General features: G+C 70.4%; 49 protein-coding genes and 5 riboswitches (2 of these 54 cut by a window edge). Of the genes, 21 read left to right on the top strand and 28 right to left on the bottom strand.

Annotated features, from left to right (window positions below):
- Both ACH4XV_RS03630 and ACH4XV_RS03625 read left to right on the top strand, forming a co-directional pair.
- Positions 1-651, top strand: partial view of an alpha/beta fold hydrolase gene (locus ACH4XV_RS03630; RefSeq protein ID WP_395786624.1) — the 3' portion only. 42 nt of this gene lie to the left of the window's left edge; only the last 651 of its 693 coding nucleotides appear in the window; its start codon lies beyond the left edge, outside the window; the stop codon is at positions 649-651.
- A 324-nt stretch (positions 652-975) separates the two neighbouring features.
- A complete protein-coding gene (locus ACH4XV_RS03625; protein WP_395786623.1) occupies positions 976-2301 on the top strand; it encodes a flavin-dependent oxidoreductase in 1326 nt (441 codons plus the stop codon).
- 690 nt (positions 2302-2991) lie between these two features.
- Here the strand turns inward: ACH4XV_RS03625 and ACH4XV_RS03620 are convergent.
- The 3 genes from ACH4XV_RS03620 to ACH4XV_RS03610 all read right to left on the bottom strand — a co-directional run bounded on the left by ACH4XV_RS03620 (position 2992) and on the right by ACH4XV_RS03610 (position 4550).
- Complete coding sequence (locus ACH4XV_RS03620; RefSeq protein ID WP_395786622.1) at positions 2992-3267, bottom strand: hypothetical protein; 276 nt, start codon at positions 3265-3267, stop codon at positions 2992-2994.
- Between the two features lie 95 nt (positions 3268-3362).
- Positions 3363-3620, bottom strand: coding sequence for a hypothetical protein (locus tag ACH4XV_RS03615; RefSeq protein WP_395786621.1), 258 nt, complete (start codon positions 3618-3620; stop codon positions 3363-3365).
- Positions 3621-4046: 426 nt separating this feature from the next.
- On the bottom strand, positions 4047-4550 hold the full coding sequence (locus tag ACH4XV_RS03610; protein ID WP_395786620.1) for an NUDIX hydrolase: 504 nt from the start codon (positions 4548-4550) through the stop codon (positions 4047-4049).
- A 254-nt stretch (positions 4551-4804) separates the two neighbouring features.
- Positions 4805-4959: riboswitch (cobalamin riboswitch) on the top strand.
- A gap of 161 nt (positions 4960-5120) precedes the next feature.
- Here ACH4XV_RS03610 and ACH4XV_RS03605 point away from each other — a divergent pair.
- Complete coding sequence (locus ACH4XV_RS03605; RefSeq protein ID WP_395786619.1) at positions 5121-5654, top strand: flagellar hook-length control protein FliK; 534 nt, start codon at positions 5121-5123, stop codon at positions 5652-5654.
- 257 nt (positions 5655-5911) lie between these two features.
- Here ACH4XV_RS03605 and ACH4XV_RS03600 read toward each other — a convergent pair whose 3' ends face one another.
- Positions 5912-6442 carry an IS630 family transposase gene (locus ACH4XV_RS03600; RefSeq protein ID WP_395786618.1) on the bottom strand — a complete coding sequence of 177 codons (531 nt, stop codon included), beginning with the start codon at positions 6440-6442 and terminating at the stop codon, positions 5912-5914.
- Positions 6439-6927, bottom strand: coding sequence for a winged helix-turn-helix domain-containing protein (locus ACH4XV_RS03595; RefSeq protein ID WP_395786617.1), 489 nt, complete (start codon positions 6925-6927; stop codon positions 6439-6441). The genes ACH4XV_RS03600 and ACH4XV_RS03595 overlap by 4 nt, the downstream gene beginning before the upstream one ends.
- A gap of 69 nt (positions 6928-6996) precedes the next feature.
- Positions 6997-7214: riboswitch (cobalamin riboswitch) on the top strand.
- A 163-nt stretch (positions 7215-7377) separates the two neighbouring features.
- Between ACH4XV_RS03595 and metE the strand changes: the two genes are divergently transcribed.
- From metE to ACH4XV_RS03565, 6 genes are all read left to right on the top strand, one after another.
- Positions 7378-9702, top strand: a complete 2325-nt coding sequence (metE, locus tag ACH4XV_RS03590; RefSeq protein WP_395786616.1) for a 5-methyltetrahydropteroyltriglutamate--homocysteine S-methyltransferase — start codon at positions 7378-7380, stop codon at positions 9700-9702.
- Positions 9703-9880: 178 nt separating this feature from the next.
- Positions 9881-10012: riboswitch (cobalamin riboswitch) on the top strand.
- A 101-nt stretch (positions 10013-10113) separates the two neighbouring features.
- Positions 10114-11619, top strand: coding sequence for a prenyltransferase/squalene oxidase repeat-containing protein (locus tag ACH4XV_RS03585; protein ID WP_395786615.1), 1506 nt, complete (start codon positions 10114-10116; stop codon positions 11617-11619).
- Positions 11616-12656, top strand: coding sequence for a hypothetical protein (locus ACH4XV_RS03580; RefSeq protein WP_395786614.1), 1041 nt, complete (start codon positions 11616-11618; stop codon positions 12654-12656). Before ACH4XV_RS03585 ends, ACH4XV_RS03580 begins: the two co-directional genes overlap by 4 nt.
- Entirely contained in the window at positions 12653-13888 is a 1236-nt protein-coding gene (locus tag ACH4XV_RS03575; protein ID WP_395786613.1) for a CbiQ family ECF transporter T component, read from the top strand. Before ACH4XV_RS03580 ends, ACH4XV_RS03575 begins: the two co-directional genes overlap by 4 nt.
- Entirely contained in the window at positions 13885-15585 is a 1701-nt protein-coding gene (locus ACH4XV_RS03570) for an ABC transporter ATP-binding protein (RefSeq protein WP_395786612.1), read from the top strand. Before ACH4XV_RS03575 ends, ACH4XV_RS03570 begins: the two co-directional genes overlap by 4 nt.
- Complete coding sequence (locus ACH4XV_RS03565; RefSeq protein WP_395786611.1) at positions 15582-16481, top strand: ECF transporter S component; 900 nt, start codon at positions 15582-15584, stop codon at positions 16479-16481. The genes ACH4XV_RS03570 and ACH4XV_RS03565 overlap by 4 nt, the downstream gene beginning before the upstream one ends.
- A 447-nt stretch (positions 16482-16928) precedes the next feature.
- On the opposite strand, the gene ACH4XV_RS03560 is transcribed toward ACH4XV_RS03565, so the two are convergent.
- Positions 16929-17516 (bottom strand): cob(I)yrinic acid a,c-diamide adenosyltransferase, encoded by a 588-nt coding sequence (locus ACH4XV_RS03560; RefSeq protein WP_395787050.1) that lies wholly within the window; start codon positions 17514-17516, stop codon positions 16929-16931.
- 46 nt (positions 17517-17562) lie between these two features.
- A riboswitch (cobalamin riboswitch) is annotated at positions 17563-17744 on the bottom strand.
- Between the two features lie 324 nt (positions 17745-18068).
- A riboswitch (cobalamin riboswitch) is annotated at positions 18069-18204 on the top strand.
- A gap of 129 nt (positions 18205-18333) precedes the next feature.
- Between ACH4XV_RS03560 and ACH4XV_RS03555 the strand changes: the two genes are divergently transcribed.
- Positions 18334-19431 carry a peptidase gene (locus ACH4XV_RS03555; protein ID WP_395786610.1) on the top strand — a complete coding sequence of 366 codons (1098 nt, stop codon included), beginning with the start codon at positions 18334-18336 and terminating at the stop codon, positions 19429-19431.
- 386 nt (positions 19432-19817) lie between these two features.
- Here ACH4XV_RS03555 and ACH4XV_RS03550 read toward each other — a convergent pair whose 3' ends face one another.
- The 5 genes from ACH4XV_RS03550 to ACH4XV_RS03530 all read right to left on the bottom strand — a co-directional run bounded on the left by ACH4XV_RS03550 (position 19818) and on the right by ACH4XV_RS03530 (position 22764).
- Positions 19818-20273, bottom strand: a complete 456-nt coding sequence (locus ACH4XV_RS03550; RefSeq protein WP_395786609.1) for a tyrosine-type recombinase/integrase — start codon at positions 20271-20273, stop codon at positions 19818-19820.
- 112 nt (positions 20274-20385) lie between these two features.
- Complete coding sequence (locus ACH4XV_RS03545; protein ID WP_395786608.1) at positions 20386-20622, bottom strand: helix-turn-helix transcriptional regulator; 237 nt, start codon at positions 20620-20622, stop codon at positions 20386-20388.
- Between the two features lie 286 nt (positions 20623-20908).
- Positions 20909-21067 carry a hypothetical protein gene (locus tag ACH4XV_RS03540; RefSeq protein ID WP_395786607.1) on the bottom strand — a complete coding sequence of 53 codons (159 nt, stop codon included), beginning with the start codon at positions 21065-21067 and terminating at the stop codon, positions 20909-20911.
- 128 nt (positions 21068-21195) lie between these two features.
- A complete protein-coding gene (locus tag ACH4XV_RS03535) occupies positions 21196-21726 on the bottom strand; it encodes an RICIN domain-containing protein (protein WP_395786606.1) in 531 nt (176 codons plus the stop codon).
- A 24-nt stretch (positions 21727-21750) separates the two neighbouring features.
- Positions 21751-22764, bottom strand: coding sequence for a hypothetical protein (locus ACH4XV_RS03530; protein WP_395786605.1), 1014 nt, complete (start codon positions 22762-22764; stop codon positions 21751-21753).
- Positions 22765-23261: 497 nt separating this feature from the next.
- On the opposite strand from ACH4XV_RS03530, the gene ACH4XV_RS03525 reads away from it, so the two are divergent.
- A complete protein-coding gene (locus ACH4XV_RS03525) occupies positions 23262-24197 on the top strand; it encodes a TY-Chap domain-containing protein (RefSeq protein WP_395786604.1) in 936 nt (311 codons plus the stop codon).
- 127 nt (positions 24198-24324) lie between these two features.
- On the opposite strand, the gene ACH4XV_RS03520 is transcribed toward ACH4XV_RS03525, so the two are convergent.
- Together ACH4XV_RS03520 and ACH4XV_RS03515 are read right to left on the bottom strand one after the other, a co-directional pair.
- The gene (locus ACH4XV_RS03520) at positions 24325-24933 is read right to left on the bottom strand and encodes an AAA family ATPase (protein ID WP_395786603.1); all 609 of its coding nucleotides are present in this window, start codon (positions 24931-24933) and stop codon (positions 24325-24327) included.
- Positions 24934-25117: 184 nt separating this feature from the next.
- A complete protein-coding gene (locus tag ACH4XV_RS03515) occupies positions 25118-25936 on the bottom strand; it encodes a methyltransferase domain-containing protein (protein ID WP_395786602.1) in 819 nt (272 codons plus the stop codon).
- A gap of 518 nt (positions 25937-26454) precedes the next feature.
- Here ACH4XV_RS03515 and ACH4XV_RS03510 point away from each other — a divergent pair.
- The 4 genes from ACH4XV_RS03510 (at position 26455) to ACH4XV_RS03495 (ending at position 33054) form a co-directional block, all read left to right on the top strand.
- Positions 26455-27156, top strand: coding sequence for a DUF6875 domain-containing protein (locus ACH4XV_RS03510; protein WP_395786601.1), 702 nt, complete (start codon positions 26455-26457; stop codon positions 27154-27156).
- Positions 27156-28259 (top strand): methyltransferase, encoded by a 1104-nt coding sequence (locus ACH4XV_RS03505; RefSeq protein WP_395786600.1) that lies wholly within the window; start codon positions 27156-27158, stop codon positions 28257-28259. Before ACH4XV_RS03510 ends, ACH4XV_RS03505 begins: the two co-directional genes overlap by 1 nt.
- Positions 28247-29725 carry a flavin monoamine oxidase family protein gene (locus tag ACH4XV_RS03500; RefSeq protein WP_395786599.1) on the top strand — a complete coding sequence of 493 codons (1479 nt, stop codon included), beginning with the start codon at positions 28247-28249 and terminating at the stop codon, positions 29723-29725. Before ACH4XV_RS03505 ends, ACH4XV_RS03500 begins: the two co-directional genes overlap by 13 nt.
- 116 nt (positions 29726-29841) lie before the next feature.
- On the top strand, positions 29842-33054 hold the full coding sequence (locus ACH4XV_RS03495) for a ferritin-like domain-containing protein (RefSeq protein ID WP_395786598.1): 3213 nt from the start codon (positions 29842-29844) through the stop codon (positions 33052-33054).
- Between the two features lie 43 nt (positions 33055-33097).
- Here the strand turns inward: ACH4XV_RS03495 and ACH4XV_RS03490 are convergent, their stop codons facing one another.
- From ACH4XV_RS03490 to ACH4XV_RS03480, 3 genes are all read right to left on the bottom strand, one after another.
- Entirely contained in the window at positions 33098-33754 is a 657-nt protein-coding gene (locus ACH4XV_RS03490; protein WP_395786597.1) for a class I SAM-dependent methyltransferase, read from the bottom strand.
- A 171-nt stretch (positions 33755-33925) separates the two neighbouring features.
- A complete protein-coding gene (locus ACH4XV_RS03485) occupies positions 33926-34756 on the bottom strand; it encodes a class I SAM-dependent methyltransferase (RefSeq protein ID WP_395786596.1) in 831 nt (276 codons plus the stop codon).
- A 368-nt stretch (positions 34757-35124) separates the two neighbouring features.
- Positions 35125-35592: a hypothetical protein gene (locus ACH4XV_RS03480; protein ID WP_395786595.1), complete on the bottom strand. Its 468-nt coding sequence runs from the start codon at positions 35590-35592 to the stop codon at positions 35125-35127.
- 2218 nt (positions 35593-37810) lie between these two features.
- On the opposite strand from ACH4XV_RS03480, the gene ACH4XV_RS03475 reads away from it, so the two are divergent.
- Entirely contained in the window at positions 37811-38161 is a 351-nt protein-coding gene (locus ACH4XV_RS03475; protein ID WP_395786594.1) for a MerR family transcriptional regulator, read from the top strand.
- A 177-nt stretch (positions 38162-38338) separates the two neighbouring features.
- Complete coding sequence (locus ACH4XV_RS03470; protein ID WP_395786593.1) at positions 38339-38569, top strand: hypothetical protein; 231 nt, start codon at positions 38339-38341, stop codon at positions 38567-38569.
- 134 nt (positions 38570-38703) lie between these two features.
- Here the strand turns inward: ACH4XV_RS03470 and ACH4XV_RS03465 are convergent, their stop codons facing one another.
- From ACH4XV_RS03465 to ACH4XV_RS03440, 6 genes are all read right to left on the bottom strand, one after another.
- Positions 38704-39033: a hypothetical protein gene (locus ACH4XV_RS03465; protein WP_395786592.1), complete on the bottom strand. Its 330-nt coding sequence runs from the start codon at positions 39031-39033 to the stop codon at positions 38704-38706.
- 162 nt (positions 39034-39195) lie between these two features.
- Entirely contained in the window at positions 39196-39663 is a 468-nt protein-coding gene (locus tag ACH4XV_RS03460) for a cupin domain-containing protein (RefSeq protein WP_395786591.1), read from the bottom strand.
- A 72-nt stretch (positions 39664-39735) separates the two neighbouring features.
- A complete protein-coding gene (locus ACH4XV_RS03455) occupies positions 39736-40611 on the bottom strand; it encodes a helix-turn-helix domain-containing protein (protein WP_395786590.1) in 876 nt (291 codons plus the stop codon).
- 114 nt (positions 40612-40725) lie between these two features.
- Positions 40726-42441, bottom strand: a complete 1716-nt coding sequence (locus ACH4XV_RS03450) for an alkaline phosphatase D family protein (protein ID WP_395786589.1) — start codon at positions 42439-42441, stop codon at positions 40726-40728.
- Between the two features lie 150 nt (positions 42442-42591).
- Entirely contained in the window at positions 42592-44433 is a 1842-nt protein-coding gene (locus ACH4XV_RS03445; protein WP_395786588.1) for an FG-GAP-like repeat-containing protein, read from the bottom strand.
- A gap of 79 nt (positions 44434-44512) precedes the next feature.
- Positions 44513-45229 carry a hypothetical protein gene (locus ACH4XV_RS03440; protein ID WP_395786587.1) on the bottom strand — a complete coding sequence of 239 codons (717 nt, stop codon included), beginning with the start codon at positions 45227-45229 and terminating at the stop codon, positions 44513-44515.
- A 317-nt stretch (positions 45230-45546) separates the two neighbouring features.
- Here ACH4XV_RS03440 and ACH4XV_RS03435 point away from each other — a divergent pair, with 317 nt between their 5' ends.
- Both ACH4XV_RS03435 and ACH4XV_RS03430 read left to right on the top strand, forming a co-directional pair.
- Entirely contained in the window at positions 45547-46644 is a 1098-nt protein-coding gene (locus tag ACH4XV_RS03435) for a hypothetical protein (RefSeq protein WP_395786586.1), read from the top strand.
- A 58-nt stretch (positions 46645-46702) separates the two neighbouring features.
- Complete coding sequence (locus ACH4XV_RS03430) at positions 46703-47191, top strand: hypothetical protein (RefSeq protein ID WP_395786585.1); 489 nt, start codon at positions 46703-46705, stop codon at positions 47189-47191.
- 69 nt (positions 47192-47260) lie between these two features.
- Here the strand turns inward: ACH4XV_RS03430 and ACH4XV_RS03425 are convergent, their stop codons facing one another.
- Positions 47261-48787, bottom strand: coding sequence for an RICIN domain-containing protein (locus ACH4XV_RS03425; protein ID WP_395786584.1), 1527 nt, complete (start codon positions 48785-48787; stop codon positions 47261-47263).
- 157 nt (positions 48788-48944) lie between these two features.
- Entirely contained in the window at positions 48945-49568 is a 624-nt protein-coding gene (locus ACH4XV_RS03420; protein ID WP_395786583.1) for a tyrosinase family protein, read from the bottom strand.
- A gap of 372 nt (positions 49569-49940) precedes the next feature.
- Here ACH4XV_RS03420 and ACH4XV_RS03415 point away from each other — a divergent pair, with 372 nt between their 5' ends.
- Positions 49941-51146, top strand: coding sequence for a serine hydrolase domain-containing protein (locus tag ACH4XV_RS03415; protein ID WP_395786582.1), 1206 nt, complete (start codon positions 49941-49943; stop codon positions 51144-51146).
- A gap of 238 nt (positions 51147-51384) precedes the next feature.
- Positions 51385-51897 (top strand): hypothetical protein, encoded by a 513-nt coding sequence (locus ACH4XV_RS03410; RefSeq protein WP_395786581.1) that lies wholly within the window; start codon positions 51385-51387, stop codon positions 51895-51897.
- Between the two features lie 127 nt (positions 51898-52024).
- Here ACH4XV_RS03410 and ACH4XV_RS03405 read toward each other — a convergent pair whose 3' ends face one another.
- From ACH4XV_RS03405 to ACH4XV_RS03390, 4 genes are all read right to left on the bottom strand, one after another.
- Complete coding sequence (locus tag ACH4XV_RS03405) at positions 52025-52873, bottom strand: DUF4097 family beta strand repeat-containing protein (RefSeq protein WP_395786580.1); 849 nt, start codon at positions 52871-52873, stop codon at positions 52025-52027.
- An 80-nt stretch (positions 52874-52953) separates the two neighbouring features.
- Positions 52954-53418 (bottom strand): hypothetical protein, encoded by a 465-nt coding sequence (locus tag ACH4XV_RS03400; protein ID WP_395786579.1) that lies wholly within the window; start codon positions 53416-53418, stop codon positions 52954-52956.
- Between the two features lie 217 nt (positions 53419-53635).
- The gene (locus ACH4XV_RS03395) at positions 53636-54406 is read right to left on the bottom strand and encodes a thioesterase II family protein (RefSeq protein WP_395786578.1); all 771 of its coding nucleotides are present in this window, start codon (positions 54404-54406) and stop codon (positions 53636-53638) included.
- Positions 54407-54420: 14 nt separating this feature from the next.
- Positions 54421-56835: the 3' portion of an amino acid adenylation domain-containing protein gene (locus ACH4XV_RS03390; protein ID WP_395786577.1), read on the bottom strand. It continues 933 nt past the right edge of the window; the window shows 2415 of its 3348 coding nt (coding positions 934-3348); its start codon lies off the right edge, out of view — the gene reads right to left on this strand; its stop codon occupies positions 54421-54423.

The raw sequence follows: 56835 nt of genomic DNA, 5'->3' as shown, positions 1-56835 counted from the left end.
GGCGGCTTCGTGGACGGCGCCGGCTGGCAGGGGGTCTACGAGGCCCTGACCGAGGACGGGTACAACGTGGCCGTCGTGCAGAACCCCACGTTGTCGCTGGACGACGATGTGCTCGTCACCCGGCGGGTGATCGACGCGCAGCCGGGACCGGTCACGCTCGTCGGTCATTCGTACGGCGGCGCGGTGATCACCGAGGCGGGCAACCACGACAAGGTGACGGCGCTGGTGTACATCGCCGCCTTCGCCCCGGACAAGAGCGAGTCGGTGAACACCCTGATCGCCGACCCGCCGCCCGGCGCGCCGGTACCGCCGATCCTGCCGCCGGTCGACGGCTTCCTGCTCCTGGATCGGGAGAAGTTCCCCGAGTCCTTCGCCGGCGACCTGTCGCTCGCCCAGGCGCGGTTCCTGGCCGACTCGCAGGTCCCCTGGGGCGTGGAGGCGCTCGCCGGCGCGGTGGCCACCCCGGCGTGGCGGACGAAGCCGTCCTGGTACCTGGTCGCCTCCGAGGACCGGATGATTCCGCCGCCGGCGCAACGCGCCATGGCCGAGCGGATCGGGGCAACGACGGTCGAGGTTGCCGGCAGCCACGCGATCTACGTCTCGCGGCCCACCGCCGTCGCCGATCTGATCAAGCAGGCCGCAGGCTCCTGATTCGACGCCTGCGCATCCCCCCGGCCGCCCGCCGTACCGGGCCTGCCCCGGCCGATGCGGCGGGTGGCACATGGCCCGTTCACCAACCCCGACGGCACCGCCGGAACCGACCTGTACGTCCGGCCGGACACGGTGGGCACGGTCTTCTCCGGCGATCTGTCGAGGACAGCCGATCCGGCTGATCGCGGCAGAGCAATGGCTGTTCAGTGCCTCCGTGTTCGCCGACATGAGCGGTCCTGCCGTGAACGAGCGCAGTCGGCGTCCAGCCGGGTTCCTGCGGATGAACTTCCATGACAGCGGCGGCGAGAGGCGAGGAGCGGGCGGATGAGGGTCTCCATCGTGGGAGGCGGGATCGCCGGGTTGACCTGCGCGCTGAGTCTGCACGCGGCCGGGTTTCGGCCGCGGGTGAGCGAGGCGGCGCGAACCATCAAGGCGGTGGGGGTGGGGATCAACCTGCTGCCGCACGCCGTTCGGGAACTCGCCGAGCTCGGCCTGGCCAACGAGTTGGCTGCCATCTCGGTGCCCCCGGATCGGTTGGCCTACCACGATCGGGCGGGTGAGCCGGTGTGGACGGAGCCGCTCGGACTGACGGCGGGCTACCGGTGGCCGCAGTACTCGGTGCACCGCGGTCGCCTGCACCTGATGTTGCTGACGGCGGTACGCGAGCGGCTCGGTGCGGACTGCGTCCGCACCGGCCTGGCGTTCCGAGGCTTCGAACAGACGAGGGATGGCGTTCGGGCCCACTTCCTGGACCGGATGAGTGGCGCGCCCACGGTGGAGGACGCCGACGTGCTGATCGGCTCCGACGGCATCGACTCGGTGGTCCGCGCCCGGCTCCACCCGGACGAGGGCACGTCGCGCTGGAACGGCGTACACATGTGGCGCGGTGTCGCCCGACATCCGCACATCCTCGACGGTCGCTCCATCGTGGTGGCCGGCGGCACTCCGGGGGCGAAGTTCGTCGCCTATCCGATCGAGGACCCGGCGGCCCCGGACGGCGACGCGCTGCTGAACTGGGTACTGGAGGTACGGCACGGGCGGGCCGCCGAGCCCCTGGACCGCTCGCACCGTCGGGTCACCACGGCGGAGGCGCGCGCCGGTCTGGCCGACTGGAGCCTGCCATGGATCGACCCGGCAACACTGGTCGAACGCTCCTCGACGATCCTCGAATATCCGATGCTCGACCGCGACCCGCTGCCGCGCTGGAGTTTCGGACGCGTCACCCTACTCGGCGACGCCGCACACCCGATGTTCCCGATGGGCATGAACGGCGGATCGCAGTCCATCGTCGACGCACGCGTCCTCGCCTGGTGCCTGGCCCGCGACCATGACCCCGTAGCCGCGCTCGACCGCTACGACCACATGCGTCGACCGGTGGTCAACGCGATCGTCCTGGCCAATCGGAACCTGGGACCGGAAGAGATCATCGCGCGCGCCGCCGAACACGGCGGGCCGCTGCCCGTCGCCCGAGCGGAGCGGATCGCGAACACCTACAAGGAGCTGGCCGGCGCCACCGTGACACAGGTCAACACCCACCCATCATGGACGATCCCGCACCACGCCCAGAATCCAACCCACCCGGAAACAAGCGAACCGTCCACCACAGACGCCAACGAACTCCCCACAGCACCACCGAGAACGAGGACGTAGCCAATCGATACCGACCTCGTCGATCGCAAACCGCGCCCGCCAAGTCACCCACACCCCCGAGGTCCGAATCCTCCCGATCCGAGCGCGTCCCAACCCGGAATACCGCATCCCAACCTCGAGCGCCGGGATCAGGACATCGACGCATCACTCGCCCGACTCGCGGTGCTCCGGCTGCCCACCACCGGCGCGCTCGACCTGCAGGCAGGGTAGGACGGTCCTCGCCGCGCGGGTCCGTTCCAGATGACCCACACCCTCGACGGGCTCGCCGCAAGTCGCTCGCGCGTACCCCGCGCACATGCGCGTCCACAGTCAACAGGCGGGGCATCCACGCTAGTCGGGTGGTGCCGACACCAGTCTCGGAGGGCCCCGGCCACGTCGTCTTCGAACTGGCTCCCTCTGAGCAAACAAGACCTCCACCTGGCGAGCACGGTCAGCTTCAAAGCTCCTCAACCCCCACACCCTGGGGACCATTCGGGGACCACACGCTATATGAAATACAGCACAATATAGCGAAAAACGAACACTGAGGGTCAAGGGGTCGCAGGTTCAAAACCTGTCGTCCCGACCAGCGTTTACGCAGGTCGGGGGCCGTCTTCTCAGAAATGGGAGGGCGGCCTTTTCCGGGTTCCGGGGCGTGGTGGTCGCAGTGTGGTCGCACGACCGCCGCTCGGCTTTGGGGCTCACGAGCGATCAGCCCGCGACCGCAGCCGTGTAGAGCGGTTTGAACAGGTCGCGCAGCCGGGTCAAGTGGTCGCGATGTGGTCGCAACCGATTCGGCAGGTGCCTCGCCACGTCCACTTCCTCGGCACCGGCGAGAGCTTCCTCGATGGCACCCGCGGCACCGTGCGCGGCCTGCCGCGTCCAATGAGCGCAGATGTTCGCCGTCGTCGACAACGTCGAGTGTCGCCACGTCTTGGACATCACCGTCAGCGGCACGCCCGCGGTGATCGTCAGCGTCGCGGCCATGTACCGCAGGTCGTGCATAGTGGTCCGGGGCACGCCGGGCATCGGCAGACCAGTGGCGGAAGCGGTCCGGCAGCGTCTGCGGCCGCAACGGTCGGTCATTCGCGCGAGTGAAGACAAGACCCGAACGGATCCGCCGGATCGACCCGACCGGAACCGCTCGCACGAGCGCGCCGCTGCAACGCGGCCGCGACCCGTGGCGAGATCGCGACCCGGCTCCTGCTGCTGCGCATCTTGGGCGCGCTGATCACCAGCCGGTTGTTGTCGATCGCCGAGAGCGTGTAGCGGACATAGAGAACACCCTCGTCCAGGTGCACGTCGGCCCAATGCAGGCCCAGCGCCTCGCCCTTGCGCATCCCGTCCCGATCAACACCTCACACAGGTCCGCCAACAGCGGATCACCTTCGTGACAGCACCGCAGAAACCGAACCCCCGCCTCACGAGCCGACCACGCCACCCGCTCCGCCGCCCACAGCCGAGGCACAATCGTCGGCCGCTGTCGCGGCCCTCGCGGGTCCGGCGCCACCTCATCGGTGATCACGAACGACGCCGTGACGGACAATGCCGGGATGACCCAACCCGGAATCCGCGTCGCTGCATACGTGATCCGGTATCACGCCGTTCCCGAGTTACTGGTGTTCGACCACGTGGGCATGCCGCCCTGTCGAGTCGAAGTCCGAACCGGGGTACTCGGACTCCGCGGTTTTGCACCCTCGAAGACTGGGACTCCTGGCGCTGCGGCCTTGGATCGTGACGTTTTGTGCGGCGGGCGTCGTCCAGGATCACCAGCGGGCGACAAGCGTTTCTTCGTCACCCCGGCTGCGGTACAGCCAGGTGGTCCCCGGCGCGACGGCTCCGGACAGGTAGCCGACGATGGGTTCGCGCTGGATCGCGCTGTCCAACTCGCCGAGCAGCTTCAAGGCGTTGGGCAAGGGGAAGAAGGCCGCTTGTTCGATGTCGTTGTCCCCTGGCGTGATGTTCCCCGACCACTGGTCGATCTCGAAGGCGGCGGCAAACGCCGATGGGTGCCGTTCGGAATCGATGTGCAAGAGGAACGCGGTACGCACCGGGTCTCCCACGAGCAGCCCGGTCTCCTCCCGCAACTCGCGCCGGAGAGCTTCGTGCATGAGTTCGCCGTCCTCGACCCCGCCGCCGGGAAGCGACCAGAGCATCTCGCCGCCGGTGCCGAGACTCTCCCGCACAAGCAGGATCTCGTCGTCTCGGCGGACGATGCCGATGACCAACTGCACTCGGGGTTTGGGGGCCTTCGGATCTCCTGTGGTCATGCCTCGGACCGTACGTGAAGGCCGCCGGCTCGCCGGTGGTTGGGGCAGCCGCCATCCGTCTTCGGACTCGCGGGCTCGGCCTCGAGGACAGGACGCCTACCGGCCGTGCTCCCCAGGTCCCCTGTCGTGGGGCCCAGTGCGGCCCGGCTGACCGTAACCGCCTTTGTGCAAGCCAGCGTTGAGCACCCGAGAAGGTGATGAACGACATCGCGGATCCATCGTCTGACCCGTTGTCCGGTGAACAGGGCATCTCGTACGCTCCGCAAGCCGGCTCTCTTCAGGTCGGCGACAACCGCATAGTTCGAAGTCCAGGGGAAGCCGGTCGAAGTCCGGCGCTGACCCGCAACCGTAGGCGGTGACCGGCAGGCCACCGCGAGTCGGAACACCTGGATTCGTACGAGTTGAAGGCTCCAGCTGTCGTGGACTGCATGCTGAGGCCCGGATTTCACGTCCGGCGATGTCTTGTCGGTGGATACCGGGGGTGCGCGGTCCCGAGAGGAACATCGCTCGGCCCGGTCGGCGTCGCTCTCGCCGCTCGTGCCGACGCCCGTCGCACGAAGGGATCCGCGTGTGAAGATTCGTGGAAACAAGGCTCGAACAGGTCGGCTGGTCGGGGCGCTCGCGCTGCTTGTACTGCCCGCCACCGCCCAGATCACCGTGAACGCCCCGGCCGCCTACGCCATCGATCCCACCAAGGGCTCCGCCGGCGTCTGCCCGGACGCCAACGGCGTCACCGTGATCGTCGACTTCCAGGAGCTCGGCGGGGCCACGCTCACCCGCTGTGCGCCCGGCGACCAGGCAACGGGCTTGGCCGCGCTGAAGAACGCCGGCTTCCAGATCCAGGGCACCAACCGCTGGGGAGAGGCGTTCATCTGCCGGATCGAGGGCAAGCCCGGCGTGGACACCGAACCGTGCGTCAACACCCCGCCGGCATCCGCCTACTGGTCCTATTGGCACGCGCCCAACAACGGCACGTGGACCTACAGTTCGTGGGGCGCGAGCGCCCGCAAGCCTCCGCTGGGCAGCTTCGAGGGCTGGTCGTTCTCCAAGGACAAGACGACGAGCACCAACCCGCCGCCGCGCGTGGCCCCGACGCGCCCGTAGCACCGGACGAACCGCCGAAGTCTCCGAGGCAGCCTCGTCCTTGGTGTCGCGACCGCGTTCGTTCCGACAGGATCACCGCCCGAGGGGGCACGCCGACCGGGACGAACGCGGCAACGCGCCACGAGGACCGACTCGATCGCAGCGACGCCGGCTGCGTCCACGTCTTCGAACGTACTCTCGCCGTCAGGCGCGTGCACCGGGCTCCCCCGGGTGCCTCTTGTGCGTCTACTGAGCTTTGCGGATCCGGTTGTTGGTGTTCATCGCGTCAGGGCGGTTGCTGCGAGGAAGCCGTTGAGGAGTGCGGGGCGATGTTGGATGTCCCGCAGCCCTTGGCGTGCGACGGTGACGAGCTCGTCGAGGGTGCGGGCGCCGAGGTTGGCCAGGGGCCCGCTCTTCAGGTGCGCCCAACTGCCTTCCACCGGGTTGAGGTCGGGAGAGTACGGTGGCAGGAAGACCAGGGTGAGCCAGTCGACGCGGTCGGCGAAGGCGCGCATCCGGCGGCTGCGATGACTGCCGAGGTTGTCCCACACCAGAACGATGGGTCGATCGAAAGTCCTGTGTATGTCCGGGAGTTGGCGGATCAGCTCCCGGTCGGTGACCGAGCCCGGCACCATGCGGTACAGGAACTTCGGCAGCCCGTTCGGTGGGTAACAGCACCAGCCGACCAGCGAGGTCTTCGGCCGTTTCCCCATCCGCACCCGCAGGATCGGGGTGCGGCCCCGCGGAGCCCACGTCGCGCGGACCGGAGGCAGCAGCGACAGCGCGGTCTCGTCCGCGAAGACGATCACCGCATCCGTCCTCTTTGCGGTGGTTTTACCTGAGGCCACACCGTGCTCCTCCAGGTCGTCACCGCCTCCTCGTCTCGTTCCAACGCACGCCGGGCGGGCCGCTGCCGCGACCAACCGTGGGCCTTCAACAGCCGCCACACGCTCGACGGGGACGCGTAGACCACCCCGGTGACCTGCGTGATCACCCGCCCGACCCGCGCGAGCGTCCAGAGCTGCCCGGTGAACCCGGCCGCCTCCGGACCTGCCTCCAACACCGCCGCCACCTCGGCGAAGCCCTCGTCCGACACCCGCCGGTGGGCACCCGGCGGGCCGGCCGACCGCAACGCGTCCGCCCCACCGTCCACCCACGCGCGATGCCACACCGACACCGCCTGCGGCGACACACCCGACCGACGCGCCACCTCCGCCTGCGACACACCCTCCGCGAACCAACCAGCCGCCCGCAACCGCAACCTCTCCCGGCGCTCCCGCTCCACCGGGGTCATCCCCGAGCTCCCCATACAGCGGGTATGCCCACATTTGACACACCGTCAATCGGACCCGGAAACGTCAGTAAGCTGTCGCACGCAGTCGGTTCGCCCTGCCATCCGGGTAGGCGCGTCGCAAGAGGGAACCCGGTGCGAATCCGGGACTGCCCCGCAGCGGTGAGTGGGAACGACCGCCGTCAACAGCACTGGACCCGTTTCGGTCCGGGAAGCGACGGCCAGTAGGTGTCCGCCCTCGGTGGATGTGCCCGCGAGTCCGAAGACCTGCCACTGCCCGTGCGCTGTCGCAGCGCACGGAGAGCTCGGTGACCTCGTGGGCGGGTCGGCGGACAACCGGTGGGACACGTATGTGCGCGCGAATACGCCGACGTGGCCCGTGTGGTTTGCCATCCCTTCGTGCCTGCGATCCGTCTCCGGGATCTTGTCGACAGGCTCGCGAAGGAGAGTTCCGTGACCACCAAGACCGCAGCCGCGGCAGCCCGCGCCACCGTGTACGGCTATCCCCGTCAGGGCCCGAACCGGGAACTGAAGAAGGTCGTCGAGGGCTACTGGGCCGGCCGCACCGATGCGCAGGCGCTTCGGGACACCTCGGCCGAACTGCGCCTGGCCAACTGGCGGCGCCTCGCCGAGGCCGGCATCCACGAGGTGCCCACCGGCGACTTCTCGCTGTACGACCACGTCCTCGATACCACCGTCGCCGTGGGCGCGATCCCGGCCCGGCATCGCGCCGCCGTCGAAGCCGACGCCCTGGACGGCTACTTCGCCATGGCCCGCGGCACGCAGGACGTCGCGCCGCTCGAGATGACCAAGTGGTTCGACACGAACTATCACTACCTCGTCCCCGAACTCGGGCCGGACACCGTCTTCGAGGCGAACTCCGTCAAGCAGGTGGCCGAGTTCCGGGAGGCCGTCGCGCTGGGCCTGACCGCCCGACCGGTGCTGGTGGGCCCGCTCACCTACCTCCTGCTGGCCAAGCCCGCGCCGGGGGTCGCGGCCGACTTCCAGCCGCTGACCCTGCTGGACCGGCTCCTTCCGGCGTACGCGCGGTTGCTCGCCGACCTGCGCACCGCCGGGGCCGAGTGGGTGCAACTCGACGAACCGGCGCTGGTGCAGGATCGCAGCTTCGCCGAACTGGGCGCCGCCGCCCGCGTCTACCGCGACCTCGGCAAACTGACCGATCGGCCCAAGCTCCTCGTGGCCTCGTACTTCGACCGCCTCGGCGAGGCGCTGCCGATTCTGGCCAAAGCCCCGATCGAGGGCCTGGCACTGGACTTCACCGGCTCCGCCGCCGCCAACCTGGACGCGTTGGCCGCCGTCGGCGGGCTGCCCGGCAAACGTCTGGTCGCCGGTGTCGTGGACGGCCGCAACGTGTGGATCAACGACCTCGGCAAGTCCCTGACGACCCTCGGCATACAGCTGGGCTTGGCCGACCGCGTCGATGTCGCCGCCTCCTGCTCGTTGTTGCACGTGCCGCTGGACGCCGACGCCGAACGCGACATCGACCCGCAGATCGCCCGGTGGCTCGCGTTCGCCCGCCAGAAGACCGAGGAGATCGTCACCCTGGCCAGCGGCCTCGCTCGAGGCACCGACACCATTGCGACCCACCTCGCCGCCAACCGGGCCGACCTGGCCGCACGCAAGGCGTCCGCGCTCACCCACGACCCCGCCGTGCGCGCCCGCGCCGCCGCGGTCACCGACACCGACGCGCGCCGCGGCAAGCCGTACGCCCAACGGGCCGAGGTCCAACGCGCGCATCTGGGGCTGCCGTTGCTGCCCACGACCACCATCGGCTCCTTCCCGCAGACCGCCGAGCTGCGCGCCGCCCGCGCCGACCTGCGCGCGGGACGCATCGACGGCGTTGGGTACGAGGAGCGCATCGAGGCCGAGATCCGCGACGTGATCTCCTTCCAGGAAAAGGCCGGTATCGACGTCCTCGTCCACGGCGAGGCCGAACGCAACGACATGGTGCAGTACTTCGCCGAACAGCTCACCGGGTACGTCGCCACCCGGCACGGCTGGGTCCAGTCCTACGGCACCCGGTACGTGCGCCCGCCGATCCTGGCCGGCGACATCTCCCGCCCCGACCCGATGACCGTGCGCTGGACCGCGTTCGCCCAGTCGTTGTCCGACCGACCCGTCAAGGGCATGCTGACCGGACCGGTGACCATGCTCGCCTGGTCCTTCGTCCGCGACGACCAACCGCTCGGCGACACCGCCCGACAGGTCGCGCTCGCGCTGCGCGACGAAGTCAACGACCTCGAGGCGGCCGGGAGTTCGATCATCCAGGTGGACGAACCCGCGTTGCGCGAAACGCTGCCGCTGCGCGCCGTGGACCACGCCGAATACCTGGCCTGGGCCACCGAGGCATTCCGCCTGAGCACGTCCGGCGTACGCGCGGCAACCCAGATCCACACCCACATGTGCTACGCCGAGTTCGGCGACATCGTGCAGGCCATCGACGACCTCGACGCCGACGTGATCAGCCTGAAGGCGGCCCGCTCGCACATGCAGGTCGCCGGCGAACTCGCCGCCCACGGCTACCCGCGCGAGGCCGGACCCGGCGTGTACGACATCCACTCCCCGCGCGTCCCGAGCGCGGACGAGGTGGTGGACCTGCTCCGCAAGGGACTTGCCGCGATCCCCGCCGAACGTCTTTGGGTCAACCCCGACTGCGGCCTCAAGACCCGTGGCCGGCCCGAGGTCCGCACCTCGCTGGAGAATCTGGTCGCGGCGGCCCGGGAGGTGCGCGCGACGCTGCCGAACACGGCCTCCTGACCCGAGTTCGCCGGGGCGGGAACACACGTGCTCGCCCCGGCGACCGCCCGCGACGTGACCGCCCCTGCCGCCTATTCCGATCCGTGGCGTTCGTCATCGTGACAAGGGGCACGGCGGATTCCGCACTCCTCGTATTGTCCGACGACCGGAATGTTCCGTAGGCTCCGCACGCCGAGCCATATCGGCACTCCAACTACATAGTTCGAAACCCAGGGGAAGCCGGTCGAAATCCGGCGCTGACCCGCAACCGTAGGCGGTGGCCGCGAGGCCGCCGCGAGTCGGAATACCTGGGTGCGTACGAATTTTTTCGGCTCCAGCTGTCGTGGACTACACGCTGAAGCCCGGACCGCCCGACCGGCGTCGTGTCGTGGGCGAGCCCCGGGACGCGTCGGTCCCGGAAGGGTTCCACCGATGTCCTGGCTCACTGTGCGAAAGACCGGCGCGGTCGCGGTCTGCGGCGCGATCCTGGTAGCGGCCTCCCCTGTCTTCTCCGCGTCGGCCGACGCCGCGAACCCGTATGCCACGCAGGCCGCCTCGGCGGCGAAGTGGCAGGCCGGGGAGCTGGTCGACGGGGGGATACCCGGGTTCTCCGGTTCGGACTGGGGCCTGACCATCGACACCGTCATGGCGCTGGCGGCCACCCGTTCGGAGCCCGCGGCGCTCAAGGCCGCGACCGACGCCGTGGCGGCCAACATCCGCAAGTACAACAGCGCCGAGGAGTGGGGCATGCCCGGCTCGCGGATCGCCGGCGCGACCGCGAAGGTGTTGTTCGCCTCGGTCGTGGCCGGCCGCGACCCGGCCGCGTTCGGCGGGCTGGACATGCGGGCGGAGACCCTCGATCTGGTCGCCGGCGCGGACGCGGGCGACGACGTCGGTCGGGTCCGGGACAAGCTCACCGGCAGCCCGGACTCCGGCAACGCCTTCGGGCAGTCGCTCGCCGTCCTTGGCCTGGCCCGCAGCGGCGGAGTGCCGCAGAGTGCGGTGGACTTCCTGATCAAGCAGCAGTGCCCCAGCGGCGGCTTCCGACTGTTCCCGGGCCAACTGGGCAGCACCGGGCCGGTCTGCCAGGACACCCCGACCACCGTCCTCGACCCGGACTCCACCGGGATGGCCGTGCAGGCACTGCTGTCCGCGGCGGCGGAGAGCGGGTCGACCGGCGCTGCGGCGGCCGCGAAGAAGGGTGCGGACTGGCTGAAGTCGCGGCAGCAAGCGGACGGTTCGTTCGGGGGTTCGGGTCCCACGGCGGCCTCGAACACCAACAGCACCGGCCTGGCCGGGCAGGCCCTGTACGCGGCCGGCTACTCGACAGAGGCGGACAAGGCCGCCGCGTGGGTGGCCAAGCACCAGATCACCACGGACAACGCCGGGGCCGCGACCAAGGACGTCGGCACCATCGCCTACAACGAGGAGGCGCTGACCTCGGCTCGGGCGGAGGGTATCCCCGACTTCCAGCGCGACCAGTGGCGCCGCGCGACCCCGCAGGCCCTGCTCGTGCTCGCGGGCGTCCCGCTCGGCAACCTGGGCAAGGCGCCGACCGAACCGACCGGGACCGCCACGAGCACTCCCGCGCCGACCCGTTCCGACACTCCCGCGCCCACCGGCTCGGCCACCCACACCGAGTCCGCGAGCCCATCGACGTCGGCAACGCCCACCACCTCGCTCACCCAGACCGCGAGCGCGTCGATCTCCGCGTCTTCGTCCGCGTCCGCGACGAACACGAACCAGGCCGGCACAGGCGGCTCCGTATCCGGCGGCGGAAGCACCTCCGGCGGTGGCGGCACCGCGAATGGGGGCGGTGGCAGTCTCGCCCGCACCGGTGCGGAGATCGGCGGCCTGGTGCTGCTCGCGGTCGGCCTGGTCGGCACCGGCTTCGCCGTCCGCGCGGGTGCGCGCCGCAAGAACGGACAGCACACGTGAGGCGCCTCGGCCGCAGAGGCCGAATGGCCCGCCTGGTCGCCGCCCTGGCCCTGTTCGCCCTGCCCGCCACCGCCCAGCTCACCGTCGCCGCACCGACCGCACGCGCGGTCGACACCTCCAAGGGCACGCCCGGATACTGCCCGGACGGCAACGGCGTGACGGTCGTGATCGACTTCCAGGAGCTGGGCGGCACGACCATCGTGCGCTGCGCACGAGGCGATCAGGCCACCGGGCACGCCGCGCTCAAGAACGCCGGCATCGAGATCGCCGGCGTTGCCCGCTGGGGCGAGTCCTTCATCTGCCGGATCGAGGGCAAGCCGGGAGCCAACTCCGAGGCATGCATCGACACGCCGCCGGCGAGCGCCTACTGGTCGTACTGGCACTCCCCCAACGGCGGTTCGTGGACGTACAGCCAGTGGGGCGTGATGAACCGCAAACCGCCGCCGGGCAGCTTCGAGGGCTGGTCGTTCTCCAAGAACAAGACCGAGACCACCAACCCCTCGCCGCGCGTGGCCCCGTCACGCCCGACCACGCCCGCCACCCAGGACCCGCCGCCCAGGACGAACAACCCGCAACCGCCGGCCGGCAACGGAGGCAACTCCGGCAACGGCACGACGTCGGCGGGATCGGGAGGCAAACCGGCCGGAACCGCAGGCGACACCGCCTCGACCGGGTCCGGCTCGAACGGGGTCGGCGGGACCGCCGCCTCGGGTATCGACCCCCTGGCCCCCGGGCCCGGCGTCTCCGGCAATCCGATGGAGTCCGCACCCCCGCCGGCTGCTCCGGCGAGCGAGGTGGCCTCCACCGCCCCGACCGAGTCCGCGGCGCCCGAGCCCGCCTCGGCCGCGCCGTCCGTGCAACCCTCCGGCGTCACCCCGCAGGGCCAGACCTGGACCGGCGGCGAGGAGTTGGCCACGAAGAAGCGGGACGGCATCCCGACCACGACCATCGTCGGCATCGCCCTGCTCGTTGCCATCTGTGCGGCAGCCGGGTTCACCACGTGGCGCCGCCGGACGCGCGCCGACGGATCGGGATGAACGTGCCCCACCCGAAACCGTCGCCGACCGCCGCGGCATTCCGCCGCGGCGGCGGCCGGCTGCCCCGCACCGTGCACCCCGGTGCGTGGTGGTTGTGGGCCCTGGGGCTGGCCACCGCCGCCAGCCGAACCACCAACCCGCTGCTGCTCGCGTTGCTCCTGGCGGTGGCCGGGTTCGTCGTCGCCAACCGGCGCGGCGACGCCCCGTGGGCCCTGGCGTTTCGGATGTACCTGTTCCTTGGGTTGTTCATCATCGTGATGCGGGTGCTGTTCCGGATCGTCTTCGGCGCGGGCGCGGCGAGCGGGCATGTGCTCGTCGACCTGCCGGAGATCCCGCTGCCCGCGTGGGCGGCGGGTATCCACCTGTTCGGACCGGTGGCGCTCGAACACGTCCTGGGCGGGTTCTACGACGGGTTGCGGCTGGCCACGATGATCGTGTGCCTGGGTGCGGCGAACGCGCTGGCCAGTCCCAAGCGCATGCTCAAGGCGGTGCCGGCGGCGCTGTACGAGGTGGGCGCGGCGGTGGTCGTCGCGCTGTCGGTCGCGCCGCAGTTGGTCGAGAGCGTACAGCGCGTGCGCAGGGCCCGCCGACTGCGCGGCGGGGCGCACAAGGGCATGCGGGCGTTGCGGTCGATCGCGATCCCGGTCCTTCAGGACGCGCTGGATCGTTCACTGGCTCTGGCTGCCGCGATGGACTCGCGCGGATATGGCCGCAATCGGCATCTACCACGCGCGATCCGACTGTTGACCGGCGTGCTGACCCTCGTCGGGCTGATCGGCGTATGCGTCGGCGTCTACGCGCTCCTCGACGGAAGCACACCCCGCTACTTGGGCGCCACCATGCTGCCCGGCGGCCTCTTGATCGCCGGCATCGGCTTCGTACTGACCGGCCGGCGGATCAACCGGAGCATCTATCTCCCCGACCGCTGGCGCCCGGCCGAATTCGCGGTCGCCGGCTGTGGTCTGGGCACCGGCGCGCTGCTCTACCTGACCAGCCGGATCGACGCGGGCAACCTGTACCCGTCGCTGAGCCCGCTCGCCTGGCCCGAACTGGCCCCGCTCCCGGTACTCGCGCTGCTCGTCGGCGTGCTGCCCGCGTGGCTGGCGCCGCCGCCTCCGCTCACCACACCCCGCATCGGCGACACCGTGCCCGCACCCGATACGTCGGCCGTCGCGCCGAAGGCGGGTCCGGCCGGTACCGGTACCACCATCAGGGAGAAGTCCGTCCGGTGATCGAATTCCGCGACGTCACCATCACCTATGCCGACGCACCGGCACCCGCCCTGCGCGACGTGCAATTGACCATCCCCGAAGGGGAGTTGTGTCTGGTCGTCGGCCGCACCGGGGCGGGCAAGTCCACCCTGCTCGGAGCGATCAACGGCCTGGTCCCGCACTTCACGGGCGGCACGTTGCGCGGCAGCGTGCGCGTCGACGGCATCGAAACCCGGACACAGCCACCGCGCGAGTTCGCACACCTGGTGGGCGTGGTCGGTCAGGACCCGCTCGCGGGCTTCGTCACCGACACCGTGGAGGAAGAACTCGCTTACGGAATGGAGCAGTTGGCCATCCCCTCGGCGGTGATGCGCAAACGTGTCGAGGAAACCCTCGACCTGCTCGGCATCGCCGAGTTGCGCCATCGCCCGCTGCGCACGCTCTCCGGCGGCCAGCAGCAGCGGGTCGCGATCGGCTCGGTGTTGACCGCGCACCCCCGTGTACTGGTCCTGGACGAGCCGACCTCGGCACTCGACCCGACCGCCGCCGAGGACGTCCTGGCCGCGATCACCCGGCTCGTGCACGACCTCGGGATCACCGCGATCGTCGCCGAACACCGCGTGGAACGGGTCGTGCAGTACGCCGACCGGCTCGTCCACCTGCCCGGCGACCGCACCGTGCGCGACGGGGCGCCCGCCGAAATCCTGGAGACCTGCGACATCGCCCCGCCCGTGGTCGAACTCGGGCGGCTCGCCGGCTGGTCGCCGCTGCCGCTGTCGGTCCGCGACGCCCGCCGGCTGGCGGCACCGCTGCGGGCGCGGTTGGCGGACTGTACCCCGCCCGGACCACGATCGGCCCACTCCTCGGCCGACCCGCTGCTGACCGCGCGGCGCATCATCGTGCGCTACGGCGACGTGATCGCCGTACGCGGCCTCGACCTGGAGTTGCCGGCCGGCCAGGTCACCGCCCTGATGGGCCGCAACGGCTCCGGCAAATCCTCGCTGCTGTGGGCCCTCCAAGGCTCCGGTCCCCGCCAGGGCGGCACCGTGGACGTGGCGGGGACCGATCCGGGCCGGGCCGAGCCGAAGCGGGCTCGCGCGCTGGTCGGTCTGGTCCCGCAGACTCCCGGCGACCTGCTCTACCTGGAGACCGTGGACGCCGAATGCGCCGAGGCGGACCGGGAATCCGGCGCCGAAGCCGGCGCGTGCCGGGCGCTGCTCGATCGCATCGCGCCGGGGATCGACGGCACCCTGCACCCGCGCGACGTCTCCGAGGGGCAGCGCCTCGCCCTGGTACTCGCCATCCAGCTGGTCGCCGCGCCACGGGTGGTGCTGCTGGACGAACCGACGCGCGGCCTCGACTACCACGCGAAGCGGCGATTCGTCCGGGTGGTGCGCGAACTCGCCGACGCCGGGCGGGCGATCGTACTGGCCACACACGACGTCGAATTCGTCGCCCAGGTCGCCGACCGCGTGGTGGTGATGGCCGAAGGCGACATCGTTGCCGACGGTCCGACCGCCGAAGTCGTCGTCTCCTCGCCCGCGTTCGCACCCCAGGTGGCCAAGATCCTGGCGCCGGCCGAATGGCTGACCGTCACCGACGTCGGCAACTCCCTTGCGAATACGGACATCAGCGACCGGGAGTCCGCCTCCGAGAGCGGCTTCCCGACCGCACGCGACGTTCGCGCATCCGCCGCAGACAGGGAGCCCACCGGATGACGACCGTCACCGACACGCGCAAACGCGTCAACGCGATTCGCATCACCACGCGTACCGCGATCGTGCTCGCCATCGCCTCGATCGCGGGCCTGGCCATGTTCCTGTGGCCGCTGTTCGCCTCCCCCTCCCCCGAATCGGCGGCGCACTCGGGCGACGCGCCGCTGATCTTCGCCGTCACGCTGCCGTTCGTGGTCGCGGTGGTGCTGGCCGAACTCACCAGTGGCGGGCTCGACTCCAAGGCGCTGGCCATGCTCGGCGTGCTCTCCGCGATCAACGCGGCACTGCGTCCGCTGGGCGCCGGCACCGCCGGGATCGAGACGGTGTTCTTCATGCTCGTCCTGGCCGGGCGAGTGTTCGGCCCTGGATTCGGGTTCGTACTCGGCTGCACCTCACTGTTCGCATCCGCCCTGCTGACCGCCGGCGTCGGCCCGTGGTTGCCGTTTCAGATGCTGGCCTCGGCCTGGGTCGGACTCGGCGCGGGGCTGCTGCCCCGACGCGTCCGGGGGCGGCGCGAGATCGTCATGCTCGCCTGCTACGGCGTCTTCGCCGCCTACGCGTTCGGGTTCCTCATGAACATGTGGTTCTGGCCGTTCCTCGCCGACTCCGAATCCATGGTCGGCCCGGCCTTCGTCCCCGGCGACGGCATCCTCGACAACCTGCGCCGATTCTTCGTGTTCACCGTGCTCACCTCGACCTTCGGATGGGACACCGGCCGCGCCATCACCAACTGCGCCGCGATCGTCCTCGTCGGCCCGGCGGTACTGGCCGCCCTGCGGCGCGCATCCCGCAAGGCCGCGTTCGAGGCACCGATCGTGTTCGAACCCGCCCCGGCCGACAACGGCCTTACGCAGGTCGCTACCGCGACCACCATCAAGCGGAAGAAGCCCGCTCCATAGCTGCGTTCCGTAGGTGGCCCCCACCGCTTCTGCCTTGCGCCCGCCGCCCGGGCGCGAGCTGCTCATGAACCTGTGGAGCACCTCGTAAGGCAACGTGTCTCGACGATCGGCGTGGAACCCCGCGATGCGCGTCCGGCCTGGGCGCGTCGGATGTGCGTTGTGTGTCGGCGACGCCGGCCGACAGGGAGATGGTCGGGGTCGACCGGCGGGGCAAGTGCCCGCGCAGGGTCGCACAGGAGCGCATGGGGAAAGCTCCTCGGAGCCTTCGGCCGGCGCCGAAGCCGCGGGATCCGGTCACCGCGACCGTAGCCTTGCCACCCGGCCGCGGCGGCGGCCGGGTGGCAAGTCCGGGAACGCAATTCGGTTGGCTCCCGGGCGAGTCGTTCGTGCCGCCACGCCCGTCGAGGACCGGTGGGATATCGCCGGCGGAACGGTGGCGGCGCGATGTCAGCGGTTGCGGCCGGGACTCCACGGCACGTCGCCGCGCCCGCCGTCGTTGGCCAACCGCGCGAGAATGAACAGCAGGTCCGACAAACGGTTCAGATAGCGGACGCACACCGGGTTCACCGTCGCCGCCTCGCCGCCGGACAACTCCGTGTCCGTGTCGACCAGCGCCCACGCCGAGCGTTCCGCCCGGCGTGCGGCCGTCCGCGCCGTGTGCAGGAGCGCCGCACCGGGTGTACCGCCCGGCAGTACGAACGACCGCAAGGGCTGGAGCCGTTCGTTGAACGTGTCGCACAGGCGCTCGAGGCGCGATACGTCCTCGTCTCGGACCCGCAGGCGTTCGTCTCCGTCGCGGATCGGAGCGCACAGGTCCGCGCCCACGTCGAACAGGTCGTGCTGGATGCCTTCCAGGACGTTCCGCAACTCCGCGTCCAGGCAGCCCAGCGCGAGCGCCACGCCGATGGCGGCGTTGGTCTCGTCGGTGTCGGCATAGGCGACGATCCGAGGATCGGTCTTACGGACACGGGAGTTGTCGCCCAACGCGGTCGTGCCCGCGTCGCCCGTGCGAGTGTAGATACGGCTCAGCACCACAGACACGGCGAACCACCGGCCTCTCTCGGGGAAATCCGCCCCGGTTGTGTCGAGGTGGCGACGACGTGAGTCTCCTGGCTCTCGGATCAACACTTCCCCCGGCCTTCCAACCCCGAAGCGGGGCCGTGGCCTTGACGGGAGTCGCTCCCCGATCACAGTGGCGGGACCGCACCGGAATCACACCGGTTTCCTCGGCTTCGCCGTCGCACAGCAGGCCACAGCATGACACGCGGCCCTCGCCGGAACCAGACCCGACCCGGAGCCTCATCCGCTTCGGACGCCGACCCGTTCGACATGCCCCGGTGTCGACCAACCTGTCGCGCGTACTGAGACCGTCGCACCCCAGGTCGGCGTGCAGGCAGGTACCGAAGCCCCAAGAAGGATTACCGGGTTCCGCGTCGTGCGCGTCTTGGCCCAGTGCCGGATCCACCCTTCATGTGCCGGCGATCTTGTTGGCCGGAAAGGGAGTTCCTTCCGGAGTGAGCGATCCGTAGAGTGCGGCATCTGCAGGTCTGAGCAGTCGACGTACCGATTCCGGGCGTCTTCATCTGTTCGATCGTCTTGTGCGACGACCCGCAGTAGCTCCGACGACGGGGGAAGTCCGGTGTGAATCCGGCGCTGACCCGCAGCGGTGATCCGTCCCTGCCGACGGCGAGCCCGAATGCCCGCCGCCGGAGTGTTCGTCTCCCATCCCCGTCGTGGTCCGCGGGACGGAGCCCCAGCGACGCGTGCGTCGGGACGGTGCCGCCGTCGGTGTGCCCGCTCGGCCGCCGGGTCTCCCGGGTCCGCCGTGCCATGGGCCCGGAAAGGCACTGTGATGACGCTCACCCGACCCGGACGCCGGATCGCCGCGCTGTTCGGCGGACTGGCCCTCGCCGGTACGGCCGCCCTGATCCCGTCCACCGCCGCGGCGGCACCGCCGACGACCGATACGACGCCCCCGGCAAACGTGTCCGTACTCTCCGGCAACCGCACCCAGGCCGCGGCGGGATGGTTGGCCCGGCAACTCGTCGACGGAGAACGCTTCGAGACCACCTTCGACGGAGTGACCTACCCCGACCAGGGCTTGACGATCGACGCGATCTTCGCATTCGCCGCCGCCGGGGTCGCCGACGGCAACGGGGCCAAGGCCACCACGTGGCTCGCCCGTCCGGAGATCCTGTCCGGGTACATCGGCGACGGCACCACCAACGCCTACGCCGGAGCCACCGCCAAAACCCTCCTCGCCGCCGAGGTACGCGGTGTCGACCCCACCTCGTTCGGCGGCGTGGACCTCCCGGCCCGGCTGCGCTCGTTGCAAAAGCCTTCCGGCCGCTTCACCGACACCTCGCCGTGGGGCGACTACAGCAACGCCTTCAGCCAGTCCCTCGCGCTCTTGGCGCTCGACCGCACTCCGGCCGGCGCCCCCGCCGCCGCGGTGGACTTCCTGGCAGACGCACACTGCGCCGACGGCGGATTCCCCCTCGACTACGGTCTGTCCACCTGCACCAGCGACGCCGACTCGACCGCGATGAGCGTGCAGGCGCTGGCCGCCACCGGGCGCCACCAGGAAGCGGCAGCCGGACTGAACTGGCTGGCCTCACATCAGCTTTCCGACGGCGGCTTCGGTACGGGGGGCGCCACCACCTCGAACGCCAACAGCACCGGCCTGGCCGCCCAGGCCCTGCTCTCGTCCTGGCGCGTGATACCGGGCCTGGCCGCCCGGCATTTCCTGACCGAACGTCAGGTCGGTTGCTCGGCATCCACGGCCACGCGAGGCGCGATCGCCTACGACGCCGGCGGGTACAACCCGGCCACCGCCACCAGGGCCACCGCTCAGGCGGTCCTCGGCCTGGCCGGCACCGGCTTCGCCGACCTGAGCAGTGCGGGCGCTCACCGGAACGCCCCCACACTGCACTGCCCCACCACACCCTGACCAGACGAGGCAGCGGCCACCGTCGACACGGTGGCCGCTGCCTCGACAGTGCGGGCGTCGGTCCCCGGGACCCCTCCTCCCGAGGCGGCGAGCATGTCGCGACAACAGCACCTATCCCACGGCCCTCTCACGGATTGGGGATCACGCGGCATCGACAATCCCCACGACACCCGGACAGGAAGGCGTCCAGCCCAAGGCTTCTGCACCAACGGGCACAACAAGAAAGCCCGTTCGAGCACTGGGGGTCAAGGGGTCGCAGATCCAAATCCTGTCGTCCCGACGGTGTTCAAGGGGCGCCGACCAAGGCAAAAGCCCAGGTCGGCGCCTCTTGCTGGTTCAGACCACCAGGCGGTTGGGAGAAGTGCGGCGAGGCGTCCATGGACAAGTTATGGACCAGACTCCCCCGGGACGGGCGTGAGATAGACGCCCAGGGCCTCTCCCGCGCTCGTGATCGAGCGCACATCCGGGTGCCGATATCGCTGAGTGGTAGTCAGCAAACCGTGCGCCGCGATCTTGCGCAGCACGTGCACCGGAACTCCCGCGTCGGCCATCCAAGTCAGCCCCGTGTGCCGCAATCCGTGCCGCAGCAGGTACTCGTACCCGAGCTTGGTGACGACCCCGTCCCAGTGCGTCGCGTCGCGGAGCACGGCGGTGGCGATCCGCCCGCCGCGCGGCCCGGTGAACAGGCGCGCCATCGGATCCGAGCCGACCGAATCGATCCTGCGGAGCACGAGCGGTCGGATCTCCGGGATGATCGGCACCTTCCGCCGCCGCTTGCCCTTGGTGCCCTTGTCCACGAGCCCGGCGGGCGAGGTGTGGTGGTCTGGCGGCAGAGGTTCCATATCCAGGTCTTGGTGTCGATGTCGCAGGCCCGCACGCCGGAGACCTCACCGATGCGAGCAGCGGTGCAGCCGGCGAACTGCGCCCCCACCGGCGGCACCACCCGACGCTTGGTCAAGCCGCCACCTGCGGATCCACCCGACGCCCCGCCGAGCACGCCTCCACATCGGCGGCGCTGTACACCGTCGTCCGCGCCGACAACGGCACGAACGGCGGTCCCTGCACCGGCCGCCCGGTCCGCCACCGCCGCAGGGTCGACGGATCAACGCCCAGCAGCTCGGCCACTTCCTCGGTGGAGTACCAGCCACCCTCCAACATCCCCACCCCGGCCATGTCCCGCTCCGCACTCACCGGCCCAACCCGCGTCCGATGCAGATGACGCACCATCACCACCCCTGTCAGTACATGTCGTTCCTTGTATCAGCCAGTTATCGATGCATGCTTTCGAGGCGCCCGCATCCGCACATCGCTCCGGCCAATCGCTCACGTCGTCGGCCGACGTGGACTTGTCGAGCCACATGAACTCTTGTCGCGATGCCCTACCGCATCTCCCTGCTCACGCCGCAACGCCGTGGACGCGGGCTCACGAGGCCCCTTGCAGGGTGACCCCCGTAACGGCGTTGCTACGTCGAGCCGTTCACGTTCCGGCCGTCTTCGTCGCGGAGTCGTCGTCGATGTGGGCGAGCCCGGCGGGAAGAACGGGCGGCTCCAAGCCCTGGTCGCGCACGCGCACACGCAGGTCACGCAGCGTCCGGATGTCCTCGAACGCAAGCCGCACCCCACGCTGCATCTCCAAGCCCAGCGCGGTGCACGCGTCCGCGGGCTGCTGGGCTACTCATCTTCCGCGCCTTGCGATGACGCCGCACCTCAGGCGGCGGTGCTCCTGCGGCGTGGGCCGCAGGAGCACCGGTAAACCGCCGGCTGTCAGTTGAGGGCGGCCCAGTTCTGGGTGGTGGTGCCGGCTGCGGGGTTGGTGGTGACCTTGGCGCCGACGGTGACGGAGGCGCTGTCGAGGGTGTATCCGGATGCCGGGTTGGTGATCGTCAGGGTGCCGCTGCCGTTCCGGGTGACCTGCCATTCCTGCCAGGCGTTGGAGGAATTGACGGCCCGTAGGACGGCCTGGTCGCCGGCGTTGTAGGGCGCGGTGAGCACGAGGTGGTCCGGGCAGCCGTCGATGAGCTTCGCCGTGCCGTTCGCCTCTGCCCGCAGCGTCCACTGCTGCCTGTTGCTTGCGGGGTCGTAGGTGGCGAGGGTGGCGGGGGCACTGCCGGAGGCACCGCACTGGCCTGTGCGTTCCATGGCCAGACCACCACCGTCGGTGAGGGCGTGGGTTCGGCCGTCGCCCACGATCGTGGGGCCGTAGTTGATGGCGTGGGCCGCCAGGTAGGTGAGCGCGCTGCCGGTGGTGGCGAGCGGGGGGGTTGGCGGTGGGCCGGCCGGTCGTGAAGTAGTCACCGAAGGTGGAGGGGGTGTGTGTGGTCAGCACACCGACGGTGCGGTCCAGCCGCCGTCGAGGTTGTTCCACAGGTCGAGCAGCGAGCCGTCCACGTTGCCTTGGACCTGGTCCCCGGTGTGCCGGCCGGTGGTGTAGGTGAAGTTCCGGCCGGCGCCGTTGGGCCATACGTAGCGGTAGTCGCCGAGGAGGTAGGCGGCGGCGGAGTCGGCGAAGCCCTCGGTCCAGGCGCAGCTGCCGGAGCCGGCCTTCTCGATGAAGTGCGGGTTGCAGTCGGTGATGTTCGGCCACCATCCGTCGTACAGGCGGTGCAGGAAGAAGTGGCCGGCCTCGTGCAGCACGGTGTGCTCGGAGTCGGGGTCGGTCGCGGAGAGATGGACGGTGTTGGCCAGGTCGTAGTACGGGCCGGAGTTCGAGTCGGCCGACCACGCGATGTCGAGTTCGGTGCAGGCGTTGTTGTTGGCTTCGTGAGCGGACCAGCAGTCGCTGGTGGGGTTGTTGCGTTTCGACCACAGGAGGTTGACGGTGTCGAAGGCGTGCCAGTCCCGGGCGGTCTGGGCGGACGCCTTGACGGTGCCGATCGAGGTGCCTGTGGAGACGTCGTGGAGGTTGGGCGAGTCCCAGGCGCAGGGATCACCGGCTCCGTTGCCGACCTTCCACAGCTTGCTGTTCTCGGTCTGGAACCGCACCCGGACGCTGCTCATCGAGCTGGTCGAGGTGGGGGTGTAGCAGAGGTTGTCGAAGCTGCCGTCGAGGCCCGTGTGCCGGTCTTCGGCGGTGAGCCGGTGCGGGTCGTCGGTGGACTTCTCGTTGCCCCACAGCTGGACGTTCGCGTTGCGGACAGGCTTGGTCATCGTGGGTTTGGCCGTGCCGGCTTCGGCCGAATCGCAGTCGTACTGGAAGGTGCCGCTCATGCAGATGGGGGACGCCGCCGCGGCGTCGGACGCCGTCAGCGGAACGGCGGCGGCTGCGAGCAGAGCGGCGAGCAGAGCGGTTCTGATGGCGGCGACACCGTGTGGCAGCCGAGTTCCGATGGCCAAGGGTTCCTCTCAAAGGCATGAAGCGAGGTTCTGTTGACGCCGGCTGCCACCGTGCGAGGGAGCCGAGCCGGCCCATCACGAACGCAACGAAACCCGGATGAACGGGTGACCATCCCAAGTCACCCTCCAACCACCGGGGTTACGATGCGCTGTCAGACTGTCACCGAACGTCTCGTCGGATTGCCCGTTTTGGGCAGATGTGATGATATTTCTGCCGACCGCGCGGACATAGATGCCACTTCCGCCCCCCGACGCCGCCGGACCCGACCATGTCGCGGAGAATGCCGGGGGTTTCGTCGGTCGGCGTACCGCTCTATCGCAAATGAAGCCGGTTCTCCTGGTAACGAATTCATACGTTGCCCCGGTGGAGGATGACCAGCCAGTCGAGGCGGCGTCGGAGGGCGGGCAGGGAGAGAACGCGGGCGGGGTTGGCGACGATGTGGATGTGGGCGTCGGCGGGGCGGTGGATTGTCGGGCCGGCTTGGCACACTGCCGCCATGGAACACGCGCTCTGGGACGCGCTGTCGCGTCCGAATCATGCCGGGATCCCGTATGTCGCCCTCCTCGTGGGCGACGAAGGCGAACCCGACAACACCCGGGTCCGTATCGGTGCCCCCGAGGCGGGTCCGTCCGTCACGCTCACACGGCTCAACGACTTCGTCGTCGCCGAGATCCGGGCCGGCGACGGCGTCCCGCTCACCGCGGACCAGGAACGGCTGCTGGCCGCAGCGGAGTGGCGACACGCGTCGAGTTCGGTCATGCCGGTCCGGGAACGTGTCTGGTCGCTGTCCTGGCGCTGGTACAGCGACGCCTCGGTGGTCGGCGCGCGCGGACGTGCGGTCGTCGAGGCCCTCCGCGACGTTCTCCGCCTGCCTCCGGAGGACGTGGTGGTTCGCGGCGCGGACGACGACGGCCCGACCGAGCTCTACTCCGTGAAGGACTTCGGCGATCGTCCGAGCGCCATCGGCCGGGCGCCGGAGTGCACCGAGTGGGACGATCTACAGCGTCGCCTCGACTGGGTACTGACCACGCTCGCCGTCGACTCGGCGGTCGTCATGGCCGGTCCGGGCCGCGAGGTCGTGCAGTTCATGACCGGCCCGCACGGGGGTTCCCTCTACACCAGCGTCATGGACCCCGAACTCGACGCCGCCAAGCTGCCCGACGCGTCGAACCCGGGCTCCGAACGAGCCCGGCGCATGTTCGCGAGTGGCTGGCGGCCGCAGGAGTGCGCGCCCGGAATCGCGGAGTGGACCCTCGGCGTACCGATCGTGCACTGGGGCGCCGGCACCGTCCCCGCCCAAGCCGTCGCCGCCGCACGCGCCCTGGGCATCCCCTCCCCGACCGCCCTGACCGTCCACGCGTTCCGCAACGGCCCTCACACCGACCCCGCGTACGTACCCACCGAACTCGGCCTACGCCAAGACGCGTCGTAACAGGGCACCCGCGACGCCACGCCGTGACCGGCAACGCGTATACCGCTCGACGCGACCGCCGGCCGGTCCCCGTGGGACGGGCACCGTATCCGGGCAACCTGGTGCAGTGGGGTCGGCGGCCCGGCGATCATCGTGCCGCGGGCGCGGCGGACGGGCCGTCCGTGTCCGCGGAGGAGCCGTCCGGAGCGGTTGCCCGTACGAAGGCGGCAATGTCCGGGACGGCCGGGGTACAGCCGTCGGAGGTGTCCACCGTGAGGGTGGGAATGTCGAGCGCGATCGGTACGAAGGACTCCAGGGAGTGCTCTCCGGCCGCGATCGCGTCGAGCAGGTCTCGGTCGCCGTGCGCGGCTCGGTGCGCGTTCTCCTCGACGCGCCGGACGATGCGTTCGTGCGCGATCGCGGCAGGCGTGACGCAGCGGATGACGCGGATGTGGGCGAGGTTCGCGAGCGGCTCCAGGTTCGGGCGCCACAGTCGGTCCTGGAAGGCGGCCTCGGCCACGGTCGTCACTCCGGCTTGGAGGAGCACCTTCAGTACGCCGAAGAACACGTCCAGCGTCGGGCGGTTGAGCGGGTCGTCACCGCCGCTCCGGTAGCCGGGGGTGGACATGACCAGGCCCTGCTTGATCTCGTCCCGGATGATCGCGGGGCACCCGAGTTCCCCGGCGAGGGCGTGGGCCAAGGTGGTCTTGCCGGTGCCTGGGCCGCCGCTCACGACGGCCAGCCTCGGTGAGGTCATCGCGGTCCTTTCCTCGGAGGTCGTAGTGGTCATCGGGGGTAGTGATGGCGCGCCGGCAGGGGCGCGCCCCCGATCGGCGTTCACCGGATCCCGGCCGATCGGGCGCGATGTCCCCTGCTCGGTGGGGCCGTTGCGCCTCGCTGCGTACGGAGCGGCTCTTCCGTGCGGCACGCCACGAACGCGGTCAGGCGCCGGCTTCCCTCCGGGCGACGGCGAAGACGCGGCGGAATGTGAAGACCGTGCCGTACGGTCGGACAGGGTATGCCTCGCCGAGGCGGGCGCGGTAGGAGGCGAGGAACTCGCCGACCGCTTCGGGGTCGTCCGCCAGCGCGTTCAGCACCGGACGCATGCCCGTTCCGTTGATCCAGCCCTGGAACGGATCCCCGCCTTGCAGAACGTGGGCGTAGCTGGTCTCCCAAGCGTTGACGGTGAATCCCAGAGCGGCGAGGTGGTCCACGTACTCGGCGGGGTCGTAGACCTCGAACATGTGCCGCGCCACCGCGCCGAGGCGGTCGCGCCAGCGCCGGCTCGTGCACAGTTCGCGGAACACGGCGTGGCTGGGTGAGCCGGCGTTGTCCGGGACTTGAAAGGCGAACACACCCCCCGGAGAAAGTGTCCGTGTCCAGCCGGCGAAGTGCTCGGGTTGGTTCGGTACCCATTGGATCGCGGCGTTCGAGATGACCAGGTCGAAGCGCTCGGCCGGGGACCAGGTGCCGATGTCGGCATGGACGAAGTCGATGTGTCCGCCACCCGCGGTCTCCCCGGCGTGTGCCGCCGCCTCGTCCAGCCCTTCGACGGAGTTGTCGAGTCCGGTGATGTGCGCGTCGGGCCAACGCTCTGCCAGCACGGCCGTCAGTCCGCCGCTTCCGCAGCCGAGGTCGACGATGCGCGCGGGGCTGGTGGGCAACTCCGGGACGTGGGCGAGCAGGTCGTGGAACGGGCGGGTTCGTGGGCCGGACCGACGCAGGTGCTGCTGCGGGTCCCAGGTGGTGGTGGCGTGCATGGTGCCTCCGGATCGGGGCCGGGCCCCGTGAACTCCACTCGGGTCGCGGCGAGTTCGGCGACCCGCCGGTCTCTGCGGCGAGGAGTACGGGACCAGATGGTCGTGTGGCCGGGACCAAGTGGTCGTGCGGCCGGGTCCAAAGCATGACGACTCGGACGAGGCCGGCAGAGCCGACCCACGCCGACCCAACCCGAGCCGAGCCGGCCCATCAAACCTCGTCGGTTTGTGCTGACTTGAGGGCATTCAACGCAGAATCGTACACCTACAGTGAGCATGATATCGCTCATTCATGATTATCCCGATTCACTCCACACGTTCCGCTACTGTGTAGTTGCTCGGCGTGGTGGCGCGGCCGGACGCGACGCGTCCGCGCCCGGTCCTCAGCCCCTTCGGCACCTCGCGAAGGAGGCGGCGTCTCGGCCGTGCAGCCCTCATGCCCGAACCACGAGTGCAACCCCTGCCGGCGGCACGGTCCCACGACGGATCGGCCGTCGTACCCGACGTACCCGAGGAGCCAAATGACCACCAGTACAAAGCCGTTCGACGGGCCGTCGGTCGGGCGGTATCGCAGCGACACCGTCGTGTTCCCCGCACACGGATACGACGAACGTGTCGACACGGACCTTCGTGTGCTGGTCGACTGGCTACAGGACGACGTCGGCCGGCCCCATCCGGACCTCAAACGCCCGGGCCCGCTGTGCCCGTTCGTGCCGGCCGCTCTGAACGCCGGCACCCTCCGCTTCGAGTTCCGCTACCAAGTCACCGGGGATGATCCGGGCGAACTTCGCGGCGTGCTCGCGGATCGGCTGCGACGCTTTCCTCCGCCTGCCGCCGGCGCGCAAAAAACGTCGCTCGAATGTCTCGTCGTGGCCCTGCCCGACCTCGCCCAGGAGAACTGGACCGCGCTGGACAAGGCGCACGCCGACCTCAAGGACCTGGCCGTGGATCACGGTCTGATGATCGGCCAGTTCCATCCGGACTGCGACGAACGCTCGGTGCGCAACCACGTGTTGCGTGCGTCCCGGTCCCCCGTCCCGTTGCTCGCCGCACGGCACATGGCGTCCCACGACATCCTCTTTCTGCACGACTGCCCGCGCTGGTTCGACGCCTACCACAAGCAGTTCTCGGCGCAGTTCGTGGACGGACGAGTCAATGACCCTTTGATGCTCGGCCTCTTCGCGGCCGCCAAGCGCCGGTACCGGCAACGGGAGGCGCCCTGATGCGCGCCGACGATGCCGAGAGCGCGGTGGCCGTGCGGGCTCTGCTGTACGGCCACCTGGTCTCGCGGGCCCTGTGCAGTGTCACCGGGCTGGGCCTTCCCGACCTGATGACGTCCGGTCCGCGGCCGGTCGCCGAACTCGCGGAACTCACCGGTGCCCATGAGCCGAGCCTGCGGCAGGTGATGATCGCGCTGACCGCCTTCGACGTTTTCGAGGAACTCCCCGACGGCCGCTTCGGACTCGCCCGCCTCGGTGCGGCCCTGAGTACCGACGCGCCCGGAAGCGCCCGGGCGAGCGCGCTGATGGCGGACCAGGTGACCGGCCGCGCCTGGCACGGAATCCCGCACACCGTACGCACCGGAATCCCCGCCTTCGAGAGCCGGTTCGGGGCCGAGTTCTTCGACTACCTGGAGAAGCGGCCCGGTCTGCGGGAATTGTTCGACCGTTCCCAAAGTGCCGACCTCGATCTGGAGATCGACGCCATCGAGCGCGCCCACGACTTCTCCGAGACGGGAATCCTGGTCGACGTCGGGGGCGGGAACGGCGAGCTGATGGCCCGTCTGCTGAGCGTCCATCCGCAACTCCGCGGCGTGCTCGTCGACCGCCCGGCCGCCGTCACCGAGGCCCGGACGCGGCTGGACCGGGCGGGGTTGGCCGAACGCACCGACGTCCGGGCAGGCGACTTCTTCGCCGCCGTCCCCTCGGGCGGCGATGTGTACCTGCTGCGGGAAATCCTGCACGACTGGGACGACGATCAGTGCGTCACCCTGCTGCGCGCCTGTCGTCGGGCCATGTCCTCGCACAGCCGCCTCGTCCTGATCGAACTCGCCAGGGACGGCGGCGCCGCGGACGCGGACGCGAAGATGGCCGCGCTCATGTCGCTGTACATGTTGTCCGTCCTCCCGGGAAGGGAACGCACCACGGACGAGTTCGAGGCGCTCCTCTCGGCTGCCGAACTGCGCCTCGACGCCGTCCACCACCTGACCGGTCAAAAAGTCCTCATCGAGGCGTCCCCGGCACGCTCCACCACCGTCGGCCCGTCGGTCGACCGGAAGCTGATGATCCCGAAGGACGTTGCGGAGCAGCCGTCATGCACGCGTTGACCCGGATGCGGTCCACGGCAGCGGACACGACGGCGGCGGCGCTCGGGAGCAGTCGCATCGCGGTCGTCGGCGCGGGGATCGCCGGCCTGGTGGCGGCCTACGAACTGGAGGCGCTGGGACACCCCGTGACGGTTCTGGAAGGCAGCGAGCGCATCGGCGGTCGGATCTACACGCACAGGTTCGGTACCGAGGCGGACGCTCCGCACGTCGAACTCGGCGCCATGCGCATCCCGTCCACCCACGAACTGACCATGCGCTATGTGGACAAGCTCGGTTTACGGTCCGCGCTGCGCCCGTTTTGCACCATGTTGAGCGACGAGAACAATTACCTGATCACCGGGCGTGGGTTCGTGCAGGTGAAGCATGCTTCGGGTGCCCTCCTGGCGGATCTGCGCCGCGACGTACCCACGATGTCCTGCAAGCCGGCCGCCATGCTGTTCGGGGCCTGGCTGGCGGCAGTCATCCGGGCGATCGGTCCGGCCAGGCTGCGCGACAACCTGGCGTCCGAACTGACCACGCTCCTCGGCCTCGCCGACCGCCTGGACCTGTCGCCCCATATCCACGGCGCGCAAGCCGACCGGATCGACCTCGGGGCCGTCTTTCGGGCACACCCCGAGTTGCGCACGGGATGCAGCCCATGGCTGCACGGATTCCTCGACGACCTCCTGCTGGAGACCGGCCCCGGACTGATGTACTTGGCCGGCGGCATGAGCCGACTCACCGACCGGCTCGTCGACCGCATCCGTGGGCCCGTCCTGCTGGGACGCGAAGTGGTCGCTCTGCACGCGCGCGACGACCACGTCCGTCTCGGGCTGCGGCACGGTCGGCTCGACCTGATGCACCGGTATCCGGCGGCGCTGTGCACACTGCCGTTCTCCGTGTTGCGCGACCTGCCTGTGTCCGGCCTGGACCGCGACAAGCGGAACGTGATCGAGAGCGTCACCTACGAGTCGGCGACGAAGATCGCGCTGCACTGCCGAGAGGCGTTCTGGGAACGGAGCGGAATCCGCGGCGGAGCGTCGGCGACCGGCGGACGCACCCGGCAGACGTACTACCCACCCCGGGAAGGCGATCCGGCCAAGGGAGCGGCCCTGCTGGCCTCGTACGCGATCGCCGAGGACGGCAACCTTCTCGGCCACTTCCCTCCGCAGGCGCGGCACGCCGCCGTCATCGACGAACTTTCCCTTCTGCACCCGGAATTGAAGGACTCCGACGCCGTGCTCGGCGCGGCCGGCATTGCCTGGGGCACCCACCGGTGGAGCAAGGGGTGCACCTCGCATCACTGGGGTTGGGGCGATGACGCCGACCGCCGCGCCCGGGAGATGCGGCGGGCCGCGCGTCCCCAGGGGCGGCTGTTCTTCGCGGGAGAGCACTGCTCGTCCACTCCGGCCTGGATCAACGGTGCCATCGAGTCCGCACTCGGCGCGGTGGCCGCCATCGACGCAGCGCTGCGGGAGTCCCGCTGAGCATCTTCGACGTACCTCGCCTGCACTTCGCCGGCACCGCGGTCACCCGCCTTCCCACCGGGCCGCGCAGCGGGCTGTACGACCTCGCCCGCAACCGCGCCGTAACCTCCCAAGGGGTGCCGTTCCCGCTGGATCGTCCGCCCCGGGAGTACCACGACCACCTCGACGGACTCGGCCGGCGCTACGAACCGGACGGCCGGATCACCGCGGACGGGCGGTTCGGCACGGTCAAGGGGTGGAACTTCGGCGCCAACGGCCACTTTTGGGTGGACGCCCGGGTCAGCGGCTGGGAACGCGCGCCGGGTGACGTGGACACCTCCGACCCGGTGGTCGGCCGACACGTCGACATGTGGGGCCATTACAACGACTACCTGGCGACCACGTTCAACCGCGCCCGCGTCTTCGACGTCGATCCGGCGTCCAACTGGACCACGACGGTGATGGTCGGCCGGTTCGGCTTCGGCCGACAGGACCGCTCGCACGAGGTCGGCTACATGGCCATGGGCGCGGTGACCGGCTTCCAACCCCCGCGCTGGCAGAACTCGCACCACATCCTCGACGTCGGCGACCACCCGCTGGCCGACCGGTTCCGCCGCTCGGTGGTCCACCAGTTCGCCGTCGACGGCGCCCTCGGCCTGGACTGGTTTCCGGAGGCGGAGGGCTCCGAGGCCGCACGGCTGCTCCGGACGCGCGTCACGGACGAGGGCGCGGCGGGTCTCGTCGTACGGTTCGCGCTCACCAACATGGCCACCCCGACGGTCCACGACGCACCGGACGTGTGGCAGGTGCGCGGCACCATCGCGCCGTGGCATCGCGAGGAGGAACGGACTTGCCCGGCCGGGCGGTTCCTCAGCGCTCGCCGTCCGCGCCGGAGCGGCGCACCGCCCCTGCTCCACAACGCCGCGGTGCGAGTGACCGCGGAATACACCACCTTCGACCTCGTCACGGCCATTCCCGTCACCGCCCGGAGTACCCGCCCGGGGCCCGGACCCCTCCACGAACTCGGTCCGCGCCTCGATGTCGGGGACCTGCAACTGCGCACGCGCGACTCGGGGCGACTGGTGGCCACCGTGCCGCGAGACGCCTATCTCGCGCACGCCGACCGCACCGGCGGCCTCGTCACGGTTCCCACGCACCACGATCCGAGCGCCTGCCCGGCGGGGGACGCCGGTCCCGACGAGCCGCTGGTCCTGGTGGGCGCGCCGCCTGGACACGAGCCCGGGGTGCTGCTGACCGAGGAGGAGACCGTGGTGCGGATCGACGATTCCGCCCTGTTCGTGGAACCGCCGGATCGAAGTTCCCGCGACGACGGTGCCGCCGAGGTCGACGTCCGCACCTACCACCTCGGGCGCCCGGCGCCGGCGAGAGTACACGTGACACAGTTCTTCAACCCACGCGCCCTGCCCGGCGATCCCTGGGCCGGCAACGGCGAACGCCGGTGCGGCGACGTGCGGATCGTGGACGTGCGTCCCGGCGGGACCCGGGCCGACGACGACACGTGGGACGAGTCCTGCACGCTGGAGACCGATGCCGAAGGGCGCGGACGGCTCGCCCTGCGGTGGGCGTCGGCGGGCAGCACCCGGCTGCTCGTGCTGCCGACCGGGGACGCGCCGCCCTGCGAACCCGCCGAGGCCGGGTCCGCCGCCCGCGCGTACGACAACGACGATCGCCTGGGGTATTGGCCGGCCGTGTGCGCCGTGGACGTTCGTGTGCTCCCCGACACCCGGCACCTCGACGACATCCCTCGGGACCGGGTCACGCCCCAGGTGCTCTACCGGGAGGTGTTCGCACCCTACGAACACCTGTACTCGTTCATGGGCGACGAGGTCTTCAGCCTGTCCGACGCATGCCGAGTGGCCTCGCACGCACGGCTCATCTGGCTGATGTGCGACCCCCGCCACAGGGACAAGACGTTCTACATGCCGCCCACCCGCGACATGACCGGACCGCAGGCGCGGCTCCTGCTGGCCCACCTGCGGCAGGAGGAGGCGAGCCGGCGGCCACCGCCTCGACTGGTTCCCCGCCGGGCTCGCAGCGGGGCCATCACCACGCGAGCCGGACTCCACGAGGCGCTCCGAGAGGCCGCGGCGGTCGAACTCGCCGTCATGATGCAGTACTTGTACGCCGCCTGGTCCATCCCCTTGCACGGCGCGGGTCGGGAGCTGGTGCGGCGCGGGGAATGGACCGAGGAGCAACTCCGCCTCGCGTGCGGGAAGGGCGCGGAGACCCTCGACAACGGCGTGCGAGGCGGTTTGATGAACGTCGCCCGGGAGGAAATGATGCACTTCCTGGTGATCAACAACATCATCACCGCCATGGGCATGGCCTTCCACTTGCCGCGGATCGACTTCGGGACGGTCAACAGCCGGCTGCGCCTACCCCTGGACCTGTGCCTGGAAGGGTTCGGACTGGGCAGCGTGCAGCGGTTCATCGCCCTCGAACGGCCGCACGGCTCCGGCCGGGACCTCGCGGAGGACCGACTGCCGCATCGCAACGAAGGACCGTCCTACTCCTACGAGTCGCTCAGCGATCTGTACGAGGCGATCCGCGAGGGCATCAAGACCGTGCCGGACCTCTTCCTCGTCGAACGGGGACGCGGCGGCGGGGAACACCACCTGTTCATGCGCGCTTCGGTCAACGCGGCCCACCCCGACTACCAGTTGGAGGTGGACGATGTCGCGAGCGCGCTGTTCGCCCTCGACTTCGTCACCGAACACGGCGAGGGCAACGTCCTCGACGGCGTCCGGCACGACGAGGAGTCACACTTCGCGACCTTCACCCGGATCTCGGACCTGCTCATGGCAGAGCACCAAAAACACGGCCACCCGCACGACGACGGCCGACCACGACCCCCATGGAGCCCCGCCTACCCGGTGCTCCGCAACCCCTCGCTGCACGCCGGGAACCCGGCATGCCGGCAGGTGACCGCCCCGGAGGCGCGCGCCGCACTGGTGGTGTTCAACCGCTGCTACTTCCTGATGAACCAGCTCATGGTTCAGCACTTCAGCGGTACACCGGACGCCGGCCTGCGCCGCTCGCCGCTCATGAACGCGGCGATCGACGTCATGGCGGGAATGATGAGGCCACTCGCCGAGCACTTGGTGACGCTTCCATCCGGCCGACCGGGGCATACCGCGGGCCCTTCCTTCGAACTGGAGGCGGAGCCGGAGTTCATCGCCAGACCGGATGTGGCGCTGCGGTCGATCAGCCGTACATTCGCCCATCTCGCCGACGCGGCGGCCCGGTTGCCCGGCCTTCCCGCACGGGTTCCGGAACTCATGTGCTCCTACGCCGACTACTTCCATGCGCCCGACCCGGCCGACCGGTGAGATCCACCCCTCGGTGCCGGCCGGGTCGACAAGCGCAGGAGGCTCAGCGGCGAACCGCGTGTAGGTACCAGGCCGGCCCGCTGACCCTGCCCTTGTTGTCGACGGGTGCCAGATCCCTGTCGATCGTCGCGCCCAACTGCCTGAACTCGTCGATCTGTTGATCGGTGAGGGAGTCCCGGACAAGGCTCGTGGACAGGGTCGTGGCACGGATCTCCCGGATGTCCCACAAGACGCCGACGGTGGTGCGCAAATTGGATTCGCTCACTCCCATGGGATGCCGGGCGGCGGGGGACGATCCCTCTGCCCAGCACACCAGATGCAGGTGTGCCTCCGGCTCGGTGACCCGGTGCAGCTCCGCGACGTACCGGTGTCTGTCGTCGTCGCCGAGGCAGTGGTACAGCGCGCTGTCCAGCACGGTGGCGAAGCGCCGCCCGTCCAGTCCGGTGAGACTGGTGGCGTCGGCTTGTACGAAGTCGACCCGGACCCCGGCGGCGGCGGCGCGTTTGCGGGCACTGTCGAGTGCGGTGGGCGAACAGTCGATCCCCGTCACCCGGAGGCCGCGACCCGCAAGCATGATCGCGTTGTCCCCCAGCCCGCAGCCGGCATCCAGAACCTCGTCCCGGAACTCGGCCTCCCGAACCAACTCGACGACTGCCGGCTGTGGTTCGCCCAGGTCCCATGGGATGACGGGGAAGGCCACCTCCCCATCCGGCGCGAGCGGCCCACCCCGGTAGACGGCGTCGAAATCGATCGTTTCCTTGTCAAGGACTGGAGTCGGCTCTTCTGGCACCGCGATCCCCTCTCGTTTTTTACTACTCACCGGCCGCGCAGCATTCCCGATCCGATGCGATGCGATCCGGGGCTGCTCGGTTCAGGACGAGCCGAACCGCAGCAGGACGATCGGCGGGCGCATCCGACGCACCAGCGGCAACCGGCCCGCGCGCGGCACGACATGCCGAAACACGAAACCGCGCCCGGGTGGCATCGGCAGGTCACGAACCTCGCTGATACCGGGGTGCGCCGTGCGCAACTTCTCGTGCTCGCCCGAGTCCATCGCCCAGTACATGGGCGGCTTCAAGCGGCTGCCCGGAGCGCGCTGTCCGGACCTGGCGCGATCCCGGACCCAACGAGGCACGGCATCGAAGACCATGCTTCCTCCAGGAAAGCGCGCCGCACAGGCCGCCAGCAACTCCCGTACCTCGGCGGGCCGCAGGTACATCAGCAACGCCTGCGCGGTGATCAACACCTCGGAGGATCCTGCTGCTTCGTCCAGCCAACGAGGGTCCCGGACGTCGCAGACCACGGTTCGCTGCCGCTCGGCGGACGGCAGGAACGTGTCGCGCAGGGCCGTCGGCTCCGCGAGGTCGACAGTGATCCAGCGCATGTGGCCGTTGTCCACCCGCCAGAACTGCGTTTCCAAACCCTCGCCGAGCGCGACCACAGTGCCGTTCGGATGCCGGTCCAGGAACTCCCGCACGGCCGCGTCGTAGCAACGAGCGCGCAGCGCCACGGTCTGTGCAAGCCAGGGCGAGACCACCCCGAACCGCTCCTGCCAGGGATAGTCGATGGAGCGCACCAGCTCGACCGCGAGCGGATCCGCCAGGACGGCGTCCGCGCGCTGGGCCTCGGTGGCACGGTGATAGAGGGCCCACAGGGCGGTCTCCGGAATCTCCGTCAGCTGTGCGGTGAAGCTATCCGTCATGCCGATTCCACCCTCGTCTGCGTCACAGCCCGTACGGCAACTGTCACACACAGTACCAAGGTGGTGATCCCTCGTGACACACGATCGCGGCCCGGCGCTCCGCGGGGGCACCTCACCGAAGTCGGCGTACGGGTGCCGGGGTTGTCGCCGGGGGCGGGCCCGGGTGGTGGCCCGGGCCCGCTTGGTGGCGGTGATCAGGGTTTGGCCGGGGACGCGCCGCTGGACGGCGCGTCGGTCTTGCCGCCCTGGTTCAGCATGCCGCCGAGGGCCCTCAGGTTGCCGCCGCCTCCAGTGCCGGCTGCGGGCCGCGGTCGCCAACTGCTGCGTCCGCGCGCTGATCCGCTGCGTGGCGTCCGCCGCGACCGACTTCAGGCCGGTGGACCGCGAAACCGCGGTCGCGAAACCGGTGTTCGACGACTCGCTCCAGGAACCGCCGCGACCCTGGTGCTCTCGCCGGGCGCAAGCGCGAGGCTGTGCAGCAGCCGGCCGAGCGTGACGCCCTGGGCCGACCAGCTCTGCTCCGTCGTGACGATCATGTCCTCGGCCGGACGGTCGTAGAACGGCAGGTTCTCCTCGCCGAGGTCGATCGCGCCGGTCAACTTCCGTGCCGGTTTGGCGCCGGGGATGTCGGTGAGCACCACCGAGCGGTAACGCACGATCTCCGAGGGGTAGTTGCCGGTGGTCGGAAGCAGGTCCGCGGGCGTCGGACCGTCGAGCATCGCCTTGTCCACTTGGACCCCCGGCGACGTACTTGCCGGGGTCGGCGTCGCCGGAAGGCAGGTGACGTACGACCCGGCGCCACCCAGGACGAACAGGCTCCCCGAGCGAGCGCACATCACAACGCCTTTTCGTCCGAATCGAAGACCGTCCCGACCCCGCCTCCCACTTGGCCGGGGTCGGCGCTACCCGCCTTCGGAAGCTCCGAATCCCTCACGGAAACCATCAGTACGTCGTCCGGCAGCGCAGTGATCACATCGCGGCCGAGAGCGGACCGGACTATCGGCGCAGGCCGCCTTCGTTCTGGCGAAGGGATATCGCCGAGGTGACCTCGTCGACGGCGGCGTGGTGCTCGCTGGATCCGGTGCGCGCGGCCAAGCGGGCTCAGGCCGTGGGGGCGGCTCTGTCGGTCCTGCTTGGAGGTGGCTTTGGGGCGTTTCACGCCGAGGGGCGAGAGGAGGGATGGACGGAGGCCCGGGTGACCTTGGGCGCTCTGGCGTGGAGCAGATTGCCTGTTCTTGGGGCGGCGCAAAATCTATCGTGTCTGGAGTAGACATCACGTGGTGGCGTGGCTATGGTTTCTCTCGTAGACCAGAGAGACCGAAGGGCCCGGAGGGAACGAACTGCCGGGCAGGAGTACAGGTTTTCGCAGTGTGCAGGACGGTTCGGCGGTGGAGTTCGGAAGCCACGGTTTGTGAATGACAGGGCGACGGGACTGACGGCCGGATCGGGCGGCTCGCAGCATCAGGGGCCGCCGCAGGCAGTGCAGTGGTCAACGCAGTGGCAGTACCGGCAAGTGCAAGTCGCAGCATCCGGCAGTGGAGTAGTTGAGCAGTGCCTCGGTGAAGGCGTCGGCTGCGGGCGCGCGCACCGGGAGGTTCGGCAGTGGGGTTCCAAGCCAAGGCAGGACGCAGGACGGGCGACGGGGCCGGCTGTCGAAGAGTGGCGCTGCGAGAGGCCACCGAAGGATCCCATCACCGGTAGTACGCAGTAGAGCAGGTCAAGCAGTCGATATTCGAGGGAAGAACGGAGGGGCCGAGCACCATCGGGATCGCCCGGGCGGAAGTCTTGGGCCCGGGTACCGCAGGACATCGATAGTGAGGTGGTCTCCGGTCGAGCAACCGCGATCCCCGCGCCCCCGACGGCAGTTCGGTCGGGCCCGCGGAAACATGAAGCCGGCGCAGTATCACGGCCGGCAGGTGGTGTAGCAGTTCCTTCGGGGCCCTGGTGCCGTACGGCACCGGGGCCCCTCTATGCGTTCCCGAAGCGAAAAGACGAGCAACCTGTGGGGTGTGGCACCCCCGGGCGCTCTCCTCTCTGGGTGTTGGGGCCGCGTTCCTCCCTGCGCAGTCGACTCCCGGGGCCGGACGACGGCCCCGACGGTCCCTGGCCTCGCCGCCGTTGCCACGCGCAACCTGCGGGACCTCCCGGACGGGCGCGCGGGCGCCCGGCCCGCGACCACGTCGCCGATCCGCGGCGCCTCGCGGTCCGGATCACGCGCTCCCCCGCCCCTGGGTATTCGCGCGCGGGCGTACCGCCATCGGACGTCGGGCGACGACGGCCCCGCCGCCCCGAACGCCGACGTCACGCGCCCGCCCCCGGGCGGCCGACCCGAGGCGGCAGGCGTTCACGTCGAGCGCATCGGCCGAAGCAGTCGGCGGCCTGCCCGGCGCGAAGGGAACGACGAGTCGCCCGCCGACGGGAATACCGGACGGGCAGGAGAGCAACCGTGAGCGAGGGTTTCCGTGAGCGAGGGGTTTCCACATCCGAGGGTGCCGGAAAATCTGTCGTGCATGGAGTAGACATCAGAGGACTCGATGGCTATGTTTTCTGTCGTAACCAAGCGAATCAGTGAGGCGCGACGGAGACGAACCGGCGCGCGTTGTTGAGGGTTCGACAGCAGAGTCCCGGGGCCGTTCGTTGTTCGGCAGGGGTTCCGGAGACTGGTTGTCGGGCCGAGGAGAAACCGAAGGCGGCCCACGGGGTCGCCGCGCAGGACAGGCAGTACCCAGCAGTACCCGGCAACACGCGGCAATACGTTGCACAACGCAGGACAGGAGAGGAAGGAGCGAACGCCATCCGGATCGCCCGCTCGGCACGGTGAGACTTCGGCCGAGTGGGATCCGTGGAGACGCCGATACGAAAGGTCGTCCGCGGTCACGCAATTGCGATCCCCGCACCCCCACCTGTTGGGAAGCGTGCGGAACGGATAGGCCGGCACCTCGGTGTCGGTGGATGGTGTGGATTTCTTTCGGGGCCCTGGTGCCGTACGGCACCAGGGCCCCTCGACGCGTTTCCCGAACAGCTCCCACGGACGTGAACTCCAGAGAGGCGCCGATGGCACCCGAATCCGGCTCGACCCCGACCAGCACCGACAGGCTCGACGACGACGACTACCCCGCCTACACCATGGGCCGCGCGGCCGAACTGATCGGCGCCTCGCAGGGCTTCCTGCGCGCGATCGGCGACTACGGTCTGATCACCCCCCTGCGCTCCGAGGGCGGCCACCGCCGCTACTCCCGCTACCAACTGCGCATCGCCCAACGCGCCCGCGAACTCGTCGACCGGGGCACCGCCATCGACGCCGCCTGCCGCATCGTCATCCTCGAGGACCAACTCGAGGAGGCCCTGCGCCTGAACGCCGAACTTCGCGACGCCAACGAGACCCGACCGCCCGAGAGCCCCTGACCCCCTGAGGACGCCCGGCGCGGATCGACGCCGCCACCGAAACCGCCGGGCTCGATTCCCCCCGAGGACTCACCGGAGTCCTCGTTGCGAGCGGCAACCCCCCACCCGGATCGCGGCGGAGCCCGCGACCGGGACCCTACCGAGGCCGAGGGCCCATTCGACGACAGGAGGCAGGCGATGAAACGAGACCCGGGGGACATGGCCGCCCTGGCGAAGCGGCTGGCCACGGCGGCGGAGCAGCTTCTCCTGGCCGTCAAGGGCATGGACGACCTCGGCTGGTCGACCGACTCGTACAGCAGATCGCACCTGCGCGACATCGCGGACTGCCTGGCCGGCACCGCCACGCGCATCACCGCCCTTCACGGCGCTCCCGGAACCCGCGACGACGCGACCGGACACACACGCTGACGGACCCGACGACACCCGCGCGGCAGGCCGCGTACCCGAGGCAGACATCGGTCGATCCCAAGACGGCGGGGCCCTCGAGACATGGGGCCGCTTCCGCACGAGGTGGGCAGTCGCGGTGGAGGGTGCGCCCGGGGTTACGGCTCCGGTTCGAGGCAGAGGCCGACTTGGTGTCCGCCCGCGCGCACCTGCACACCCGTGTTCTCGGGATCGCCGAGGAGCGTGGGTGGCGCCGTGGTGCCCGAGGTCACCAGGGCGTAGGCGCGGGCCAGTGCCACCAACGCACCGGATGCCTGACCGGCGTGTCGCTCGGTGACGGCCCGGGCTGTTGCGGCGATGGCCTGGAGGAGCTGCTCGCGGGCCTCGGCCGCCGCCGGAAGCTCGCGCAGAGGGATCACGGCGGGAATCCCCGGGGCCACGTCCGCGCCGAGTTCCTCGTCCGGCGTCGACCGCTGTTCGGTGGTCACATGATTCCTCTCGGCCGGCCGCTGCACGTGACGTCAGGCTGCTGCGCCGGCCGACCCGACGTCAGGACAACGAGGCCAACGCCACCGACACCGACGCAGGCAGTGTCGGTGCCCAACCGGACGGCGATGATCCGGCCCGGCTCGTCGGAGGGCAACGCCTCGTCACGGCGTTTCCGGGTCGGGTGTGCCGGTGTGTTCGCCCGGGTGGGTGTCGGTTCGAGGGTGGTGGTCGGTATCGAGGCCGGCGGTGATGGCCAGGATGGACGTCGGCCCGGCCATGTCGACGACGTGCCAGGCGCCGGCCGGGTTGATGGTGGCCTCACCCGGCCGCAGCTGCACGCGCTCGCGTACCCCGTCCGTGTCGCGGTGGACCGTCACCGCCCCGCTCAGGCAGACGACCAGTTCGTCGCCGGCGGGGTGGCGCTCCCAGTGGTCGCCGGGGCCGTCGCCGTCGAAGATCATCACCATCCGGCCTTCGGCGCCGTCCGCCGCGACCGCGGCGCCGTATGCCTGGAGCACCTCGGGGCTCCAGGCGAAGCCCTCGATGGGCTTGGCGCGCGATCCCAGCCCGAGGTGCACGGGGGTGGTCCGCAGGTCGACGGCGTCGTGTTCGTCGTTGAGGAGTCTCATGCCGACGATCGTGCCGCGTCGGCGACCGGGTGGTCTTGAACGAAAGGGAACAGCAGCGCGGGCGGGTGGTGGTTATCCGGTCGCGAGGAGGACTTCCCCGCGACGCCAGGCCGTCGGCGATCGGCCCGTGAACTCGTTCCAGTCCCGGACGAGATGGGCCTGGTCCGCGTAGCCGGACGCGGTCGCCACGTCGGCCCACGGGAGCGGGGATCGCGCCGTCGCCAGTGCGTGCGCGTGCTCGAAGCGCAGGACTCGGGCGAAGGTCTTGGGCGACAGCCCCAGTTCGTCGCGAAACCGGTCGGTGAGGTGGCGACGGCTCCAGCCGAGTTCCGCGGCGACCACCCCGACCTGGACCCGGCCCCGGGTGCCGACGAGCCGGCGCCATGCCTCGGCCACCTCGGGGCGCGCCCGGTGCGCCCGGTCGCCGCCGGCGCCGGCGCCGCGTTCGACGGCTCGAAGGAGCAGTTCGTCCAGCGCGGTGAACCGCGCCGCCCATGTCGTCGCCGTTCGGAGTCGCTCGACCAATTCGATGCCAAGCGATCCGAGGAGTTCGTCGAGGGGGACGAGGTGGTGGGCGAGCCCGGCGGCGGGCATGCCGTAGACGGCCCGGGCGCCGAGCGGTGTCAGCGCGATCTGTACACCCTGCTGCCGTCCGTCGTGATGGATCGCGACGGATCGGCTGCGCAGACCGCAGGCCACGCTGTCGTATCGGGTGATCGGCGACCCGTCGTCGACGCCCGTCGCCACTTCCAAGGGGTCCGACAGGCTGATCACCGTGGTGAGCACGCGTCCCGGCGGGCCGCAGTGCACTCCCTCCGGGAACCCGCGGAGGTCGAAACCGACATACGAGTCGACGTACGGCCGCAGAGCGGCCGTCGGTCGTGCACCGGTCCCGGCGGTCGTACGATCCTCCACGCTCGTCAGTCTACGAGCCCGCGGACTCGGCATGATCACCACGCGGCCGGGCGGCACACGTGGGCCGAATCGAGCCCTGAGCCGCATCGCGCCGCCGGCCATGCCGCTTGCTGACCGGTAGTACCTGAGCGACCGGGTCCCGCCCGGTCAGTCCCTGCGCAGTACCGCGCGGCCGACGCGGCGCAGCCGGGCGGCGCGGTGGCGTCGGCCGTGCTCGGCCCGGTCCAGGGACAGCGTGGCGCGCCGCCCGCGCAGGGTGAGCGTCATCAGGTGGTTGCCGAACCACGGTCCGCCCAGCTTCGTCCACTCGACCGGCAGCGGCGTCAACCGCGCGTGGGCGGCCAGGGCGCGCCCGATGCGGGTCGCCGTACGTCCCCACCCGAACCGGAAGCCGATCCGGATCGCCGGCGGGACCGAGTTGTGCACGGGCGAGCAGGTCAGCTGGTAGACCCGGGCCGCGCCACCGGCGGCGTCGCCCGCCTGTGGCCCCTCTCCCGGGCCGAGCCAGTGCGCCTCCGCCGCGTACACGTGGTGCACGTCCCCCGACAACACGCACACCGTGGCCGGCGCCGGCCCGCCCGCCCGAGGTCCGTGCAGCGCGATGCGCCCGATCAGCGCGGACAGCGCATCGAAGGATTCGCGAAACGCCGCCCAGTGCTCCAGGTCGCCCGCCCGCCGCAACCGCTCGCTCCAGCGCGCGAGGCGGGGCCCGCGGGCGCCCGCGCACAGCGCCTCGTTCCACGACTCCAGGTCGTGGATGCCCGGCGGCAGCAGCCATGGCAGCGACGTGCCGATCAGCAGGTGGTCGTATCCGCCCTCGTCCGCCTGCTCGGTGATCCAGGCCAACTCGTCCGGGCCGATCATCGCCCGTCGGTCGGTGGTCAGCACCCGGCCCGCGCGCGAGTCGATCATCAGCAGCCGGGTCCGGCCGAAATCGCGCCGGAAGCTCCAACGCGTGGTCGTCTTGCCGTCGGCCTCCGCGTCGGCGCCCAGCGCGAACTCGTGCAGCAGCGGCCCCACATCCTCGCCCTGCGGCGCCGCGCGGACCGCCGCGAGCACCTCGTTGCGCGCCAGCGCGGCCGGGTCGAGGTTGCCGACGTGCTGGTAGATCCAGTACGACGCGAGCGCGCCCGCGATCCGCTCGGACCACCAGTCGGTCGCGGCCATGTCGGCGCGCCACGCGTGCGAGGTGTTCCAGTCGTCGATCACGTCGTGGTCGTCGAAGATCATCGCGCTGGGCACGGTCGACAGCAGCCAGCGGATCTGCGGGTCGGACCACGACTCGTGATAGAGCAGCGTGTACTCCTCGAAGTCGGCGATCTGGCCGCCCGGGGGTTCGCTCAGGTCGCGCCGCCGGGCCAGCCGGTTCTGCATCGCGCGCGAGGTCTCGTCCGCGTACACCTGATCGCCGAGCAACAGCAGTGCGTCCGGCGGCGGTTCGTCGGGCGAGCGCATCAACCGGCGGGCGAGCGTGTCCAGCGCGTCCGGGTCGAGCCGGCGCTCCTCGCCCGCCTCGGTGCTGGGCGGGCTCGACCAGCGGCAGGACCCGAACACGACGTTCAGGTCCCGCTCCTCGTCGTCGGCCGAGGGGGTACGCAGCACGCTCGGCGGAAAATTCGAGCGCTCGTCCGGCCAGCACGTCCGCTCGTCCAGCAGCACCCGGTATTCCCGCGATCGCCCCGGCGTCAGGCCCTCGACCACCACCAGCACGTAGTGGTGGCCGAAGACCGTCCACGTGGCCGCACGGCCCACGCCGTCCTCACACGCCACGGTCACCACACAGGGCGAGTCGGTCTCCACCCACACCGTGGCACTCGTGCGGTCCACGTGCCGCAACACGGGACCGAGCAACAACTCGGCCATCGTCCCCGGCCTCCTCCTCGCCGACACCCTCGATCCCCAGTGCCTGCCCACCCCACCCGACCCCAATACCCCTACGCCCCACGAACCCTTCGGGCCGGTACGCGCCAAGCACCCCCGCGGCCCGGGCGGGCGCCGGCATCGCGGCCCAGGTCAGCGCGTCCTGAAGCGGCGGAAGAGGTTTCGGGCCACGTGTACTCCCGGGCCGCCGAAGCCGACGACGTCGAGCCTGCCGTCGCCGGTGACGTCGGCGAGGAAGCGGGGATGGCGGTCGACGCGCCAGGCGCCCGCGTCGTCGGCGTAGCCGAACCCGCGGCACACCAGTCGGGCCTGTTCGAACCGGCCGTCGCCGAGGTTGTGCGCCACCCAGACGCCTTCGTCGCCGAAGCCGACGATGTCCGGGTTGCCGTCGCCGGTGACGTCGGCGAGGAGGCGGAGGTGCTTCCTGCCCGTCCATCCCTGGGCGTGTCCGAAGTCGTTCAGGACGAGTTTCGCGGGCTCGAAGGTGCCGTCGCCGCGCCCGCGGGCGACGGCGACGCCCTCCGGGCCGAAGCCGACGATGTCCGGTGCTCCGCCGCCGACGATCCCGAGCAGGAATCGGGGGTGCTCGTCGACCGAGCCCCACCCCTGTTCGACGCCGAAGTCGTCCAGGATGTAGAGGGGTTCGGCAAAGGCGCCCTCCTCGTCCCGCAGCGAGAGCCACACCCCGTCGTCGTGGCATCCGACGAGGTCGAGCCTGCCGTCGCCGGTGGTGTCGACGAGAAACCGGGGATGCCGGTCGAGGAGCCAACCCCCCGCGTCCTCGCCGGCGCCGAACGCCCGGAGCACCGGTTCGTCGGCGAGCGGCGCGAACGTGCCCTCCTCGTCCTGGAGCGAGAGCCACACGCCGTCGTCGTGGCAGCCCACGAGGTCGAGCCTGCCGTCGCCGGTGGTGTCGACCAGAAACCGGGGATGCCGGTCGACCCGCCAACCGCCGGCCTGTGCGCCGTGCCCGAACGCCTTGAGCACCGGTTGGGTGCCGGTCGGCGTGAACGTCCCGCCCTCGTCCCGCGCGGACACCCGGACGCCGTCGGCGGCGAGCACGACGATGTCGGGCCTGCCGTCGCCCGTCGTGTCCGCGAGGGTCCACAGGTCGGCGGGTTTCGGCGCGGGCGCGGACGGGTGCAGGACACGCTCGTCGTCGAACGTGCCGTCGCCTCGGGCGGTCGAGGTCAGGGCCCCTTTCGCGGGGTCGAGTCCGACGATGTCCACCGGCCCCGCTCCCGTGGTGTCCGCAAGGAACCGCGCCCCGATCCCGGCCCACCGGCCCGCCTGCCCGCCTGGCAAGGGGACGGCCCCGGCGCTCTTCCACCCGCCCGCGGCCCGGTCGCTCCCGAACCGATCGAGGACCCGGAGCACATCGCTGAAGGAGGGCGCCGCGTCGGGCACCGGCCGCAGCGCGGGCGCCCGGTTCAATCGCCAGGACCGGCGGCTGTTCCAGTGGTCCAGAGGTGCCCAGCGCAGCACGAGGTCGGCGGTGCGCTCGGGCTCGGCCGGGACGAAGCGCCACCGCTGACTCTTTGCGCCGTCGTCGTACTCGCGCAGCACGATCCGGGTGTCGTCCGCACCGGGCTCGGCGAGGTCCAGGACGGCACCATCGCTCGCGTCCTCGATGAAGTACCGGCCCGCTTCGCCCTCGACGGCGACGACGTGCCACTGCTGACTCTTCTTGCCGGCGGCGGCGTTGCCCTGGCGGACACCGCGTTCCGCGACGGCGGAGGTGTCGAGCACCTTGCCGCCCACGGCGTTGCGGATCACGTATACGTGGTCGTCCGGCGCTCCGCCGGGCGCGGCCGGCACGGGGGTGAGGTGCCACTGCTCGGGGCTCGGGCCGTCGTCGGGGAAGTCCCGGACGACGAGCGCCACATCCGTGCTCGGGGCGGCCCTGGTGCCGAGGGTCTGCCCCGTGGCGGCGTTGACGATCTCCAGCTTCAGTTCTTCCGTGGGCACGGGCATCGTGGTGCCTCTTCCAGGCGCTGCGGACGTGGGTTCGACGTGGGCTCGGGACGGGATCCGGCGCGGCGCCGGCCGCGGCTCACGTGAAGACGTGGTGGTACGGGACGTTCCACTCGCTGGGCAGGCGCGGATAGAACGTGTTGATGACCGTCCCGGTGAAGTCCCCGCCCCAGTTGTAGGTGAGGCGCACCTCGCTGTCGGCCGTCACCGCATGGTCCTTGAAGCCGAGGATGGCGTCGGGGTGGGTGATCGGTACGAAGGTGATCCCGCCCCACGGCGTCACCGTGACGACCCAGAGCTGGGTGTCCTCGGGCGCGCCGTTCTTCCCGCGCCACTTGTCGCCGACCTTGTCGGGAAGGCCGACCTGGACGGTGTCCGCCGAGCTCTTGGGCGCCTCCTGGTGCACGGTGATGCGCCTGCGCTGCGGCTTGGGCGCACCGTCGTCGCCGCGCCCGCCGTCGTCGCCCGCGGCGGGCGGTTTGGGCGTCACCCGGCCGGCGGCGCTCTCGATGAAGTACAGGGGTCGTTGTCCGAAGAAGCCGCCGGGGGTGATGTACCAGAGGTGACCCTCGGCGTCCTTGGTGGCCGGGTCGAGGGCGGTGGCCAGCTTGACCCCCTTGTCGTGGCTGTCCTCCTTCAGCTCGGCGGGCCGCAGGTAGCCGCCGTTGAAGGCGTGCACAAGCATGACCGGCCGCGTCTCCAGCAGCGCCGCCACGATCGCGTTGTCGTAGCTGTTCACCGCTACCGGGCCGCCGACCACCAAATTCGCCATCGCCGTGCGTTCTTGGGTGTACATCGCGGAAACCTCACTGTTCCGTATCAGGAGAACAACGCGTCAAACGCTCGGTCCGGTAATCTATTACGCGGAATTATCGCAGGCCGAAAACCCCTCGATCGAAAAGACGCCGAAATCGAATGGACCGCCTCAATTTACCGCCCGTGCCAACGGGTTGTCAGGGGTCGGTCGGCCTCATTCACCCGTTTGAGCGTGATGTGCACAAGCCCCTTCCCGGGCAAAGGAGCCCGTGCTAGCTTCGATTGTCCGAACGTGCGCAAATACCTGTGCCCACTTCACCGAGTGCGGTTCGACCGGAATTAGTCGAGGACGGGGAAATGCCTTCCAACGCGTACAACCTGGAACAGGCCAAGCGCCGGCCACTGACGAAGAAGAACCTGCGGGAACTCCACATCGAACAGACCTGGCAGTCGATCCTGGCCCACCCCAACCTGGTCTACGTCGACGACTACGGTGTGCGGCACAAGCCCGTCGGGTTCTCCGTGAACAAGTCGAGCTTCGGCTCCTTCCCCGGCTCCGCTTTCCAATTGGGCTGGCTCGCCTACATGAATCTCGGGGAGCCGCTGATCGAGGAGCGACGCGACATCACCCAGCCCCCGCCCGACACGTTCTCCTCGCGCGCCTACGTCAACCGCAGCACGACGTCCTCGATGAACTTCACCGACTCGGTCGATTTCACCGTGTCGAACGGCGTCACGTGGTCGCTCGGCGGCGACGCGCGGCTCACCTTCGGCGGCAGCGTCAGCGCGGCGCTCCAATTGCAATTGCAGAGCCAACTCCGCATGGATCTCCAGGCGCAGCTGCAAACGCAACTCCGAAACGACATGACGAACAAGAACGCGACCACCGTGACCAACAAGAACAGCAAGGACAACATCGGGGCGGACAACGCCACCACCACCGAGATGTCCACGACGAACTCGGCGGGAAACTCCGCGACCAACACGGTGACGAACTCGGTGGCGTTCACGACCCAGGGCAGCGCCACCGGCACCGCCACCCTCAACGCGCAGTTGGCGCTGGGCATCACGGCCTCCGTCGGCGGCTCCCTGACCACCAGTTGGGCCTCGAAATCGCAGATCTCCGGCGAGGTGCCGCCGGGTTCCCGGGTGGAGACCATCGTCACCCAACGGCGTACCCGCAAGCAGTACTCCTACGAAATCCCGGTGACTTTCTCGGGGTTGCTCGCGGTGAAGTACGCCGTGCCGGTGGCGGTCCTGTCTCCCCCGCAACCCGGCGACTACCCGGGCCTGGACACGTTGGTCGCCCGCGACATCGGCGACATCGGCCTGGCCGGCGGCGGCTTCCGGATGAAGGGGTTGGCCGAGGTCGTCTCCGCCCTGGAGGTCCACCACACGATGTTCGACGGCGAGAGCCTGATCGACAGCCAACGCGCGCTGCACAAGCTGCCTTGACCGACCCGCCGCCTCGACCGGGCGGGCGGCGGCGCCACGACGACCAGGGGTGACGACCATGGTGTTCGACAACATCTTCGGCTTCGCGGACGACAGCGCCGGGCTCTTCTCGGTGACCACCGACGGCACCAGGCCCCAGCCGGGTGCCGGCGTCGACTTCGAGGACGCCGACGACGACACGTACGACGACAAGAGCACGAGCCTGTTCGCCGGCGCGATCCACGGGGCCTCCACCCGGGCGCAGGTCGTGCAGGAGCAGTCGCCCGAGGCACGGGTCGTGCTGGGCTTCCTCGGCTCCTTCATCCGAACCACCCAGGCGTCGGCGGGCACCCAGGCCCGGTACGCCGCGGATCCCGGCTCGGTGTCGTCGGCGGCCTCCGCCGGCATGCGGGAGTCGAGTGCGACGGTGACGGAGCACAGCGGCCTGCAAAAGGACGAGGACCTGGAGACCAAGCCGAAGAAGAGCGATTTCACCAAGCCCCCCAAGGCCCCGGAGGCACCCAAGGCGGCCAAGCCGACGGCCGAGGATCCGTCGGCTTCCCGGTAGCGCACGGTGGTTCCGAGGGGGCGGGGGCGAGGTCGCCCCCGCCCCCTCGTGCGCCGCATCGCACGCGTGTCACACGGGGAGCAACTGCCACTGCCGGCCCCGGTGGTCGCCCTCCGCAGCGTGCTGCCTGATCGGCGCGCGGGCGTTGGTGTCGACGCGCAGGAGCAGACCGCTCTTCCGGTTCGCGATCTCGTACACGCGCGGGTTGTCGGTCACCGCGCCCACCGGGATCAGCCGCCACTGCTGGTGGTGTGCGTCGCCTCCCCCGTAGGCGCGTTGCGCGGCCGGCACCCCGGCCGTCTCCTGCGCTCCGACGACCTCCAACACCTTGCCGCTGCGCACGTTTTCGATCATGTACAGGATGTCGCCGTCCTCCCGGCCCACCGGGACCAGCCGCCACCGCTGGTTGTCCCTGGCCGTGGCGAGCGACTGGTGGATCTCGGCCCCGTCCTTGGTGGACTCGCGCAGGACCGCCATCCGCAGGGCGCTGCGGACGTTGGCCCAGGAGACCACCGTGCCCGACTCTGGCAGCCCGGCCGGCATCGTCGACGCGATCCGCCGCACCCGGTTGTTGACGTGGTCGGCGAAGTAGAGGGTGTCGACGCAGTCCACGGCGAGCCCGTACGGACTGTTCAACTGCGCCTTGGCGGCCGGGCCGCCGTCCCCGCCGAAGCCCGCGGTGCCCGTGCCGGTGACCGTGCCGATCGTCCCGTCGGGCGCGACCTTGCGGATCCGCTGGTTGCGGTGATCGGAGATGTACAGGGCGCCGGTGCCGTCCACCACCAGCCCCAGCGGGAAGTTCAACTGGGCCGAGGTCGCCGGGCCGCCGTCGCCGCGAAAGCCCCCGGTGCCGTTGCCCGCGACCGTGGCGATCGTCCCGTCGGCCGTGACCTTGCGGACCCGGTGGTTCTCGGCGTCGGCGATGTACAGGTCGTCCGCGCCGTCCACCGCGACTCCGTAGGGGCGGTTCAGCTGGGCCGAGGTCGCCGGGCCGCCGTCGCCGCGAAAGCCCCCGGTGCCGTTGCCCGCGACCGTGGTGATCGTCCCGTCGGGTGTGATCTTCCGGACCCGCTGGTTGTGGTAATCGGCGACGTACACGATGCCGGTGCTGTCCACCGCCACCCCCAACGGGTAGTTCAGCCGGGCGGAGACCGCGGGGCCGTCGTCGCCGCCGAAGGCCGCGGTGCCCGTGCCGGCGACCGTGGCGATCCTCCCGTCGGGCGTGATCTTCCGGACCCGGTGGTTGCCGGCGTCGGTGATGTAGACGGCGCCCACGCGGTCCACCGCCACCTCGCGCGGGGAGTTCAACTGGGCGGAGACGGCGGGGCCGTTGTCGCCTTTGAACCCCGCGACGCCGGTCCCCGCGACGGTGGAGATCCTGCCGTCGGTGGTGATCTTTCGGACCGCGTGGTTGTTGTAGTCGGAGAAGTAGAGGGTGCCGGTGTCGTCCACCGCGATTCCGTACGGACGGTTCAACCGAGCCGAAACGGCGGGCTCGTTGTCCCCCGTGAACCCCGCGGCCCCGGTGCCCGCGATCGTGCCGATCGGAGGGGCGGGGGGCTCGCCGGCCGTGGCCGGGGCGTCGGCAGTGCTCATCGTCGTCCCCTTCACCGTTGACTGACCGCTCATTACATGCGGTTGTCGGTTGATTCCAGCAAGTCACAACGGCGGTGGGATTGGCAAGGTCACGTTCGGGTGCTTTTGCGAAACTTGCCCTGGAGGGAGCGCGCCGGATCGTCGGGGGCGCCGGGGTCTACGGGACGAGGTCGTAGGTGTACTTGCTGGTGAAGTCGAGGGTCAGGCGCGGGGTGCCGCCCGGGGCGTTCGGGCCCAGGGGGGTGACGATCGGGTCGTCGATGCGGTGGCCGAGGAGGTCGGCGGAGGCCGTCATCGGTGGGGCGTAGGAGCGGCCGTGGTGGTGCATCCAGCCTTCCCAGAGCCGGTCCACGTTGCAGTGGTGCAGGTAGAAGACGGGGTCGTTCGGGGACGAGGCCGGGCCCATGTCGCCGCCCACCCAGCGGTGTACCTGGTTGTGCAGTCCGGTTCCGATGAATCCTTCGAGCCGGTTGCGGAATCCCTTCGACCCCGCGTCCCAGGGGGCGAAGTCGTAGGTGGCGAGGTCGGGATCGCCGCCGAGCAGGGCCGGCAGCGCGTGGCAGTGCACCTCGCCGTTGTTCGACACCATCAGGTGGGCGGTGACCGGCCGGTCGTCCACGGTGATCTCGTAACTGGTCCTGACGACGATCCGGTGGCCCTCGAATTCGTCCTCGCGAACACTTTCCATCGAGCCCGGCATCAGGTCCGGCACGGGCAGATCCGCGATGTACTGCGCGAGGACGGCCGGTTCGGCGGTTGCGGTGATGTCCTGATGAGTCATCAGATCTTCTCCCAAAGCACGCAAAACAAGCACGCAAAACAAGCACGCAAAACGCGCTGTCGCCTCATGTCCAGGAGACGCTCATCCGCCGACCGCTGCAACTCCTGCCGCGCCGGGCCGGCGCCGTCGCCCGCCGCGGGCCGGGTTCGGGGTGTCCCGGCGGCTGGACACGGGGCCGGTGCGGCGGCGGTTCGAGCCGGCGATTCCGGGTGACCGACGCGGTGTTGACCGGTCGTTTCGTCATCGGGTGTGGTCTTGGCACGGGAAAGCCCCATGCGGCTCGGGGGTGATCTACGCTGCCGACGGGTGCTCGGGAGCGGCACTGGGTGCGGCCGACGGGCGAGTGCGGACGACATTCGGGGGTACGGCGTGGTGGCGTGGAAGAGGGCGCGGGGCGGCGTGGTCGGGTTGGCGGTGATGGCGATGGTGGCCACCGTGTTCACCGGATCCGCGCGGGCTTCGGCGGACGAGGCGGACCGGTCCGGGGGTCGGCATCAGCAGACGCGGCGGGCGATCGATGCCGCCGTGCGGGCCGGGGTTCCCGGGGTCACCGCCCAGGCGCGCGACGGCCGGGGGGTCTGGCGGTCGGCGTCGGGGGTGGGCGACCTGAGGACGGGTGCGCCGCGCGGCCGGGACGATCGCTTCCGGATCGGCAACGTCACCGATACGTTCGTGGCGACCGTACTGCTCCAGCTGGAGGCGGAGGGGCGGCTGGGCCTCGACGACACCGTCGAGCGCCATCTGCCCGGCGTCGTCCGGGGCAACGGCAACGACGGGCGGGCGATCACCGTACGCCAGTTGCTCAACCACACCAGCGGGCTGTTCGACTACGCCCTGGACCCGGAGTACGGAGCCACGTATCTCGCGGGCGACGGCTTCCTGCGGCACCGGTACGACACGCTGACCCCCGAGATGCGCGTACGCGTGGCGCTCTCCCACCAGGCGCCGTTCGGGCCCGGTGTCCGGCACTCGTTCTCCAACACCAACGACGTCCTGGCCGCGCTGATCGTGGAGCGCGTCGCCGGCAGGCGGTACGAGGACGAGGTGCACGATCGCATCATCGAACCCCTCGGGCTCGGGGCGACGTCCAACCCCGGCAACCGGGTCCGGCTGCCCCGGCCGAGCAGCCGCGGTTACGCCAAGCTCTTCGCGGCACAGCCGGATCGCGTCGACGACGTCACCGAGACGAACGGATCCCAGACCTGGGGCAACGGCGACATGATCTCCGACGCGGACGATCTGAACCGGTTCTACGCGGCCCTGATCCGCGGGAGGTTGTTGCCGCCACGGCAGTTGGCGGAGCTGAAGACGACCGTCGACAACCCCGATTTTCCGGGCGCGTCCTACGGTCTCGGCATCGAGCGGTTCACGCTGGGCTGCGGCGTCACGCTGTGGTACCACGACGGGGGCGCACCGGGATCGATCACCATGGTCGCGCTGACCGAGGACGGCCGGCATCAGCTCGCGTTCAACTACAACGGCGGTTGGGCGGCGGAGACCATCCTGCCCATCGTGAACGCCGAGTTCTGTCCGACGCCCGCGAACACGCCGTCGGACACGCCTTCCGGCACACGCTGAGACGAGCATCGGGACGGGCGGCGCGGCGCCGCCCGTCCCGCGCCCGGCCGCACCCCCGGTGGCGCGGCGATGGCGCCAACCGTGGCGACAGGTCGACCGGATCCCGCCGGGCCCGGCGGTGCGGGCGGTGCCGCCGAGCGTGCGGACCACCGCGCCTCCACCTGGGCAAAGAGACCGCGCCCAGGTGTCGGGCCAGGTAGGCGCCGTGCGGCGCAATCGCTGTGCCATGATGGGGCACATGGAACTACGGGAGTATGTCGAGGCGCTGCGCGACGAGCTGGTCGCAGCCTCCGCGGCCGGAGATGCCGAGACTCGCGCGGTGGCCGAGCGGCTCGTCGCCCCGCTGGAGTCGGCCGTCCGGCTCACGTTGCTCAAGGTTCTGTCGGCGGCGGCCGACGAGATCACCCGGGACCTGGCACCCGGCTCGGTGGACCTGCGCCTGCGCGGGATGGATCCCAGCTTCGTGGTGACCCCGCCCTCGGGCGACGACGGCCCCGTCCAGGGCGCCCCGGAGGAGACCGACGACCCGGTGAGCGACTGGTCGACCGGCGAGTTCGGTGGCGCCAGGGGTGGCACCACGGCCCGGATCAACTTCCGGCCGCCGCAGGAGATGAAGGACGAGATCGAGAAGGCGGCGAGCCGACAGGGCGTCTCGGTCAACACGTGGATGGTCCGCGCCTCCGCCGCGGCGCTGTCCAACAGCAAGCGGTCCCATCGCGGCAAGCAGCAGTTCAACGGCTGGGTGCAGTAGCCCCCTCGTGCGCGGCGGGCCGCCCGGCGCGGTGGCCGGCCGTACGATCGCCGGCCGGTCGCGGCCGGGCCACGCCGGCCGTCGTGCCCGGACACGACGGCCCGAGCCCGGCCGTACGGTCCGCCCGTCAGGCCCGGTGGATCGTGATGTCCCCGTAGGAGGTGTGCGCCCGCACCTCGATCCCCTCCCCGAGCGACTTGGCGACCTCCTCCAGGGTGTTGTTCACGCGCCCGTATCCGGTGTTCAGGTCCAACTTCGCCGGGCTGTCCCCACCGATGCCGATCTCCAGGTCCCCGGACCCGGTCTTGAGCACGAGCGAGCCGCGGGTCACCTCCGCGACCCGGATGTTGCCGTTGGCGGTCTTGGCCTCGGTCGTGCCCCCCGAGGCGTGGCCGATGGTGATGTCACCGTTGGAGGTGCGCGCGCGCACGTCGCCGGTGACCCGGCCGATCTCGATGTCGCCGTTGGAGTTCTTGGCGTCGATCGCGCCGTCGACCTCCGTCAGTCGGATCCGCCCGGTGGCGGTGGCGACCTCGGCGTCACCGTCGACCCGGCCCACGCCGATGTGACCCGCCGTGCGCAGGTTCAACCGGCCGACGTGCTCGAGGCGAATGTCCGCGGTGGACGTCTTGTACGTGCAGTCCCCGAGGCGTCCGGAGCCGCGCAGGTCCGCCATCGCCGCCTCGCCACGCACACGCGAGCCCGTGGGCAGCACGATCGACACGTCCACCGAGCGGGACTTCCGAGAGAAGTCCACCACCACGGGCACCCCGTGCTTGGGCCCCTTGATGAGCAGTACGCCGTTGTTGTATTCGACGCGGATCTGGTCGGCCGCCTTGACGTCCGAGGCGTCCTTCTCGTCGGTCGGCCGTACCTCGACGACGGTGTCGGTGCGATCCTCGGCGGTGATCTCCACGTCACCGACACCGAGTTCGAACTCGACGGAGATCGGCTTGGGGGTCTCGAAAACAGGCATGGTTTTCCTTCCTCGTCATTTCCGGCGGGTGTCGCGGGTGTCCCCCGTGGTGGGACGGCCAGGGTGTCGGCCCGGTCGGCTCAGCGCGCCCAGGCGGTGTAGCGTTGCCGGGCCCGTTTGCCGCGCGGGTTCGCGGCGCCGGGTATGTGCTCGTGCCGCACCGCGCCGGAGAGCACCTGCTCCACCCAGTCCTGCACCGAACGCCCTTCGCGGCCGGCGGCCTGCTCGACGGACTCCTTCAGGTGCCGGGAAACGCGCACGTCGACGCGTGCCGTGGCACCGTCCGCACCGGCGTCGGGCAAACTCTCCGGCGCGCGTTGCAGCACGGCGAAGTACGGCTCGCCCTCGCGGAGCCGAATCTCGACCGCGCCCGGGGCGAAGTCGCGATTGATCTCGTCCGCGGCGGCGGCCAGTGTGTCGAACAACATGCGTCGGATCACGGGCTCGAGCAATCGTGCCTCCGGCACGACCGCGTCCCCACTGTCGGTCCGGGCGAGCGCGGCAAACTCGCGCCCGAACCTGTCTACGAACGGGCTCACATCCATGACGTCATCATGGCGCAAACATTGCGCCACCACAAGTCACTGTGACCCGGATGGCGCCATCGACGCCACATCCGGCTGGGCCCGGCGGTATCCGGGCAGGTCACGGGGCATGGGCGGCACCCGTACGTCATAGCGAGCCGAACGCCTCGCGCGGGTCACGGTATCCGGATCGACACCTCGCCGAGTCGATCGAAGTGCTCGGACCGGGCCCACCCGGTCACGAGCCGGCCCCCACGCCGCGCTTGACCCGATCCAATACATCCCGCAGATCCGCCAACAGCGCGTCCTCCTCCGCTCGGAGGTAGAAGTGCCCACCGCGAAAGACCCGGATCCGAAAACCGGCGTTCGTCGTATCCGCCCAGCGGCGCATCAGTTCCGGGCTCACCTCGGAATCGTGGTCGCCGGTGTAGCCGTACACCGGACAGTCGAGCGGAGGCCGGTCGCCGGCGGGATAGTCGTCCACCATCCGGTAGTCCGCGCGGACGGCGGGGAGCAAGATCTCCCGCAGGTCGGGATCCGCGAACACCGGGGCGCGGCTCTCGTCGAAGCGCACCACGTCCGCGATGATCTCCTCGTCCGTGCCGAAGTGGCGCCGCAAACCTTCCAGCGCGTGCGACGGACGTCTGCCCGACACGCACAACGCGGCCGGCGGGCACCCGCGCTTGTGCAGGCGCAGTGCCACCTCGTGTGCCACCGAAGCCCCCATGCTGTGGCCGAACAACACCAGCCGATACCGCGTCAATCCGACGAGGGCGTCGACGATGTCGTCGGCGAGGGCCTCCAACCCGGACGGGAACGGATCACCGATCCGGTCCTCGCGGCCCGGATACCGGATGGCGAGAAGGCCGACGTCCGAGGGCACCCCCCGCGCCCACGTGCGGTACGCGTTGGACCAGCCGCCGGCGTGGGGGAAGCAGATGAGCTTGGTTCCGCACGCGTCGTCGTCACGAAAGCGGCGGAGCCACCGCTCTTCCACCGGACTCGTCATTGTCGGGATTCCTCTCAGAGCGCCTTGCCGTCCTTCGTCCGCCGGCGCAGAGCCGGCCGGCTCGACCGGCTGAGGTCTCCCCACATGTCCGACAGGCCGATGATGGTGCGCGCCGCGAACAACGTGCGGATGGACACCTCGAGGTTCAGCTCCGCCCGGATCAGGCCGACCAACCGGATCGCCCGCAACGAGTTACCACCGAGATCGAAGAAGTCCTGGTCGATACCCACGCGGTCCAGTTCGAGCACGTCGGCGAACAGCGCGGCCAGGACCCGCTCGGTCCGGTTGCGCGGGCCCCGGTGGGAGCCGCCGTCGAACTCGGGCTTCGGCAGGGAGGCCCGGTCCACCCGACCGCCCGCGGTCAGCGGCAGGCGTTCGAGGAGTACGAAGGCCGACGGCACGACGGACTCCGCCAGCCGCTCGGCGGCGAACCGGCGCAGTTCCTCGCCCGTCGGGCCCGAGGAGTCGGCATCCGAGGCATCCGAGGTGTCCGAGGTGTCCGAGGTGTCCGAGGTGTCCGAGGTATCCGTGGAACCCGAAGAGCCGGAGAGCCCGGCGGGGTTCGCGGCGCCCTCTCCCGTACCGCCGACCGGGACCACATAGGCCACCAGACGCGGCTGCCCCGACTCGTCCGCCCGGCCGACCACCACCGCCTGTGCCACGCCGGGGTGTTCGGACAGCACCTCCTCGGCCTCGGCCGGCTCGACCCGGACATCGCGCACGTCGAACCGGGCATCGGCCGCGCCGACGTACTCCAGCCCGCCGTCGGTTCCCCACCGCACCAGGTCCCCGGTGCGGTACATCCGGCCGCCGGCCGGGCCGAACGGGCAGGGCACGAAGCGCTCCGCGGTCTGCCCGGGACGCCCGGGACGCCCGCGCGTCACACCGGGGCCGGCCACGTACAGCTCACCGGTCACCCCGACGGGGACCGGCGCCAGGCCCGGGCCCAGGACGTACACGGCGGTGTTGTCCATCGGGCGGCCGATCGAACCCGCGTGGTGTGCCGCCTCGCCCTCGACCGGGCGGTCGCACACGGCGAACACGGTCGCCTCCGTCGGACCGTGGCCATGCACGATCGTCAGGTCGGGGCATGCCTCGCGCACCCGGCGCAGCGCGGCCGAGGACACCCGGTCGCCGCCGGTCCACACCTCGCGCAACCCGGCCAGGCGTTCGGGGTGTTGCGCCGCCACCGCCGAGAAGAGGCCGGCGGACAACCACGCGGCCGTGATCGACGTCGACGCGGCGAGCGTGTCCACCGCCGACTCCGCCGGACCGGCCACCAGCACTCGGCCGCCGTTCAGCAGCGGCACCCACAGTTCCAGGGCGAGCGCGTCGGCGGTGATCGGCGAGTGCCACAGAACGGTGCCTCGGCCGCCCTCGTGCCACCGGCGATCCAGGGCCAGGCGCTCGATGTTCCGGTGCGTCACGGCGACGCCGGCGGCCTTCCCATCCGGTCCGGAGCCGTACATCACGGCCAACAGGTTGTCCGGTCGCGACGGGACGGACGTCTTCGGCGCGTCGTCGCCGGTGTCGGCGGCGGTCTCCGGGCGCACGTCGTCGAACAGGATCACCGCGACGTCCCGGGCGACGGCGGCGCCCTCGGCGGTCGCCGCGTCGGTGAGCAGCACCCGCACCGAGGAGTCGCGCACCACCGGCACGATGCGCTCCGCCCGGGACGTGGGGTCGATCGGGAGGTATGCTCCGCCCGCCTTCACCACCGCGAGCAGCGCGACGGCCAGGTCCACCGACCGTGGAAGCGCCACCGCCACGACCGTCTCCGGACCGACGCCCCGCCCGCGCAGCGTCTCGGCCAGGCGGCCGGATCGTGCGTGCAACTCGCGGTATGTGAGCGCCGATTCGCCGAACTGCACCGCGACGTCGTCGGGGGCCTGCGCCACCCGGCGGGCGAACAGTTCCGGAACCGTCGACCCCGGCAGGGGCACGGTCGTCTCGTTGGGCGCGGTCAGCACCCGGTTGCGTGCGTCGCCGCCGAGCACGTCCAGCGCGCCGACGCGCAGTTGCGGATCGGCCGTCACCGCGTGGACGTATTCGATCAACTCGGCGCCGATGAAACGTAGTTCGGCGCCGCTGTACAGGCCCGCGGGGGCGTCGAGGCGCACGAACAGATCGCTGTCGGCGCTGCCGTCGGTGTAGACGCCGATGGACAGTTCGTCGAAGACCCCGTTCGTTCCGCCGAGGTAGCGCGCCGAGTGGTCGGCGAAGTGCAGTTGCTCCGCGAACTCGACGATGTTCAGGACCGCGCCGAAACTGCCGCGTCCGCTCAGGACGGTGCCGCTCGCACGCTGGATCTCCGAGTAGTGGCAGGCGGTTTGCCCGAAGATCTCGTAGGTCTCGTCCACGACCGCGTCGGCGATGTCGGCGAAGGTCGCGCCCAGCGGCACCTTCACCCGCATCGGCACCACGTTCAC

Source organism: Embleya sp. NPDC020630, assembly GCF_044334985.1.
Taxonomy (GTDB): Bacteria; Actinomycetota; Actinomycetes; order Streptomycetales; family Streptomycetaceae; genus Embleya.
Note: the sequence above shows the minus strand (reverse complement) of the source record. Positions and strands in the feature narration are given on the sequence as shown.

What these genes read in the sequence shown, in the direction of transcription:
- ACH4XV_RS03625 (WP_395786623.1), top strand. Translation starts at nt 976, where the DNA reads ATGAGGGTCTCCATCGTGGGAGGCGGGATCGCCGGGTTGACCTGCGCG.
- ACH4XV_RS03575 (WP_395786613.1), top strand. Translation starts at nt 12,653, where the DNA reads ATGAACGTGCCCCACCCGAAACCGTCGCCGACCGCCGCGGCATTCCGC.
- ACH4XV_RS03510 (WP_395786601.1), top strand. Translation starts at nt 26,455, where the DNA reads ATGACCACCAGTACAAAGCCGTTCGACGGGCCGTCGGTCGGGCGGTAT.
- ACH4XV_RS03400 (WP_395786579.1), bottom strand. Translation starts at nt 53,418, where the DNA reads ATGGATGTGAGCCCGTTCGTAGACAGGTTCGGGCGCGAGTTTGCCGCG.
- ACH4XV_RS03470 (WP_395786593.1), top strand. Translation starts at nt 38,339, where the DNA reads ATGAAACGAGACCCGGGGGACATGGCCGCCCTGGCGAAGCGGCTGGCC.
- ACH4XV_RS03515 (WP_395786602.1), bottom strand. Translation starts at nt 25,936, where the DNA reads ATGCACGCCACCACCACCTGGGACCCGCAGCAGCACCTGCGTCGGTCC.
- ACH4XV_RS03610 (WP_395786620.1), bottom strand. Translation starts at nt 4,550, where the DNA reads ATGACCACAGGAGATCCGAAGGCCCCCAAACCCCGAGTGCAGTTGGTC.
- ACH4XV_RS03410 (WP_395786581.1), top strand. Translation starts at nt 51,385, where the DNA reads ATGGAACTACGGGAGTATGTCGAGGCGCTGCGCGACGAGCTGGTCGCA.
- ACH4XV_RS03550 (WP_395786609.1), bottom strand. Translation starts at nt 20,273, where the DNA reads ATGGAACCTCTGCCGCCAGACCACCACACCTCGCCCGCCGGGCTCGTG.
- ACH4XV_RS03395 (WP_395786578.1), bottom strand. Translation starts at nt 54,406, where the DNA reads ATGACGAGTCCGGTGGAAGAGCGGTGGCTCCGCCGCTTTCGTGACGAC.
- ACH4XV_RS03420 (WP_395786583.1), bottom strand. Translation starts at nt 49,568, where the DNA reads ATGACTCATCAGGACATCACCGCAACCGCCGAACCGGCCGTCCTCGCG.
- ACH4XV_RS03430 (WP_395786585.1), top strand. Translation starts at nt 46,703, where the DNA reads ATGGTGTTCGACAACATCTTCGGCTTCGCGGACGACAGCGCCGGGCTC.
- ACH4XV_RS03615 (WP_395786621.1), bottom strand. Translation starts at nt 3,620, where the DNA reads ATGCGCAAGGGCGAGGCGCTGGGCCTGCATTGGGCCGACGTGCACCTG.
- ACH4XV_RS03425 (WP_395786584.1), bottom strand. Translation starts at nt 48,787, where the DNA reads ATGAGCACTGCCGACGCCCCGGCCACGGCCGGCGAGCCCCCCGCCCCT.
- ACH4XV_RS03525 (WP_395786604.1), top strand. Translation starts at nt 23,262, where the DNA reads ATGGAACACGCGCTCTGGGACGCGCTGTCGCGTCCGAATCATGCCGGG.
- ACH4XV_RS03555 (WP_395786610.1), top strand. Translation starts at nt 18,334, where the DNA reads ATGACGCTCACCCGACCCGGACGCCGGATCGCCGCGCTGTTCGGCGGA.
- ACH4XV_RS03455 (WP_395786590.1), bottom strand. Translation starts at nt 40,611, where the DNA reads ATGCCGAGTCCGCGGGCTCGTAGACTGACGAGCGTGGAGGATCGTACG.
- ACH4XV_RS03450 (WP_395786589.1), bottom strand. Translation starts at nt 42,441, where the DNA reads ATGGCCGAGTTGTTGCTCGGTCCCGTGTTGCGGCACGTGGACCGCACG.
- ACH4XV_RS03500 (WP_395786599.1), top strand. Translation starts at nt 28,247, where the DNA reads ATGCACGCGTTGACCCGGATGCGGTCCACGGCAGCGGACACGACGGCG.
- ACH4XV_RS03445 (WP_395786588.1), bottom strand. Translation starts at nt 44,433, where the DNA reads ATGCCCGTGCCCACGGAAGAACTGAAGCTGGAGATCGTCAACGCCGCC.
- ACH4XV_RS03505 (WP_395786600.1), top strand. Translation starts at nt 27,156, where the DNA reads ATGCGCGCCGACGATGCCGAGAGCGCGGTGGCCGTGCGGGCTCTGCTG.
- ACH4XV_RS03440 (WP_395786587.1), bottom strand. Translation starts at nt 45,229, where the DNA reads ATGTACACCCAAGAACGCACGGCGATGGCGAATTTGGTGGTCGGCGGC.
- ACH4XV_RS03435 (WP_395786586.1), top strand. Translation starts at nt 45,547, where the DNA reads ATGCCTTCCAACGCGTACAACCTGGAACAGGCCAAGCGCCGGCCACTG.
- ACH4XV_RS03480 (WP_395786595.1), bottom strand. Translation starts at nt 35,592, where the DNA reads ATGTGCGCTCGCTCGGGGAGCCTGTTCGTCCTGGGTGGCGCCGGGTCG.
- ACH4XV_RS03405 (WP_395786580.1), bottom strand. Translation starts at nt 52,873, where the DNA reads ATGCCTGTTTTCGAGACCCCCAAGCCGATCTCCGTCGAGTTCGAACTC.
- ACH4XV_RS03475 (WP_395786594.1), top strand. Translation starts at nt 37,811, where the DNA reads ATGGCACCCGAATCCGGCTCGACCCCGACCAGCACCGACAGGCTCGAC.
- ACH4XV_RS03485 (WP_395786596.1), bottom strand. Translation starts at nt 34,756, where the DNA reads ATGACGGATAGCTTCACCGCACAGCTGACGGAGATTCCGGAGACCGCC.
- ACH4XV_RS03520 (WP_395786603.1), bottom strand. Translation starts at nt 24,933, where the DNA reads ATGACCTCACCGAGGCTGGCCGTCGTGAGCGGCGGCCCAGGCACCGGC.
- ACH4XV_RS03620 (WP_395786622.1), bottom strand. Translation starts at nt 3,267, where the DNA reads ATGGCCGCGACGCTGACGATCACCGCGGGCGTGCCGCTGACGGTGATG.
- ACH4XV_RS03565 (WP_395786611.1), top strand. Translation starts at nt 15,582, where the DNA reads ATGACGACCGTCACCGACACGCGCAAACGCGTCAACGCGATTCGCATC.
- ACH4XV_RS03595 (WP_395786617.1), bottom strand. Translation starts at nt 6,927, where the DNA reads ATGACCCCGGTGGAGCGGGAGCGCCGGGAGAGGTTGCGGTTGCGGGCG.
- ACH4XV_RS03585 (WP_395786615.1), top strand. Translation starts at nt 10,114, where the DNA reads ATGTCCTGGCTCACTGTGCGAAAGACCGGCGCGGTCGCGGTCTGCGGC.
- ACH4XV_RS03460 (WP_395786591.1), bottom strand. Translation starts at nt 39,663, where the DNA reads ATGAGACTCCTCAACGACGAACACGACGCCGTCGACCTGCGGACCACC.